The sequence below is a fragment of the Desulfobacter hydrogenophilus genome (genome assembly GCF_004319545.1).
GTDB lineage: Bacteria > Desulfobacterota > Desulfobacteria > Desulfobacterales > Desulfobacteraceae > Desulfobacter > Desulfobacter hydrogenophilus.
Window position 1 is genome coordinate 1,840,858 of record NZ_CP036313.1, and the last position, 57,671, is coordinate 1,898,528.

A 57,671-nucleotide genomic window follows, 5' to 3' on the forward strand; every position below is an offset into this window, starting at 1 on the left:
TGTTCTGGAATGGGCAAGATCCGGGGAATCCCTCAAGGGGTTCATCTCCTTTCACGGGGGGCTCAAGACCCCGGAGGGGCAGGATTATTCAAATACAAAAGGCCGAATCCTGGTCATGCACGGAACTGCAGATAAGGTCGTTTCCATGGATGAGTTTGCCGCCCTTGCAAAACAGCTTGAATCGGACGGGATAAAACATGAAATGATTACGTATAGCGGTGCTCCCCATGCGTTTACGGTGTTCGGTTCCCAGCGGTACCAGGAAGAAGCCGATAAAGCCTCCTGGAAACGGTTTACCGATTTTTTGAAAATGCAGTTGAAACAATAGAAAGGGGATGTATCGCGGGCGACACCCTGAAACTGGGTCTGTAACCATTAAAAGGAAACAAAGCCTAAAAAAATGCATTAAAAAATATCCTATGGGTTTTTAAGTTCCAACCCGATACCCGGAGGTGAGCATGGGTTCTTTTTTTTCTGATCCGAATAATAGCCGGACATTTATCGTGCCCTTCGCATTGGGTTCATCCCTGGCCCTGGATGTTTTTTTCCTGGGGCAGGCCCGGAATGGGGCAGGGGAATCCGTGGGCGCCGAATGCCACTGGAGATCCGCAATGAAACACCAGGTCGTCCCAGGCACAGTCCGGGTGCCGGTACACCCCGGCAACGTTGCTGAAACAAGCCGGGTATATCCGGTGTTCCGGGCCCCGGGCCGAGGCGATGATGAGGATGCCCTTTTCCCGGGCGGTGTCGCACAATTGTTTCAAGGGTCCGGCAGAATTTTTATTTTCTACACCCAGACTCAGGTGGATGATGTCAAACTTTCGGCGGATACACCACGCTATTGCCTGGATCAACACCGGTACCGCTGTGCCCAGATCCCGGCTGAAAATTTTCACGGCATAGAGACCTGCATCCGGCACTTTTTCCTTAATAATACCCGCAATGGCCGTACCGTGACCGATGTTGTCCATGAAATCGTCGGTTTGCCCAACCTGACCGGTTTCCGGATCGGTTTCGTACCCATGCCCCCCGGTGATGGGCCCCACATGGGGGTGACCTGGGTTAATGCCGCTGTCGATGATGGCGATTTCAGGCGTCATGGGTAAATTCCTGGGGCCTGCCCTGGAAAATAAGGCCTTCATTGCCCAGGACCACCAGGTGATGGGCATGGCTGATGGCTGTTTTCCGGTGGCTGACCAGGATAATGGTTTTGTTTTTCATCAGGTCTTTCAGGGTCTGCTTGATGCCTTCTTCTGCGGTTTTATCCAGAAAGGCAGTGGCTTCGTCCAGGATCAGGATTTTCGGATCCATCAGAATGGCCCTGGCAATGCTCAGTCGCTGTTTCTGCCCCCCGCAAAGGCGGGTGCCCCGGTCCCCCACAAGGGTGTCATACCCTTTGGGCAGCGATTCGATGAACTCATGGATCTGGGCGGCCTTGGCCGCTTTTTTTACTGTTTCGATATCTGCATCCGGTTTAAAAAACCGGATATTTTCCAGAATGGAGGTATGAAACAAAAAGGTTTCCTGGGAGACCATGGCCATCTGGGTTCTGAACCAGTTCCGGTCCAGGCTGTGGATGTCCTTTCCGCCCCAGGTGATGGTGCCGGCATCCGGGGCGTAGAGCCTCATGAAAAGGTGGCACAAGGTGGTTTTTCCGATGCCGCTTTCCCCGGCAAGCGCTGTTGTTTTTCCATGGGGAATGGTAAAGGATAGGTTCTTGAACACCGGGGTCTGGCCGTCATAGGAAAAACTTAAATCCTCTATGGCCAGGTCCTTGGCGGACAACTCCAAACTCAGCACCTGATCTCCGGTCTGATTCGTACTGGGTGAAATATCCAGGATTTCACGGACCCGTTTCAGGGCCACCTTTGATTTTTGAATGGACAATATCCCGTCGAGCAGCCCTTGGAGGGGACCGAAGACCCGGCCTTGGTACACGGAAAAAGCCACCAGGGTACCAATGGTCAAATTTCCTTCCAGGACCTTCATTCCGCCAAATCCAAATACAATTAGGGTGTTCACAATGGCAAAGGCCATGGGTACGGAACCGGAAACCGCCCCCAGCACCTGGAACCGGAGCAGCAGGTCCAGAATCCCGGACTGTTTGGTCGACAGTTTTTCGTTTTCGCAATTTTCTGCGCCAAAGGCCCGGATGGCCGCTGTATTGGACAGGGATTCAAATAAAAAATGGGCAATACCGGCATTGGTTTTGGCAAGATCCTCGGAAAGGGCGAAAAGTTTGGGTTTGATGGCCTGGACCACCCAGACGGCAAAGGGCAGGATGGCAAGGCTCATCAGGGTCATTTCCCAGTTCAGCCAGAACAGGATGACGGCCGTGATGATGAAGGTTAAAAAATCAAATAAGTATTTAGGAAAAATATCCGTGACCAGTGCCTGGATATCGGCCATATCCGAGGCAATCCTGGAATAAATATCCCCGATTTTGTTTTTTGAAAAATAGACCAGGGGGATTCTTTGCAGATGGCTGAACAGGTCTTCTCTCATGGCAAAAAGAATCCGGGCCGAGTATTTGGTATACAGGTACCGGTTGGCGACCCTGACCCCGAATCCCACCACAAGTAGCAGAATCAATACCCCCAGGACCGGGAAAAGAATCCCGGGTTGATGCCCCAGAAACACCCGGTCGATGAGAATTTTGGCAAACCAGGGCTGAAGCATGCCAAGCGCCGTACTCAAGGCGCTTAAAATTAAAGAAAAGATTAATATCTTTTTGTGGGGTTTCAGGTAAGACCCCAGATAACCCATCTGCTCCCAGATAGACGGATCAACCGGTTTTTTTTCAGTGTTTCCTGAAGCATGGCCTGAGCGAAAACCTGGAAATTTTGTCGAGTACAAGGCGGACACAAATTTTAACCGCAGGCATATATTGAATATTCCGAGGATTAAAATTTGTGTCCAACGAAGTAATCGGCAAAATTTACGATTTTCGGTCGGGCATGAAGTAGCACATGTATCCTGAATCACAATATTCAGGGGTTTGGCGAAGCTGTCTGGCATAATCTATTATCCTGTCGTGGTTTTGGGTTTGCAGTGCCTTGTCCCGGACGGCTTTGACCAGTTGCAGACTGCCCATTTTTCGGTGAAACGATGCTTCTCTTCCCACTAGTTTAACGGCGGTGACGCCCCAGTCCCTGAAATCGCCGAATTGGCACAGACTGCAGGGGCCGTTGGGCAGGCCGTCCTGCTGGAAACTGGAGCCGCAATTGTTCTGATACCAAAGATAGGTTTTAAAGTGTGCCAGGCGTTCCTTTAAATCCGGGTAAACGGTTTCATTTGCGGTTCCGGGGCTGTTGGTTCCCAGGGGTGTGATTGACCAGTTGGTGAGACAAAATGCGCCCAGGGTGTGGCTGGTCTGGCAGAATCCTTCTTCAAAATAGCATCCGTCGTTCACCGCGAACACTTCAAACTCCATGTCATCCCTGTGCTTGGTAACGATTGCCTTTATTTCAGGCAGGGTCAACTGGCGGGGCAGAATGACTCGCTTAACCCCCAGGGATTTGTAAAACGGTACGGAAAAGGAATTGAAACAGGCACCCAGGCTGCTTAAATGAATTCCTAGGGCCAGGTTCAGCCGGGACAGTTCAACCAGCAGGTTCAAATCCGAAACAATCAATGCGTCCACGCCCATGTCCGCAAGCTGGCTGCACAAAGTTAGAATATAATCCATGCCGTTTTCAGGATAAAACGAGGCATTCAGGGTGATGCTCACTTTGACGGCATTCTCATGGGCCACAGCAATCAGGGTCTCAAGATCCTTTAATGACGTGATGTTGGCCTGGTCCGGGTTTCTTCGGTTCATCCACAGGTTTTCACTGAAAATCTCGTCCCATTCCCTTGTTTTTAAGCCACAGTACAGTTCATCCGCACCGTTGGAAATTAGCATTTCCAGCTCTTCAAGGGCGCGGATGGGGGTAATGATATTCATGCCAGCCCCCCTTGCCAGACCAATCGCAGTCCATGGGTTTCGGCGGTTTTAAGAAGATGTCTCAGCATGGATGCCGTGTAGGGATAGAATATGGTGTTACCGTTTTGAAGCAGAGCCGGCCCACTACCCGGATGGCTGAGCTTGAACCGGTGGGTGGTGCAGGGGGCGTGGCAGCCGGCACTGAAATTGAATCTGGCACCGGGCCGTCCGTTCATTCCCGCTGTAATGCAGGCCCGGCCTGTTGTGACATAGCCAAAGGGAAAATAAACGGAAACGTCAAGGTCTGAACCGTTCATTGCCAAGGCATCCGGATCGAGATCGGCATGGGGAAAAAGATCCTGCTCAAATCTTTGAATGCCAAGGTTTTTGGCCAGGGTTCTCATATTGGCATGTTGGAACGAACAGTCATTTAAGCAGGCAGCGGCTGCTGCCGGGGTGATGTTTTTTGTGTCCAGACGGGGATCTTTAAAGCCTTTATTGAAGAGTCTTCCCATGGACAGGCTGAATCCGGGAAATGTTTGTTTCAGATAAAGCAGGACACCCAGATCGTTTACCACCACTTCAGCGGCATGATCCCATTGATGGAATGTGTCAAACAATTTACCCCAGGCCTTTATGCCGCCGTCGGTGAGAACCGGTGTCAGAAGGGTGACGGGCAATCCCTTTTGATCCGCAGCTTTCAACTGATTTTTCAAATCTTTCATATCCGGCAGGCGCTTGGGAGAGAACTCGTCGCCGATATAGATACGGTCGGGTTGGGACACGATATCTTCAATATCCTGCCAGTGAAAATCATTTTCAGAGAAAAAGGTTTTAAGGCTTTCCCAGGGCTGGAGCGATTCATTGTCTGTGCCGCCACCCACCCAATGCCGGGCGATTTCCATGTTTGATCCTTTCATCAGTCGGCCTGGGCTGTGACCGGCTCAAAAAATTTCTGTCCGTTTCTCATCTCATGGTTGTGGCAGTCCTTGCAGGGCTGGGATGCAATGTTTTTAATCAGCTTTTTGTGGATCTCGACCTGGTCCTCCGGTTTATGGTTTTCAACATTTTTACAGGAAGAACATCGAGAATTTGGGACATGGCTCCAATAGCCCGGTTCTTTGTCTAATTCAAGAAAAAGAGGCTCTTCCTTGGGAAGGATCGGGGCATCCGGATCCCGCTTGAAATGCTCGACAAGAAACCGGACAGCGGATTTGTTCATGTCCATCCATCCCTTAACTCCAGGATCGAAATGACATTTGGCACAGTTTCTGTGGTTTTTGGCTGTTCCTGACCCCTTCCATTTTTCAATGGGAGCTTTCATTTCATGACAGACGACACAGGTTTTATCCTGAATATAACTCACTGATAATTCATGGGCAGCCAGTGCGATGGCAGGCAGAACAATGACGATGAGGATCAGGATTAATTTTTTTTTGGATTTGGATTGCATACTTCTACTTTGTTTCCTTTTTCAATAACGAAGCGGGCCGGAACTTTCCCGGCCCGCTTAAAAAAAGATTATTGTTTGGACAGCATCTGAGTGGTTACCCCGTCGGACATCAACGGAATAATAGTCAGCAATTCCAGGGAATCGGCATCAAACACGCTTATGTCGGGTCCACCGGGACCGGCATAGATTTTTTTCCCGTCAGACGTAATGGCCACCGTATAGTTGGTGCCGGTTTCCAAATGGGCCATCTTCAGGGTTTCTCCGGTGGTCCGGTCCACCTTGATCAACTCATCCATGACTGCATAGATGTATTTTTGATCAGGAGACAACATACTGGAATATGCAAACCAGACGTTTTTGCCCCGCAGGTCATCCATTTCCCCGCTGTTTTTATCAATGAAAAAGTAGCCCAATCCCTTTGCATCATAGTACGGGTTGACAAAAATCCCGTGGTCACCGGGGCTGCCGGGCTGCCAGTTAGCCAGACAGTTTTTCATATCCTCGGGCTTTTTCGTGTTCAAAAAAGGCATGAGCATGTCTCGTTTACCGGTTTTCAGGCTGAACCGTTCAATGTCCTGTCCCACCAGGACCAGGTGATCCGGATCATTTCTCAAGACCACCGGCTGGGTATAGCTGGTGGGAATGGGATAATTTTTAATCATTCGTTTTTTTTCGATGTCGTAGACCACCAGTTGATCGGGCAGAACATTCAACCGGGGAATGTTTTGTTTTTTCTTGACAATGGAGCAGCAGAGAAACAATTGTTTCCCGTCATTGGATATGTTCATGCCGAAAATGGACACTTTGCTCAACTCCGTTGAAAACGGATAGGTCTCAGCCAGGGTGTTGGTGACGGTATCCACGGCATAAATGGAGTGAATCGCATTCAGGTACAACCGCTTGCCGTCGGACGAGCAGGCCGTGTTGATGATAAAATCATTGAACTCAATGGTTTTGATAACCGTGTCGGTGTCGCAGTCAATGACCTGGACGGCATTGTTCACCACGGCGTAAATATAATCCTTGGCCCCTGCAGTGGAGGCGCTCAGGAACGCCAGGATGCAGACCGTGATCAATATCAGAACTGTTTTTTTCATCCCGTATGTCTCCTTTTATCGTTTGTTTACGAAATTAAGGTTTCTCCAGTCCCGTTCAATGGCCTGGCACTGGTTCTGATAATGGGGAAAGTTGGTCACATTGTCCGGGGTCTGGGCCGGCCACCAGCAGGTTTCGGAACAGGCGCTGAAATCCCTGGCACTGGACAGGCAGTTGCTCATGGGGGGTTCGGGCCGGGGATTGGTTTCCCACCCGGTGTCAAAGATCGTGGTGCAGCCGATGGGCATGCTGGTCATGATGGGATTGTCCGACATTCCCTGGACCTCATGCGCCAATTTTTTTGCTTTTTTATTCAGTGGTTTTAACCCTTTTTTCTTCATCTGATCCTCCTTAAGTCTTTGTAACGGTATGACATTGGCTTGTTTCTTGAGTCGGTAACCCCCATGTTAAAATATGTAGGTCAGGCGCAGGTAAGTCCAGGAGCCATCTGTATATGCATCAGAGTCAACGTCATGCATGTACCTTAAATTGAGCATGAGGTTTTCCTGAAGTGCATAACCCAGGTTGATGCCTAATTTTAGATTTTCACCCGGGCCATCTATACGATTACCATCGGAATCCTCCTGATCATCAAAATCTTTCCACCATGCAGCCTGGAAAGCCAGACGAAGCTTGTCCGTCACTGCATAGCCGACGGCTGCCTCAAGTTCAAATGCATCCGATACATCTACATCCTGGTCCTCATCTTTCTGCCAGTAGTTCACGCATACGTCCAGAGACCAAGGACCGGGATACCAGCCAAAGGCCAGTTGGTGCTGAAACCACCAGGAATCAGTGCTGACTTCATCTGTGCCTGTCGGGGTATAGACAAATTCCCAGAATGAGAGAAATACTTGTTTTTTAAAATCTTCATATAAAAAGATAAAAGGGCCGACCACCAGATCTCCCAAGCCGTTATACGTACCTATATCTGCGGAGTCGTTATCATTACTTTCAACGGAAATATCCGTTAAAGCAATAATGCCGTTAACTCCCCAGGTCTTTCCAAATACTTTTCCGGCAAAATAAACCGGCCTGAAGGCGGCATAAGCCACGTCCACACCGACATCAAACGTCGTGCCGTCTTCTGTTTTGTAATCAGGCAGATGCTGATACCCGAAATAACTGACAAGGACCTTGGTTCCAACGGGTGCCGAACTGTTGTCCAGGGGATCCAGGACATCGGCTGAAGTCGGGGCCGTTAATCCGGCAAAAGCGATCAAAATAAACAAAGCAAGCCATAATTTTTTCATTTTATTTTCTTATCCTCTATTCATATTTTAAAGTTTTTTGTATCGGTTCATATAACAGCCATGGGCTGACTTGGTCTATCAGTATCCAGGCTCAGCCCACAACGAAACAATAAAGTAATTCAACAAATTATTGAGACTTTCTTATAAATTGATTCAGGCAGCGGCTCATGCCCCCTGAGCATGGACAGGTTGTCCAGAAAATCCGGGACCTGTACGGAAAGCCGGGCATATGCGTTCAGACCGGTTTCAATCCACGATTTAATCCATTGGCAATAGTGCAGATTGGGCGAAAGCAGGCTTCCCTGCCGGATACCGGCTTCATGGTAACAGCCGCCGGCACAGATGGATGCGGCCCAACAGCCATCACAGGGCTTTTTATTGGAAAGCGCCGCATTTTTCCGGAACGCTGCCAGTTTGGGCCGGTGAAAAGCCTGCTTCGGCAAACCCCAGATCCAGCAGATGGGTTAGGGATTGATAGATATCCCCCACCTCTTTGGCCAGGGTGACCCGGGCCACCACCGGTTTGGTCATGCCGGCGCCCAGCAGTTTTTTGACCCCGGGCAGAATCACATCATAGGATGGCGACCCGTCCGGGAAACGGCGGAACCGGTCGTGGGCGGCCCTGATACCGTCAAGGCTCACGGTCATACCAATTCGGTGTTCCCGGATGAATGCAATCACCTTGTCGGTCAGGAGGGTGCCGTTGGTGGTTATGGCATAGGAGATCTTCTTCCCTGAATCCAGGGCTTTCCTGTCTGCGTAGGCAATGGTGTCCGCTATCAGCTTTGTATTGAGCAGGGGCTCCCCGCCAAAGAAAACCAATACCAGATCCAACAGGTTTCCACTGTTGTCAAAAAGAAAATCCACGGCCTGCCGCGCCACGGCCCGGTCCATGGGTGTGGAGACCCGGTCGGTGCCGTTCCCGTCATCGTGGTAACAATACCGGCACATGAGGTTGCAGGCCTGGGTGACATGGAGAACCAGGGTGTTGATGGGCGTGTCAACCGGGTATTCCGGTTGTTCCTTGGCCGATGTCCCTTCAGAGATCAGGACATAACTGGCCAGAAGGTCGGTCCACAATGCCTGTTTTTCCCTATCTGTCCCTTCCATAATGGTAAACAGATCAGATTGTGTAAAAACTTGTCCGGCCGTGCCGTGATCCAGAATAGATCCGGCAGGGGATTGGGGTTCCAGTTCAAATATGGTCCCGGTCCGTGTTAAAAAGACAAATTCTTTGCCCTGGGCCGTAAAGCGTTTATGATCTGCAATTTTTACCTGTTCCATGGGTTGCCTATTTTATTTGGGGGATAAAATCCGGAACCGTGACTGCCAATCTGACCTTGTCGGTCAATTTGCCTGATCCGTCTTCAAATGAAGCGGTTACGGCAATGAGGCCCACGCCTTCTCTGTGCTGCTTTCTGGTTTTAATGGGCCCATAGCTGGTCACCGGTGTATAAAGTCCATTGGCAATGGAGGCGTTCAGGTATTGCATGTCATCATCGTCTTCCCGGGTTTTTTCCTCTGACAGGTGCCATTGGGCATTGACGGGCTCCAGGACCAGGTTGTCCGCAGTCCCCTGCTTGCCGTCCGGGCCAAAGGCAATCCCCCGTGCAACAAACTGAACTCCCTGGGGCGGATAGGCCGCACCGCAGCTGACCCGCGCCCGTCCGATACGGGGGGACACGGCAATGGCATCGACTTTTTCAAATACCTTGAGCCCCTTGTAGGTCAGATCTTTTAAGTTGATGTCAGTCATTCCCACAGACGCCTGCTTGCCCACATCCACGGTCACGGTCAGGCCGGACGGGCCGGACTGGACAATGTCCAACACCTTTATTCCGGCATTGGAAAAGGACAGATCCGCCGGAGACGCATTGGCCGGCAGATTGACGCCTACCAGGGTCAAGGTCTGGGGTTTGCCGGTATTTTTTTTCAGGCTCTGGGGAAAGGCGGCCATGATCCGCGCTGGTCCGTCGGCCTTGTAGAAAGATTCATTGCCGTAAGCATTGGTATCCTGAACCACGATCCACCATTTTCCCTTGAACTCGCCTGTGTCGGCATCCAGGTCAAACACGCCTTCAATTTGTCCGGTTGACGGGGTTGGGGCCAGTTTGTATCTGAGATGGTATTCGCCGTACAGGGCGGCAGTTCCCACGGAAGAAACGGAAACGCCGTTCTCGTATTGTATATTTTTCTGGATACTGTACTCGTCTTCTCCTTTGGCCGTGTCCGGGGTCAGGGTGTAGGTGCCCTGATAATAGCCCATCCCAGGCTGATACCCGGCAATGGTCCAGGAACCGGTTAAATCCTGATCTTTTCTGTTTTTGAGCCACTCCCGGTATTCAGGGGTTTCAAATGGAAGCAGTTTGGACAGGTGCTGATTTAATTCCTTGGACTCTTTGAACCAATTCATTTCCCGCATCTGGGGCACGATAGTGGGATAGTAACCCAGGTGAAGGTTCCGGACTTCGTTCCACTGGCTTTGTGTATTCCGGTGGGATTTGATTTTCCCATAGGTGTGGCACCGGACACAGGCCGTAAAAATGCGCAGTTCTAAATCATTTTTTGGAATTTCCCTGTACTGGCTGTTTTCATCGCTGTTGATATAGGCGATGTTCCTGGACTCCGTGGGTGTTAAGCACAGGTCCCGGCTCAGTTCTTTAATGACCGGATAAAATTCCTCGTCACTTAACGGAGCGCTGTTGAGCCGGATCATCCGGTCCACCACCACTTTCCACTCTTCCATTGTCTTGCGGGTTTCTTCAATCACCTCAAGACGGCCCTGGGGATCTGGTTTGTGGCAGGCCGAACATTTTTGCCGAACCATGGATTGCTCGTTAAAAAGCCCCTCCCCAAAAGCGGGCGACCCTGCTAACAGCACTGATAGCAGCAGGATGACCCCCATGTTCCATTTTGCTGTTTTGCTCATAAATTCATTCTCCTTATTAAAAAAAGAATACGCCCCGGTAATCCGAATCACCGGGGCGTATAACGTCTATTCCTGTGGTGGCTTGGCCACACTGATCACCTGGTTTACGGTATAGGCCTTGAGGCCCTCAAGACCAAATTCAGATCCCACACCGGACAGCTTGACCCCGCCGAAAGGTGCCATGGGATGCAGTTTTCCATGGGCATTGACCCAGACCGTGCCGGCTTCAAGGCGCATGGCCACTTCTTTGGCCTTTGCCGGATCATTGGACCATGCCGATCCCCCCAGCCCCACATCAAGGGCGTTTGCCCGTTCCACAGCCTCATTAATCGTTGAATATTTGATAATGGGCAGGGCCGTGCCAAACTGTTCTTCTTTAACCAGGTCCATGTCGTCGGTCACATCAGCCACCAGGGTCAAAGGATAAAAGTATCCCGGACTGGAAGCGGGTTCACCCCCGCACAGCACCCGGGCACCTTGTTTTTTTGCATCGTCCACATATCGTTTGACAGTTTCCAGCTGCGGCGCATTGCCCAGGGGCCCGATAAGATGGGTTTCATCCAGGCCGTCCCCCACGGGGATTTTGCTTACGTATTCGGTGAATTTTTCACAAACCGTGTCATAGTCATCCTCATGGACATAAAGACGTTTCAGTGCCGCACAGGTCTGGCCGGCATTGATGAAGCATCCCCAGAACAAGGGTTCCAGCAGGGGCGTGATATCGGTTCCCGGCAGGATAATACCGGCATCGTTGCCGCCCAGCTCCAGGGTCAGGCTTTTTAAATTGGACGCTGCCCGGCCCATGATGGTTTGTCCCACGGGAATGGAACCGGTAAACACTATTTTGTCGATCTCCTTGTGGGCTGACATGGCATTGCCGATGTCGGAACTGCCCGAGACCACATTGAGGACCCCCGGGGGCAGCACTTCATTAAGCAGTTCCACCAGACGCAGGGTGGACAACGGCGTGTAGGAAGCCGGTTTCAGTACCACGGTACACCCCACCCGGATGGCGGGCATGATGTGCCAGACCGCAATGAGCAGGGGCCAGTTCCACGGCGTGATGGATCCCACAACGCCGATGGGTTTTCTGACCAGTTCAATGGTGTCCTCCGGGTTTTCGTCCACAAGTTCCGTCTCAAGCTTCAGGGATGCCGTGACCTGGGTCCAGGCCTGGCATCCGCCGGCCTCAAACATGGAGCCGGGTCCGGAAAGGGTTTTGCCTTGTTCACGGGTGATCAGCCGGGCCAGTTCCACCTGGTGCTGTTCAATAATACCGGCCATTTGGTTCATGATCTCCACCCGTTTTTCATCAGCCATGCCCGACCATGCCGGAAACGCCTTCCGGGCCGCGGCAACCGCTTCATTCAGCTGTTCAACCGTGCCCTTGGGGCATTGGGCAAAAACCTCACCCGTTGCCGGATTGATCACGTCGAAAGTCGTGTCTGAAAACACTTTCTCGCCATTGATGATCATCGCATAATCCGTCATTTATTCCTCCTTATTTAAAATAGTATTTTCCCAATGCATACAAATTTGGTGCCCGGGCCGGCCGGAGGCGGGGTGCCCATGTTTTTTGAAAGAGCAATCTGTTGAAAACATACAAAATTGAACAACTTTATTTTTTTGCTAAATTATAAACCGATGGTGATTTCGGATTGCGGTTTATTTCCGGCCGGCAAAAACACCATAAAAAATCCGAAATTTTGGACGCTCTTGTGGTTTTGCCCCAAATTATCCCGGACTTGAGACGGTAACGTTAAGGGAAAGGCTTGTCCCGTATGCATTCTGACAGTGTCCAAAATTTTGGATCGGGCAGAGAGACGCCTTGATTTATCTGGTTTATTGTGTAAAAACGGGCCAGGTTTTGAGCGCCTGTTTAGGAATGAGTCTAAAATAATTTAACCTGGGAGCGCGGGCGTCTCGCCCGCATATAGCAAAATGGGCAAGTTATTTAAGACCCGTTCCTTAAAAATTGGGGGGAATTGGTTCTCATCCTTATGAAATTGCAGCCGATTCATCAATCTTTAAACAGGCCCTGAACATGGACATCCGTATCAACCTGGAAAATGGAGAACGTACCGTGGCCGCCATCCTGATCGTTGATGACGATCCTATTTTTTGTACCCCTTTTACGGCTTATCTAAAAAAACTGGGGCACCAGTGCCAGACGGCCCAGACGTTTTCCCAGGGAGCGGCACTTGCCCGGGACGTGGATTTTGACGTGGTGTTTCTGGATGTCCTCCTGCCTGATGCCAATGGTCTGGAGTGCATCAATTATTTTATTAATGCCTCGTCATCCCCGGAATTGATAATCATCACCGGAAAATCGGAGCTCTCAGGGGCGGAAATGGCCTTGGAAAACGGGGCCTGGGATTATCTGGAAAAACCCCCTGCCTACGACGACGTCAAACTCACCCTGAAGCGGGCATTACAGTTCAGGGACAATAAAATGGTCTCGCCCACCCGGGAAGGTTTCAAATCGGATTTTATCATCGGCCGGAGCCCTGTTTTGAAAAAATGCCTGGATCTGGTGGCCAAATCGGCCCGGACAGACGGTAACCTTTTTATTTCCGGAGAAACCGGTACCGGCAAGGATTTGATCGCCAATGCGGTTCATCTGAACAGTGAAAGATCCGGCGCCCCGTTCATTGCCGTGGACTGCACCAACCTGCCGGACACCCTGGTTGAAAACCTGCTGTTCGGCCATGCCAAAGGCGCCTTTACCGGTGCCGTAGACAAAAATGAAGGACTGATCAAACAGGCAGACAAGGGAACCTTGTTCCTCGACGAGATCGGGGACCTGTCCACGGCCGCCCAGAAATCCATTTTAAGGGTGCTCCAGACCAAAACCTTCCGCCCTTTGGGAATGAATAAGGAACTGAGCTGTGATTTCAGGTTGATTTCCGCCACCAACCGGGATTTGCAAGCTATGGTGAAACAAAGGACGTTCAGGAAAGACCTTTTCTATCGCCTGGTCACCCACCACATTCACCTGCCGCCTTTGCGGGAACGGCCCGATGACATCGTGCTTCTGGCCGATTATTACATGGAAAAAATCTGCGCCCAGTTTGGTATCCGGCCAAAGGCCATGTCCGATGATTTTATTGATACCCTGATGGTGTACGACTGGAAAGGCAATATCAGGGAATTGATCTCCGTGCTTCATGCCGCCGTGGCCAGCGGCCTGAACGAACCCCGGCTCAATCCCCACCATTTGCCCGTGGCCCTGAGGATTTTTTCCAGGAAAAAGACATGGGAGGAACAGCGCCCCCTGGAACAGGGCATTGAAAACGGGCTCGGGACGGATGAAACCGGATTTCCCTGCCTGAAGGATTTCAGGCACCTGAATGAATCCCAGTACCTGGATGCCCTGGTTCGATTGTCCGGGGGGCATATTGAAAAAGCCTGCAGCATGGCCGGGGTATCCCGGTCCGGACTCTACCACCTGCTGGAAAAGCATAACAAAAAATTGAATCCATAAAAGTCGGATTAAGGCAATATGGATTGTCAGGCCTTTGTTCCGCTTGTGTTCATGGTCTTGATCACCGGAAAAAATTATGTAGTGAGAAACGGATGAGTGCCGGGGAATAAAACCACTATATCTGATTGACAGTAAAAGACCTCATTCGATTCAAAGCAAAAGCCAATTCAAAAGAGCGGAATTGGGCAAAATAACCGGAAATCTTATCACTGAGAATATCCAGTCCGTTTTTCTCAAGATCTGCCATGACTAAGTCAATTACCTGTTTCAGAGTTCTTTTTCCATTCATATACTTCCTGGCATAAAGCATGGAAAAGCCTATCGCTTTTGTCTGTGACAGCTCAATCAGCTGCTCAAGGTCAGTCAGGTCGATCTTGTTTCGGCCAAAATGCAGGGTATCTATCTCCGTTGTATAGAGACGCCACTTTCCGTACCCACTCATCGGGTCAACACTTTCAGGAACTGGAATGCGCGCTTTAGGCTGAATTGGGAATTCAACATCCTCTTTTGTTCTTTGTGTCGGATGGTTGATCATGATGTCTTTTGCCTGAGCAGAAACATCTTCTGGAAGATAGTTAATCATTTGGATTACATGATCTGCCACTTCAAAATAATCTCCCACCCCACCCAGGGCGAGAATTGTCGATGTCTTATTTTCCAGGTAAAGCTGACGAACTTTATCGATATATGAAGTTATCGGTTCATCTGATTTTTTTACCAGCTTCTGCATATACATATCTCGGATCATAAAATTAGTGGCGCAGGTATCCTCATCCATCAGAATTACCTTTGCACCCATCTCAATGGCCTCGATAATATTTGCCGCCTGAGAAGTACTGCCACTGGCATTTTCAGTAGAAAAAGCACTGGTATCTTCTTGAAAAGGGAGATTCCTGATAAAGGGAGAAATATCTGTTTTAACCACATGTCTGCCGCTATAGGACCGGACCTTCACCGTTTCTATCAATGATACGCACTGTTCTCTGCCGTCCCCGGCTATATGGTTATACACACCCATTTCGATTACTTGCAAAAGGGTCGATTTACCATGATAACCGCCACCGGCAAGCAAGGTGACGCCTTGTGGAATTCCCATGCCGGTTGTTTTTCCGGCGTAAGGAAGATCAATTTCAGTTTTCAAACTTTCAGGGGATTTAAACGGTATTATCGAGTCACTGGTCATGGTGCGGTCACTGATACCGCTTTCCCGGGGCAAAATAGCGCCATTTGCTATAAACGCAAGCAGGCCCAAATCAGATAGTTTCTCACGTAAAAATTCTGCATCTACGGCAGTGTGTATGTGAGACAGTAGCTGATCTCTGCCGGTATTCTCACGATGCAATGACATGTTGACAATTTCGGGCAGCTCTTCAAGCAGCATTTTAACGGCCAGCTTGGCTTTGACGTTTCTTTTGGATGCTGGGAGACCGACAAAACAGCGGATTTCTAAAATGTTTTCATTAATGACAACCGAGCTTCGATCCAGGATTGTCTGGCCTGGTTCATTTATTGTTATGATGCCACTGTACCCGGTTCCCCGTCTTTTGCCGGCAATTTTATTGCTATGGTAGAAAAATTGCCGGGCATAAAAATCCCGACAGGCAATTTCCCTGATTCTTGAACCAATCATGTCATCTTCAATTACAGTATCAGCAAGGGAGAATTGAACCCGATAAATCCCAGTATGCGGAGGGGCGTAAGGGTCTTTGGGTATCTGGTCGATAATTAAAGCAAACTGTTCAAAATCATAGGTTCCGATCAGTGATTGAAAGGCACCATAATCCTTACCGTCTAACGGGGTAATTCTTCTCTGAAGTTGATCTTTTGTCACCATTGTCTTCCCCCGATGTAATTGGATAAATGAAGTCGCTTCTGTTGCTTCTGGGTCGGGTTCACGCAACCTGTTGTTATGTTTTAAGATAACCAGCTATGTAGGCGCTTGGTCTTCATGTAGTTCAAAGCTGCCTTCATTTTCATGTATTTTCCTGAGTTTTGCTTTAACACCAAGTTGCATTTTAATGCTCTCAACATATTTTTGCTCTCCAACAGCAATACTTTGGGACCATTTTTCATCACGGATCAATTTATCTTGTTTAATGCTTTCGTTAATCCACTGACGGTGGGCTTTTTTTAGCATATCCAAAGATCTGGTTCCACGGCGATTACATAAATGCTTGTAATTTATAATAGTATATCTCATTTTTGGTTTTTGGATTTCATTAAAACCGCTCCAACGGCATTCTGAGGGATGAGAGACAACTTCTGCTTGTACCATATTCATATCGATATAAACCAAGCATTTAATGAAATGGGAATCAGACTGAATAGCTGTTGCGTGGTACCGATCTTCCCAGTATGCTCCTTTCCGTTTCTTCCTCATGTAATATTCTTGAGCAGTTTGGCCGGCAACAACCTGCATTGATCAAGGGATTGTATCTCTATTACCGTTATCTGATACCAATAAATGGATATGGTTAGAGGTAATGATATAATTTAGGATTTTGAGTCCGTATTTATTCTTTACCCTGAATAATCGTTCAATCCACCGGTCTCTGTCACGAGCAAATTTTAACAAAAATAGGGGGCAGACCCGGTTTTAGTGCATCAATTATTTTATTAATGCCCCGTCTGTCGATGGTCATGTTAAATTGAGCCAAAAATGGTCATTTAAAACTGAGCCACTAGGGAATTAAACAGGGGGGACCGCAGGATCACTCCCCCCTGTTTAATTTCCCGGGTAAATGCCATCCTGGTAATTTTATCTGGGATAACAGTGGAGTGTTTATGAAAAAAAGGAGATCATTTTGGATATACTGGATCTGCACAGGTCCGGCTTGACCCAGCGGGCCATAGCCCGGCGCCTGGGCATAAGCCGTAACACCGTCAAAAAGTATCTTGAAGCCCCGGAAAGTTGCTTAAAAAATCCAAAGTCATACCATCGCACGAGTATTCTTGATCCTTATCACAACACCATCAAGGCCTGGCTTGACGAAGACGAGTATTACACCGCCACCTGGATTTATGACCGTCTTGTCAACCAAGGATATACCGGTAGTTATGAAACCGTGAAGCGAAAGGTCGGTAAATTCAAGAAACAAAAACAAAAAATTGCCTACATGCGCTTTGAGACCGAACCCGGCCACCAGGCCCAGGTGGATTTTGGAGAATTTCAGGTTGAGCTTCCCGATGGCAGTATAAAGAAGCTGTATCTGTTTTCAATGATTCTGGGATATTCCCGGAAAATCTATACAGAATTGATCGAACGATGCGACATGCCAAGCTTTCTTGACTGCCATATACACGCCTTTGAATACTTCGCTGGCGTCTCGGATCAGATACTCTATGATCGCATGAAAAATGTGTATATCGCCAAGCTGACCGGTAAGGACAAGTTTAATTCAACCCTGATAGGATTTGCCGTTCATTACGGATTTGTTCCCAAAGTGGCCCCCGCTTATGCCGCCTGGGTCAAGGGAAAGGTCGAACGTCCTTATACCTTCATCCGGGAAGGCTTTTGGCGGGGATACGGCTTTGTAAACCTGGTTAGGGCCAACAAGAACCTTTGGTCTTGGATTATAAAAAAGGATGAACGGATTCATGGCACGACCCATGAGAAAGTCAGCACCCGGTTTAAGCGGGAGCAGCCACATTTAAATGCACTGCCTCCCCAGACGTTCGACACCTCGTATCGTATTTACCGGCGGGTGTATAAAGACTGCACTGTCCACTTTCAAGGAAATCGCTATGTCACACCCCACACCCTGGTAGGAGAACAGGTCATACTTCGCCCGAAAGATGGTCAGCTACGTATTCTCCAAAACTGTTGGCTGGTAGTTACCTATGAGATTCCATCAACAAAAGGCAATTTGGTGCAGAAGAAGAGATTCTACGAGGACATGAAAAAGGACATTGACATGAATCGGCGCAAATATCACCACGGTAAAAAAGGTAAGGGACGGGCGAAACAGACTATCAGTCCCCAGAAGCCACAATATGACATGGATGTTGAGGTTCGCTCCATCTCTGCATATGAAGAAATAATGCAGGAGGTGTCTTCATGAGTGATACCCTTGTAATGGATCGTATTGAATCCAACCTTAGCCGGCTAAAACTCTCCCGGATCTATGAAGTTTTAGGCAGCCTTGCCAAAACAGCCGAGGAGCAGGGAAAAAGTTATCTGTCTTTTCTGGATGAACTGCTTGAAGAAGAAGTGGCGGCGAAGGAGCAGCGCCGGATCGAAACCGCATTAAGGATATCAGGACTGCCGTATATCAAAAGCATAGATGATTTTGACTTCGCCTTCCAACCCGGTCTGGATAAACAAAAAATCATGGGGCTTTTTGATCTGAGCTTTATCCGTGAAAAAGGCAATGTGATTTTTCTTGGCCCTCCTGGTGTGGGAAAGACGCATCTTGCGATATCACTTGCGTTGAAGGCATGCCAATCGGGCATGAGTATCTATTTTACTAACATGGAAGATTTGATTATCAAGCTGCGAAAGGATCACGAGGCTGGGAAGCCGGGTAAGGGCCGTGGATACTATAAATCGTCCTTGGTCGTCGTTGATGAAGTGGGTTACACGCCCATCACCCGGGAAGAATGCAATTTATTCTTTCGTTTTATTGCCAACCGTTATGAAAAAAACAGCACCATTATCACATCAAATAAGGCGTTCGGAGACTGGACAGAGCTGTTCCATGACCCGATCATAGTGACGGCCATCCTTGATCGACTACTTCACCACAGCGCCGTCGTTAATATTAAGGGTAACAGTTATAGACTGAAAGGTAAAAAGCCATGAATACGGGCAGTATTAAGGATGGGACGAAAATAACCTCAAAAATGACCCTGTTTTTTTGTAAAGCGTTATACACTTATCTAAAAAGTCCTAATACCAGTCATTTTCAGAGATTGTCTTGCCGAAAGGCGGTATCCATATGTTAGAAAAACGTGGAGGGTACAGGGGAAAGCCAAAGCCCAAACTACCACCACACCTAAAGCGGGTTCATGTCAATGCTCGTATACAAAAGTGGATGCTTGATAAGCTCAAAAGAAGAGGTGAAGTTGGAATAGTGTTGGAATATATATTGATTGAAGCCGGTTTTAAATATCATGACCCTTCAACAGAAAAAAACAAAGGAGGTTTATAGAATGAATCGGGGTGGCTCATTTTTGATGACCATAAATGGCTCAATTTCTGGTGCCCATTGACACCGTCATCCCCGGAATTGATAATCATCACCGGAAAATCGGAAATCTCAGGGGCGGAAATGGCCTTGGAAAACGGGGCCTGGGATTATCTGGAAAAACCCCCTGCCTACGACGACGTCAAACTCACCCTGAAGCGGGCATTACAGTTCAGGGACAATAAAATGGTCTCGCCCACCCGGGAAGGTTTCAAATCGGATTTTATCATCGGCCGGAGCCCTGTTTTGAAAAAATGCCTGGATCTGGTGGCCAAATCGGCCCGGACAGACGGTAACCTTTTTATTTCCGGAGAAACCGGTACCGGCAAGGATTTGATCGCCAATGCGGTTCATCTGAACAGTGAAAGATCCGGCGCCCCGTTCATTGCCGTGGACTGCACCAACCTGCCGGACACCCTGGTTGAAAACCTGCTGTTCGGCCATGCCAAAGGCGCCTTTACCGGTGCCGTAGACAAAAATGAAGGACTGATCAAACAGGCAGACAAGGGAACCTTGTTCCTCGACGAGATCGGGGACCTGTCCACGGCCGCCCAGAAATCCATTTTAAGGGTGCTCCAGACCAAAACCTTCCGCCCTTTGGGAATGAATAAGGAACTGAGCTGTGATTTCAGGTTGATTTCCGCCACCAACCGGGATTTGCAAGCTATGGTGAAACAAAGGACGTTCAGGAAAGACCTTTTCTATCGCCTGGTCACCCACCACATTCACCTGCCGCCTTTGCGGGAACGGCCCGATGACATCGTGCTTCTGGCCGATTATTACATGGAAAAAATCTGCGCCCAGTTTGGTATCCGGCCAAAGGCCATGTCCGATGATTTTATTGATACCCTGATGGTGTACGACTGGAAAGGCAATATCAGGGAATTGATCTCCGTGCTTCATGCCGCCGTGGCCAGCGGCCTGAACGAACCCCGGCTCAATCCCCACCATTTGCCCGTGGCCCTGAGGATTTTTTCCAGGAAAAAGACATGGGAGGAACAGCGCCCCCTGGAACGGGGCATTGAAAACGGGCTCGGGACGGATGAAACCGGATTTCCCAGTTTGAAGGATTTCAGGCACCTGAATGAATCCCAGTACCTGGATGCCCTGGTTCGATTGTCCGGGGGGCATATTGAAAAAGCCTGCAGCATGGCCGGGGTATCCAGGTCCGGACTCTACCACCTGCTGGAAAAGCATAACAAAAAATTGAATCCATAAAAATTGGATTAAGGCAATATGGATTGTCCGTTTAATTTTTGATAACTTTCAATTTCTTATGCTCGCTTCAACTGGATAATTATTTTAAAACCTAACAATACCCTCTGTGTCTGATATTAGTCAATTTTTCTCTCAATCGTTTTTCTTCTTGGCTCTGAATTGTTGAAAAACGAACAAGAGGGATTTTATATTTTTTTAAAATTCCATCTTTAATTCTGTCTTTTTTTAACTGTTCCGGATTATTTGCATGGTATTCATAACCATCAACCTCAACAGCTAAAAAGGGAGATTTGTCCATGCGATTATAAATTATAAAATCCAAATGAGAGTCTCTTGCTACAAATTTTTTTTCAACTTCAGATAACATGGTTTTGTCTCGTATCAGCATCTTCAAAGGATACTCCTCAGTTACTCTCAGGAATTGGAGATCACATCCTGAGAGAGAACATTTTGGATTAGATCGTACATTAAATTTTCCGATTCATGTTTAGAAACTTTCTTTCTGGATTTTTTAAACGTTTCAAATTTTTCGGCATTCTGACTGTATAGCAAGTCAAATATGGAATATATACGGCTTTTGACAACCTCAAGGTTATTATATCTCAACTTTCGGAGGAGTAAATTTACACCCCCAATAATTCCTCAGGCCTACTTGAAAAACCGAAATACTTGAGAGCTTGGCCCATTACCTGATCAAGCATCACTTGAACCATACGCTCGGTAAAATTAAATAATTGCCGAATATTTACCAAAGCTAAACGCATGATCCGCTCCAAAGAAACCATAAAAGACAAATTGGTCATCTCATCGTTACAGGCCCTGAAGAGCTCCCCGAATGATCTCTGATCCATACATTGCCGCTGATAAAGGCTGAGAATATTATACCTGGCAATAACCAGAGATGTATGGCCCACAAGGCCATCGTAATTTCGAATTTGTATTTCCTTCACCAATTTTAAGTGCTGTTTGCACATTTTGAAAAAGACCTCTATATCCCAACGTTTGCCGTACAGACGAATGATTTCTTCATTAGGAAGGGCCAAATCTGTCGACAGGAGTGCAAGCCAGCCACGTTTTTTATCACAGGGAACAAAAATGATTTTTGCCTGCTTGCCGTTGGAAAGAGTAACAATAGCTTGGGCTTTGACTTTTGCTCTTCCTCGTTTTTTCTTCAATTTTCCATAGAGTTCGGACAGCCTAAGCTTTTTGCCTTGATATTCATAAAGCCATTTTGGATGATCTTTCAGCATGCATATGACGTGTATGTATTCCCGCAAATTTGCGATTGCTGACGGCATCGAAAACCAACTGTCCATTAAAATATACTTAGCCCGGACACCCATATCAAGGGCTCTTTTTACCATCGGTACGAGATGGGCTGTGGTTTTTGTAACCGCTTCCTGGCGGCGATGATATCCGCAGGTCCTTTTATCAATATCAGGATTTATTTCATTGTATCGATTCTTTTTGTCTACAGATGATAAAAGGGCAAAATCAAGTCCAAGAAAACTGTTACCGTCAGACCAGCCAAGAGTCAGCATCCGGAATCCTTTGATGTACTTCATATCTGTATGATCAAACACCCGGGATAAAAGCTCGACTTTTTTAGAACGGTTTCTGCTATAGGTAGAATCGTCGAAGATAAGAACTTCTTCAGAAGAATCATCAAGGAGCTTTCTGATGATAAAATAAATTCGGCGGCAGAGCTGAAGGGTAAACCGCCGCCAGTTATATGTTGGAGAGTTCAAAAAATTGTAAGCGGCGTCCTTATCGACATCAACTTTTTTATTTTTCACAATGCCCTGGTATAAATTCTTGTTGTGAAATGCCAAGTTAAATAGGGCTGTGAAAATGGCAAGCGGTGAGGCTCCTTTGGTTTTAACGATTCCTGATTGATTCAATAACTTACCAATTTTGAATTTTGTAAAATAATCATTGAGTACGCCGATTTGTTCTGAATTTGTCATTTGATTTTCTACGTTGGTAAGGGTAGTATTCATTTTGGCGAATTTCCTTTGTATGAAATGTTTGTTTAGTGGTAAACAAAGCGTATCATATAAAGTGAAATTCGTCAATTTAAATAATAAAATCAGTTTGTTGTGTTTTTATTCACTATCATTTTTAATCACCGAAAGTTGAGTTATTATATTCTACATATCTGATCAAATCACCGATATTGCCGAACATATTTTTCTCATTGTCTGATATAACTACGACCAACTTGTTTACGGCCCTGGAAACCGCCACATTCAATAAGTTTGGATCATCGACAAAACTATTATCAGATTTTTTTGGATCATTAACAAATGGCTTGATTTCATTGAGTACCGTCGAAAGGACAATGATATCTTTTTCTCGCCCTTGATATTTGTGAACGGTCAGAGCAGGATTGTCTTCTAAACTGAACTGATGATTAATTTCTTCTACCTGCTTTCTAAATGGAGAAGCAATCCCAATAGATTGTTCGGTGCAGTTGCAATCTGGCAGGATCTCTTCTTTGATTACGTCAATCTGTCTTTGATTCAGTAATCCTCTGGCGTGGTTACCTTTTACAGTTTTATGGATAGTCAGGGGTTTTTGAGTGTTATTGTTGCTGGTCAGGATGATAAGCTGCCCTTGATAAAATTTTTGATTGCAAAATTCAATTATTTTGGGATGACACCGGTAGTGCTCTCTCAATAACGTTTTGGGGATTTCATAGAATAATCCCGTAATTGATGAAAGCATACTATGAGAAGCATAATTGTAGTATTTTGACAAATCCACTTTACTGAAAAAAGCGTCTGTCTCTTTTTTCACATTTTTATCTACTACATTGGGCAATTGCTTAAGATCTCCAACGATAATTGCTCTCCGGGCGCAGGATAAAGCAAGAGCACCAGTAACTATATCAATTTGTGATGCCTCGTCCATTATAACGTAATCAAATAGTGCTGGTTTGTTTTTGCAGGATCTTAGAGAGTGAGTCGTGCTTAATATTACAGGATACTCTTTATTGAACTTGTCAAAGTCCTTCCAAAAAGCCGTTTCTATAGAAAATTTTTGTCGAGTTTTTTCTTTATAGCGTTTACTGAGCTTTGCTTGAAAAAGTTGTTGAGAACACTTCTCAGACTCTTGAACAGCCTTTTCAAAAGACGAATTTTCAAGTATAGATTGTAATGCCTTGATGTCAGATTGAACCTCTTCCTCTTTTAGCTCGTAAAACCGCCCCTGTAAATGAGCAATGATCGCATCTATTGGATTTTTGTAGAATGAAAAACTGTAGATCCCATATTTAAAAAGGTTTTTGAGCTTAAATAATATCCCTGGATTCCCCTCTTTTTTAATGATTTTCTGAAACGCCTTGCATAAATTGTATATGTCACTTGAATGCTGAATAGAGGAATAGGTCTTGTATGGTTTAATCTTATCATGCTGCGATAAATAATCCTGAAAATGATGCTTTTCTACATTTATTTCATTTAATTTCTGTTTCAGTTTAGCCATGTTGTTTTGAGCGTCCAATAGCTCTTCTAACCGGTTTCCTGACGCAAGGGTCTTTTCATATAAATTCACGTAGGTTTCAGGGGCAAGTTCCCATGATTTAATATTACTTGGATATTGACCTGTCTGATTATCAAAAAAAACTGTTTTATTGGTATTATTGCCTAAGGGTGCTGCAATAAAATCTACACCGTATTTCTCAAGCTTCTCAAATACATTAGAAGTAGCTGAGTTGTTGTAGGAAACGACGGCAATGGAACGTTTATTCATGACTGCATTGGCAATGATATTTAATATGGTCTGTGTTTTGCCCGTTCCTGGTGGGCCTTCAATGACGCTGATTGGTGAATTCAATGCCTTTGTGGTTGCTTCTTTTTGACTGAGATTGAATCCAAAAGGAAATACCGGATCTGGTAAACGATCAGTAGTATCTTGAAAAACAGACGGATTTAAATATAAAGCTAAGGTGCTTCGGGGATCGACAAAGGAGATGTTCTTGTATTGTCTTTCTAACTGCGTTTCCTGGATTCCATCACAAGGAAGTCCAACCATTTGGGACAACTTTTTCAGATATTCGAAAACAGACAAGGCTTTATCGTTGGTAAGAGATGATTCCAGAATTTCAATGCTCTGTTTTTCTACAACATATGGAGTTCTGTTGGAACTGAACAGGATCTTGGCGTATAATCCGAAATCATAAATTTTTTCAACATTATATAGTGCGCTCCCCTTGTGCTCAATATGAATGTTATTTCCTTTGATGATAGCTGGATCTTTAAGCTGGATTATATTTGTTTTATTATAGCTGTACGACTGCTCATTGCCTTCGAAGGTTACAATATATTTTTCTCTATTAGGACAGCAGGATTTTATATCAGAGGTTTTATCTTGGAACTGTCCAGTTCTTTTGTTTTTTACTAAAATAAGATTATTTTCAGGATTCATTTTTGCATCACTCTCCAGCTGTTTATCAAAGCTGAAAAACAAAAAATAAGAGAAAAATAAGAGAAAAATAAGGTGCAGGCCACGTTTTTAGCTTCGAAATCGTGTTTTGTCCCTTATTATTCGATCATTCGCCCGAGGTCCCAGTACAGGCCGACCAGTTCATTGTTGACCGCTTTGAGGGCTTCGTACTGGGCGGAGCGAATACGCTCCTTGACCTCGGAAAAGAGGCCCGAGTAGCCCCCGGTTTGCCGGGGCTGTTTTTTGAATTTTGTTAACCAGTTTCATCCATATTTCCTTCGTCATCCTAATAGTAGATTAGCTGAATCAATACGATTTATAAAGCTTGCTTTTCGACTATGGTCTTCCCGAATGGCCATCAGCTTTGATTTAAACAAACTGGTTGTATTATTCTTTTTGGCAAGATCCTTCAAATCAATCAGAAGTCTTATCGCTTCATCATAGGCCTTGGGCTTTTTGGCCAAAATAAGGGTATCCACTTTTTTCCAGATTTCATTTTCCCTTCCTACCAGTCCGGTCAAATATTTTTCCCTTGCTATGGCCGCTTCCTTTTCTTTGCGTGCTTTTTCCTTTGCTTTCTGTTCAGCGATCTGCCGATCCTTTTCTTTAGTATATGCCTCCGTTTTTTGAAGCAGTTTCATTACCGTGCGTGATGCCTTTCCGTTATTTTGGGTATCCTTTATTGATAGTGTGTTTCGAAACCGCTGCAACAGTTCGTTTCCTATATGAGGATCGTTGTCATTGATCAGCCGAAAAATAATTGTATCTTTTTCACTATTCGGCAGTCCACTTATCCAGAGTTTTAGCTTTTGATCATTTTGAACCGATTTTTGTTCTGCAATACTGTTTTCAGCGGCTACCTGGATAAGATCTTTATCGAGCCGCATGAAATCTGCGAAACTTTCAAGGGAAGCGTTTAAATTTCCAAGATTTGCAGGAACAGGCGGTTCTTCTTCATCGTCATCGATTTCACCCATTTGCGCACAAAAGAGCCAGGCAAGATACAAGCATCGATAATCCCCCCGGATAAGATCGGAACGTAATGAAATCAATGGTGACAGAGAACCTTCACCTTCTTCCCAATCATAATCTTCGGTTTCAGATGTAAAGTCAAAGATGAGGTAATCTCCCTTTTCATAGATAGTCCAACTGTCTCCGATGCAATATTGACTTGCAAGATCCAAATCTATTAATTTTCGCGGAATTTTCAGCATAAACTGATGGGTTCCCCAATTGGTGATATATAAAAAGGCATCAAAATATTTTTCCACCAGCTTCAATGGGTCACCTTTGAAGTTGCCATAGTTGTATTCATTGACAAGGCTTGTTGAGGTGATCTGCGCTCTGGAGGATATGGCCCGAAGCACTTCTCTATCTTTTTCAGATAAAGGTTTGTCTAAGGCCTGAAATTCATAATACTGGTATTCACTCATCTTTGTTCCTTATAGTTGCCGCCGATTTTGGCCGTTTCCCGTTGCTATATTGCGAAGTATTTGCTTTTTTGCAACTTTTTGATATCCGCGACTCTATCCAGAGAAAATAGGGGATAGACCATGATTTTAGCTTCAAAATTGTGGTCTATACCTTATTATTTTGAGGTTAAAATAATAAGGGACATATTAAGATCAAGACAAATAGAGGTCAATATTTTTTAATTTTTGAAAGATAAGAGCGTTTGACGTTGATCAGGATATAAGGATATCCGAAATTTCATCGGGCCATATTGGGAGTCGGAGGGGTTCATAGTACCGTTTGAAGCTAAGGACCGCAGATTAAATAACTTGAACGAAATAGCTTGCCTTTTGGCCCATCTACTTCGTTGCATCAAAGGCCCAATAGGCCTGCTATTCAACCTTTAATACGCTTTGTAGATGAACCAAAATTCGGCGTTATTTCTGCCCAACTTATTTAATCCGCGGTCCTAAGGGACAACATAACCTTGGCTGAGGAAAGAGACTCTACTTTGTTCAAGCAACCAACGAGCGGAAGATCAGGAGATTGGAACACGTAGTAGCCGCGTGCGGCAAGGCGTCTCGAATATAAAAAGGGCTGAAGAAACCGACCGAATCAGTGCTCTACTCTACCTTATTATTTATAGACCTCAGTGCCTATTTTGATAATGTTCGTTACCATATTCTTCTAAATTTTAAATGAAGCTGACAGGGAAGCGTAGTGCGGTAAATCCGCATGCTGCGTTTGACGTGGGGGGGATTGGAAACGGGCTTAGGATCGCGCCAGTCTTTGACCCTACGATTCCATTCTCACTGTTATCCCGAATGAGATGACTTCCAAAGAGTTCCGTCAGAATTGGGCTCGCCTGAGCTGGTATTTATTTGATTTTGGGGGTATTATCAGAAAAGTGATGGAGCCTACATAACGAAGGATGTTTGCATGAAACTGCATGAATATCAAGCGAAAGAAATGCTGCGGCTCTCGGGAATCGAGACGCCTTTTGGTATGGTGGCTGAAACAGCAGATGAAGTGGAACCCTTGCTGGAACAAATGAATATTAGCCGCGGTTTGGTGAAGGCGCAAGTGTACGCCGGCGGTCGTGGAAAAGCGGGAGGAGTGAAATTTTTTGAAAGCGTTGCCCAAGCGCGTGAGATTACCGATAGCATGCTGCAGACCACCTTGGTGACGAAACAGACGGGACCTAATGGTGAATTGATTTCCAAGGTTTTGCTTGAACAACCGGTAGAGATTGCGCAGGAGTTTTATTTGGCCTTTCTCATTGATCGTGCTAACTCGTGCCCGATCATGTTTGTCTCTTCAGAAGGGGGTATGGAATTCGAAGAGGTGGCCAAAAAATTCCCCGACAAAATATTGACACTTGCTTTGTGTGATGATTCTGATTTTAGAGCCTTGGCGCGGCAGATCAATCGAATCTTCCAGTTGGATAAAGAACCCTTTGAAAACTTGGTGGGTCTGATTGAAAAACTTTACCACATTTTTGTTGACAACGATTGCACGCTCTTGGAAATCAATCCTCTGGCCTTGTGTGTAGAAGGTGGACGACTATTGCCTTTGGACTGCAAGGTTAATATTGATAGTAACGCTCGATTCAGGCAAAAAAAATGGTGGACATTTTTCAATAATGAATTAAATGAGCACGAGCAGGCCGCTGCGAAATACGGGCTGAAATATATTAAACTGGATGGTAACGTGGGCTGTATGGTGAATGGAGCCGGCTTGGCTATGGCCACCATGGATACCATCTTGGCCAATGGACATGCGCCTGCTAATTTTTTGGATGTAGGGGGTAGTGCTTCTGAAGAAGCGGTAACACAAGCCCTTAAAATCATCACCTCAGATCCTAATGTCAAAAGTATTCTCATCAATATTTTTGGCGGCATCATGAAATGCGATATCATTGCCCAGGGAATCGTGAATGCTATGAAGAGTACGGGGGTTGAATTGCCTTTGGTGGTTCGCCTGGAGGGCACTAATAAAGAAGAAGGATTGCAAATCATAAAGGATTCTGGGTTGGCGATAACCAGTGCCGATAGTTTAGCTGAAGGTGCCCGCTTGGCTACGGCGGCGGCAGCGACGGAGGATTGATCATGTCTATATTAGTGAACAAGGATACCATATTGATGACCCAGGGCATCACAGGGAAAGCAGGCCTGTTTCATTCCATTAAATGTCGTGATTATGGAACTCAACTGGTTGGAGGGGTGACTCCCGGCAGAGGCGGGCAAGTGGTGGAAGGTTTTAAGATTTTTGACACCGTGCAGGAATGCAAGGAAGAGACCGGTGCGAATGCCACCATGATTTTTGTGCCGCCGCCTTTTGCTGCTGCCTCAATTATTGAAGCCATTGATGCCGAAATCCCTTTGATTGTGGCGATCACCGAAGGAATCCCTGTGCACGATATGATCAAAGTGAAGCGCTGTTTGGATTTGAGTAACAGCGTTTTAATCGGGCCCAACTGTCCGGGTATCGTAACGCCGAATCAAGCCAAAATCGGAATTGCGCCGGGCAATATTTTCAAGCCGGGTAAAATAGGGGTGGTGTCCCGTAGCGGAACTTTGACCTACGAAGCGGTCTATCAAACCACCTTGAACGGGCTAGGGCAAACTACAGCCATTGGTATTGGGGGTGACCCGATACATGGCATAACTTTTGTGGATGTGTTAGCGCTATTCCGTGATGACTCCGACACTGAAGGTATAATACTTATTGGTGAAATCGGTGGCCTCGATGAAGTGGAGGCGGCTGAATTTATCGCTGATGAAATAAAGGTTCCGGTTGTTGGGTTTATAGCGGGGGTTTCGGCTCCTCCCGGCAAAAGGATGGGGCATGCCGGCGCTATCATTGAAGGAAAAGGCACCAGTGCAGAGGTCAAGATCAAAGCACTCACGGAAGCTGGGGTAACGATTGCTCCCAATGCGACTCTCATTGGTGAACTGATGCTGGATCGGTATGAATGCAAGTCAATAGCCCAGTAGAACAATTTCCGAGAGGTAAATCGACTTTATCGAAGAGTATTCTTCTCCATCTATAAGTTGCAAAAAAATATAGAGCCTGGCGACTCCGGGCCTGAATATAGAGCCTGTTTAAAAAATTCTATACAAATTGATGCACTATCTGTATAATAAGATCAATAAGTTGCCTCTCTAGCTCAAAAGCGCAGACGCCTGTTTCTCATTTCTCAAAATGCCGTGAAATTTCATTGTAACTGCTGGAGGAATTTCCTTCGTTGGTGATTGCGGCTCACACTATATGCAATCTCAAGTTCAAATCAGTTCAGGCAGTTTATAGAAGTCTTTTTATTTGTTTTTTCATCATTAGCAAACCTTAACTTTTAATTTTTTAGGAGGTTATTATGGAAAACAGTGTTTACAAAATAATCGAACTCGTTGGATTTTCTGAAAAATCCTGGGAAGATGCTGCCAAGACCGCTGTGGCAAGCGCCGATAAAACCTTAAGAGATATGCGGGTGGCCGAGGTGAAAGAAATGGATATGCGTCTGGAAGACAACCGGATTGTGGGATACCGGGTAAAATTAAAAGTATCATTCAAACTTGACGGGTAATTGGTAAGGTAAAAAAGTCCCCTTTATTTGACACAAGGGTGTTTAAAAAAAATCACAATGCCCGGAGGTATTATTTTCCGGGCATTGAAATAAATTGCGTTTTTACGGTTCATTCAGGGTCGTGCTTGACCACAACAGCCTCGTTTTCATCGAACTGTCGGTGGCGCTGACGGTTGACAACAATATATGGATACTGATTATCCTTCAGCCAATCAATATTTTCGTCGGAGGCAATCCCGGCGTCCATAACAATCGTTGGTTTTTGTAACTCAACGATATTCGGATTCCGGCCTTTTCTTTCCAATCCCTTGATCATTTTTTTAAAGTTGACGGTTCGCTTACATTACCCTCAAACACTTGGCTTGATTTGGGAAAACCACTGCTGTCAAGCATTAAGGCCAGCGTCACAAGAGGACAATCGGTCCTTTTTTTTTTGGAACGACCATGTTTTAGCTTCGAAATTGTGGTCTGTTTCTTATTATTCGAACCCTTTTTAAAGTTTTAACAGGTGTTTAAGTGAGCCCGGTCCAAAATCCCAAGTCACAAAATCCGTAAAGCCCGGCGATAATCTTACCACCATTACAAACATTCCTATTGACATAAAACTTTGGTCTACTTAACTTTTAGTGAGCGTTAGGTCCTGCAGTAAAAGAAGGGAAATTAAATGAATAGAAAAGAAATTTTCAGTTTTGTCCTATTGGCCGCCCTATTTGCTTTTCTTTTCACAGCATGTGCAATTCCATTCTTTTTTGAATCCCCGTCTATTTTTTATAAGACCGGTGTTGAAGAAATCATGCTTCGGGTTGGTAAAGTGATTGGGATTGCCGCTATGGTTTTAATGGGATACCAACTGATTTTTATCGGCCGGTTTTTCTGGCTTGAAAAACTTTTCGGGATGAAAAGCCTATATCAGGCCCACCGTCTTAATGGACGCATCATCCTTGCGGCTGTACTCATCCATCCATTACTTATCCTGGGTGCTGACCATTTTGTGTTTTTCCCGTTGGATCAAAAATACTGGCCTGAATTCACGGGTTTTGTTCTCCTTTTTCTGATCTTCTTTTTTATTGTCACTTCCATGCTGTATAAAAGGATCGGTATAACCTATAGAACTTGGCGAATGATGCATAAAATAACAGCCCCATTTATTTTCATCCTCTTGTTCATCCATGTTATTTATGTATCCCGGACATTTGAGACCGGAATACCATTATACTTTTTAATTGCGATCGGGTCAGTTTGTCTTGCCATTATCATTCGCAAATGGGTGAAATGTTAGGTGTGGCAGGCATGGCCACGGTAAATATGAAGGAGAATATACATGAAACATATATACAGTATCATAATTGCAGCAGTCGTATTGGTCTTTTCATCCCACGCCTCTGCATATAACTGGACAGTTGACAAAGACCATTCGGAAATTCGGTTTGAAGTTACGCACATTCTTACCGGCGTTTCAGGAAGATTCAATGAATTTGACGGAAAAATTTTCTTTGATCCAACCCGCCCTGAAACTGGGAAATTTGATTTCACAGTAAAAGTAGACAGTGTTAACACCAACAATGGAAAACGGGATACCCATCTGCGGTCCAAAGATTTTTTTAACACCTCAACTTTTCCTGATATGACATTTAAATCAACCGACATTTCCCATATTCAAGGTGATCGTTACGCTCTGGAAGGTAAAATGACCATCAAGGGCGTATCAAAGGATATCCATATTGAATTCCGTTTTCTTGAACCAAAATCACACCCGTTTGAAAAAAAGAAAAAAGTAGCAGGATTTATCACTCGGTTTAGTCTGAACAGGCTGGATTACTCCGTAGGTAACGGTAAATTTTTAGAAATGGGGGTGGTTGGCAAAGAGGTTGATGTCGAGATTGCCATGGAAGCTCTTACAGATAAATAAATTATTTCGACGGGACTTTTCTGTAATCTTGGTTCAGGAAAAGTCCCGTGTTTTTAAATGCAGTGCGATGTGCTTATGGCATTTTGGGAGTATTCATTTTAAGGTTGTGGGAATGAATACCAATGATAAATTTTAAGAATAGGGGCAGACCTCGTTGTAGCTTCAAAATTGTGGTCTGCCCCTTATTATTCACAGAGCAAAAAAAGGCCGGAATCAACAGAGAGCAAATGCACAAAGAATTACCTGTCCGGACTGCAACAGCCAATGATTAATGTTTGAAGATTTGCGGTTTGCCGTCCGGATTAATTTCAATGCCAATGGTGTCGCCGGTCTTAAACCCGATGCTCCGGATTCGGGCGCAAACCTCCGCATGTCGTTTGTGGTACCAGTATACGGACCACAGAGGATTACGGACTGTATCAACGCCATAGGCATCGTGGCTGTCAAGGTTTAAACGAACTTTATCTCTTGCAATCACGGTGTCAGCCTCGGCCATGAACCGATCGATAAAATAATGGTGGTCATACAGCGCCTTTGAAAGCTGCTTCTGAAGTTTGGGGGTGTCTTCAAGGTAGTGATTGACGACCTGACGAAGATCACCAGGCACAATGATAGAAAGGCCTAATACCGCAAACCGCCAATGCTGTAGGGCAAATGATTCCAGCGTTTGCTGGTAATCTGAGATCACACCCAGAATATCCTCAAATACAGTGGGTTGATCTCCCCAGCCGTGAACCATTTTCTCACATTTGTTGATGACCTCCAGATAAAAGGACTGGTTGTCCATGACAAAGGTTGGCCGCTCACGATAATTATGCCGCTTTCGAATTCTCCGAATGCCGTCCAGAAGAATGATATGCTGCTCATTTTCGATCATTTCCTTCAGGTCGAATTCCGAAATATCCTTGGCCTGGACAACATAAATGTCATTATCATACGTGATGATATATTCAATTTCACAACTGAACCCTAAAAGATCCTGTATGCGCGTTGACAAGTCAATCAGTTTCCGGTCATGCGGGGTTCGGGTAATGAACGGCTCGTTACTTAGTTTTTTCTGACGGTCACGACAATAACCGAACTCCCATTGGCGGCCAATCATTTTGGCCATGACACTCGATCCATCCATAAAAGGCATGACGATCACCCCCATCTGTTCCGGGTCAATCTCCGGCGCGCGATTGAATTTTTGCTGTCGCTGGATCGAAAGGCTTTTGGCGGTGCGGGATGATTTCACCATCCGTTTGCGCGCATACTTTATTCCGCTAATATCCGAGTAAGTCGTGATGGAATCAAAGGTGCCGCCTTTGAAATATTCCTCGTCAGGATGAGCGCTGCGAGCGATGACCTTGAAACCGTCACGATAGTTTTTCAAAAAAGCTTCCAGTTCGGCAAAATCATTTGTTTTAAAGTTTTCCGCCGGAACGTACAGAAAATCGGGCACGCTGAATCCGCCATCCTTTAAGCGCTTCAGCAGCAGGGCTTTTTCCGGCAATCGGGTTGACATAGTTAATTTCTCCTTACCTGTAGTTCTTTAAATATTTCTTTCGTCTGCACCAAAACAGCAGGCGGCTTCTTCTCTGTATCTACTTTTCTTGTTTTTATACCGTTAAAATCTTTTGAATGTAACCCTTTTTAATGTTGAATATATATCTTGGAATTTTGGAGCGGTTGTATTTGAGGATAGCTGAAACTCGATGATCGAGTGAAAATAAAAAAGCCCCTGAGTAATAATTTACTCAGGGGCTAAAATGTCACATATTTAAAATGGTATTTTAAATAACGGTCACATTTGCAGCTGATGGTCCTTTGGGGCCCTCTTCAATGTCGAATGATACATGATCACCTTCATTGAGAACTTTAAAGCCAGCTGCATTGATGCCTGAATGATGGACGAACACATCTTTACCACCACCTGCATGTTCAATAAATCCAAAACCTTTTGACTCGCTAAACCATTTTACGATACCGTCTGACATATAACCATTCTCCTAAACAAAAATAAAAATAAATCGTCTCGATCTTAAAGAATAATCACTGATTTCTCGGGGAAAATATCTAAGGAAGAAACTGAAGCACTTTAAAGTAGTGCGATAACTACAAAGGATACAGTAATTGGTGAGTATGTCAAGGCAATTAACTTTTAATTGTTGCGCTCAGAACGTAAAATCATGATTTTCTGTCTTCCGTGTGACCTCAATGAGAGTTTTATAAAATTGTGGTCTGTTCTTTATTGTTCCCTAAATGTTTAATGGAACCCTTTTATCGGTAAATGAAGAAACCTGTGCCAGCATATCCAGGGCGGCCGGTTTGAAACCGTCCAGCAGGCGGGCGGTCTCTTTCTCATTCTGCCTGTCGCCGGCCTGCTCCAGTTCAAAGGCCATTGCTGCCAATTTATCCGCACCCATGCTCTTGGCTGCGCTTTTAATGGAATGGGCCAGGCGGGCCGTCTCTTTATGGCTCTTTTGTTTCACAGTCCGATCCAGTTCTTCCAGGTAGACCGGCAGATGGGTGAGAATGGACCGGCAGGTAATCAAGAGCAGTTCATCGTCATGATCTACCAGGGAAAGGGCGCGGTCAGGATCGAAATATTTCGGTTCCGTCAGCCCTTGGAATTCATCATCCGTTCCGGTGGACAGCAGCTGTGAAATGGTTTGGATCAACCTACCGGTCTGAACCGGCTTTGTGATGTACTCGTCCATTCCCGCAGCCAGGAACCGTTCCTTATCCCCTTTCAAGGCATGGGCGGTCAGTGCGGCAATGGGGATGGATGATTTTTGCGGGTTATCCATCTTTCTGATTTTCCGTGTGGCTTCAAGGTCGTCCATGACCGGCATTTCAATGTCCATGAGAATTAGGTCGTATTGATTTTCCCGGACTGCCTGTACGGCTTTCTGCCCGTTTGACACCATGGTGACCTTTATGCCTTGTTTTTCAAGAACCGGCCGGATTACATCCTGATTGATTTGAAAGTCCTCTGCCACCAGGATGCGACGGGATTTAAGATAAATTCCATCTTTTGGGGCTGTCTGAGATCCGTCGTTCCTTTGCCGGGACTGGAACGGAACAGACACGGGAATGTCCTCCTTCCGGGCGGGTTCCAGACAGATTGAAAAATAAAAGATACTTCCACAAGGTTCTGCACGCGCCACCCATATGGTTCCACCCATCAGGTCCACCAGCTTTTTGCAGATGGCGAGCCCAAGCCCGGTGCCGCCATAGGTTCGGGACAAAGAGCTTTCCAGTTGGGTGAATTCCTGGAAAATAGTGTCTGCCCGGCCTTCCGGGATTCCGATTCCGGTATCCCGAACGGAAAAACGGATGGGAACGGTTCCACTGATCGTTCTTTCCTGATCATTAGGTGCCGGTTCAGCCGTAATGACGACAGATCCATCCTGGGTGAATTTCACAGCGTTGCCCACCAGGTTGGCCAGGATTTGACGCAGCCGTGCCGGGTCTCCCTTGAGGCCTTTGGGCAGCCCTTTGACCGTATGGGACAAATGGATGTCTTTCCGGGCTGCAGCATTTGAAAACATATCCACCACCTCTGTAATGAGCCGGTCCGGATCAAAGGGCTGGTGTTCGATTTCCACTTTTTTGGCTTCAATGGCGGAGATGTCCAAAATGTCGTCAATGAGCGACAAGAGGTGTTCCGAAGAGTGGTGAACGACCTTGAGATATTTGCGCTGTTCCTGGTTCAACGCCGTGGACAGGGTCAGGTCGGTCATTCCCATAATGGCATTCACAGGCGTCCGGATTTCATGGCTCATGGTGGCCAGAAAACGGCTTTTGGCCTGGCTGGCTTCCCTTGCCAGTTCCGACGCTTGCTTTACGGCGGTGTCGGCTTTTTTCCGTTCAGTGATGTCCTCGCCGGAGCCCAGAATATAGAGCAATTCGCCCTGCGGATCTAATACGGCCCGAGCGCTCAATGAGGTCCAGATCACGGATCCGTCCTTTTTAAAGCACTTGACTTCAAATCCCGAGACCGCCCGTTTCTCCTTGACCATCCGTATAAATTTCCGGCGTTGTTCCGGATACAGGTAAAGGGACTCAATGTCCGTAACCTGTGCCACCATCTGCCCAGGGGAATCAAATCCAAAAATCCGGGCCATGGCCGGATTGGCGCTCAGCAGCCGGTTGTCCGGCGTGGACTGGAAAATGCCTTCAACGGCATACTGGAAAATATCCTTGTACCGGGCTTGGGATTTTTCCAGTTCCCCGACCATGGTATTAAACATCCAGGTCAGCTGGCCCATCTCATCCCTGCCGCCCGGTTCAAGGCGGACGGACAGATCGCCGTCCCTGACCCTTCCTGCTCCCTGGATCAGCCGGTTCATGGGGATGATGACCTGTTTGCTTAAAAAAATAACAATACACATCACACAGATCAGCAGAGAAATGAAGATCATTTCCCGGAACCGTAGGTTCATGTTGTCCACCGCCGCTTCAATGGCTTCCCGGGTCTGCCTGACCGAGGACAAAATAAAGGATTCCGGTGTGACAATGCACAGATGCCATCCGGTGGAGGGAATGACCCGTGATGACAGCAGCATCGGATCATGGTCAAGTTCCAGGCGGTGAATGGTTCGTTTTTTTGAAGCAATGGCCTCGGCAATGTCCCTGACCGCCTCGTATTGGGAATCCAGACGATTTTGTCCGAGCAGGTCTCCGTATCCGATATCCGGCGGCCGGGGAGGCAGGCCTAAAGCAGCTGACTGTTCCCCGGAAAAGGCAATGATGCGGCCCTGGTGGTCTACAATAAATGAAAACATGCCCGTACTCGGATCATGTCCCGGCGAATGGTTGCCCAGAATATCCTCGATCATCCGGTCCAGGGTGATGTCAATACCCGCCACCCCCAAAAAATCGCCGTGTTCTCCGTAGATGGGGGTGACGGCAGAGGTCATGAGTCCTTTTCCGGCTTCATCCTGGTAAACCGGGGTCCAGATGGTTTCCCGGCCGGGGTTGTTTTCCGGGCGGGCCATCCGGTACCAGATGCCGTCTTTGATTTCGTATTCCTGGATGGGTTTGAGTTTTTCCACCATGTGTGTGTTGGGATAATACAGGGTGAAGCTGGTTTCCGTGACCACATAAATGGCTTCGGATTCCGGGGTCCGGTCTTTTACCGTTGACAGCAAAGGCCAGATGGCGGACATCAGGTAAATATCATGTTTGATTTTCGGTGAAACCCGGGTGTCCCCCCAGTACAGCACGGTAAAAGGGTCAGAGGCTGGATTTGAAAAAAAAATGGTTGTCTGAAAAAACCCCCAGATCCGGTTGAAAACCACTGCTTGAAGACCAGTCTTTTGTTTCTTCGGTGGTTAGAAATAGCTTCTGGTCCAGGAGAAGGGCGGCTTGGCGGGCAATCACGGCCGAGGACAGGCTGATTTTACTGAAACTGTTTTCATAGCGTCGGGCCTGTTCCTCCATAATTCTGGAAAGGAACAGAGTCGTTTTTTTTCGGATGTGTTTTTTATTGATCCCGACACTGTATTCCCCGAATTCGACCATCAGTTCGGTTGCCAGATAGGCCAGCGATCCCATGGAGAGCATCAGAACACAGAGAATCAGCACAATCAGTTTAAAACCGATCTTGGAAAACAGGGCGCGGTATCCGGCGATTAAGCGTGGTATACGCTTGTTTTTAGCATGTGTCATCTTTTTGGAACGCTACTTAGGCTTTTGGGTTTGGCCCTGGCCGTAGCCTGGGCCGTATGCGGATTTTGGGGCCAGTAATGCTTGGGATAGCGCCCCATGAGATCCTTTTTCACCTCCTGGTAGGTATGGGCCCAGAAATGACCCAGGTCGGTTGTGATCTGAACCGGCCGGGATGCAGGCGAGAGCAGGTGAAGGGTCAAGGGCACCTGGCCTGCGGCAATGACAGGGGTGGCGGCCATGCCGAATATTTCCTGGATTCTGACCCCAAGCACCGGAGAATCCAACGGCCCGTTTTTGTCCGCATATCGGATGGGGACGGAAGATCCGGACGGCACCCGGATATGGGTGGGGGCGTGCCGGTCCACCATTTTTAACTGATCCCAGGTAAAAAGCGCTTTTATTGCGGCATCCAGGTCCACGCGCTTGAGTCCGGCAGCAGAAGGCACCCCGGAAAGAAAGGGGCCAAGCCAGTCTGTTAAGGTATCTGTCAGCGTCTTATCCCCCACATCGGGCAACCGGGCAAAATCCGGTCTGGCCTTGGCAAGCGTCTTTAGAAAAACAACCCTGTGCCTGAAATTCATGGTTTTTTTCTGCCAGTCAAGTGTTTGAAGACCGTTTTGCCTGATCCCCCGGATCATGGCGGATTTCACCGCTTCCGGGTTCGGTGCGGGTAACGGCTTCTGGCTGACGACAATCCGGCCAAAAAGGGTTTGTCTGATCGCCTTTACGGAACCGGTCCCTTGGTCCCAGTCCACGACATCCTGCGTTTCCAGATCCGTTGAAAAATCATTTTTCAAATCTGCCCGGTCCAGACCCGCAGCCAGAAAAATACGCGCATTTTTTGCCTGGCCGTCCACGTCAACGGCCACGATAAAGTCGCGGTTAGATAAGGTATTTTCCGTGTCAAAGAACACACCATTGCCTTTGGCCGTAAGAAAGGATAAAGATCCGGCACTGCGTCTGACCGCGACCCGGTCCGGAAAAGCCTGGGCCAGAAGTCTTCCGGCCGCATTCATATCCATGCCCCGGCCTTGAATATTAAACAGGCCGGCAAGACGCCGGGCCTGGGCCAGGATGGACAATGCCCGTTCCCGGTGGGGGAAAGCTCTTTTCTGGTTTTTGGGTTGGGATAGTTTGGCCAGTCTCTCCAGGCGCAGTACGATATCGGGGTCCCGGCGTCCATATTCAAAGGAAACGATATCCTTTTCTTCAACCAATGCACTCAGACAGCACCCTAAAAAGCCTTGTCCCATCTCTTTGGCCCGAAGAATCATATGAGCCAGCCTGGGATGGATGCCCGCAACCAGCATCTCCCGGCCATGGGTAGTGATTGCGCCCCCATGGTCCAGGGCGCCCAGGGAAATAAGCAGACCTTTTGCCGCTGCAACCGCCGGCGTGGACGGGATGTCCAGCCACTTGAGCTCGGACGGATCACGCACCCCCCAAAGGGAGAGTTCAAGGACCAGGTGGGCCAGATCCGCGTTGAGGATTTCCGGACGGTTGAACGGCACAAGACCCTGGTGCACATATTGGGGCCACAATCGGTAGCAGATGCCCGGAGCGGTGCGGCCGGCCCGGCCCCGGCGCTGGTCTGCAGATGCTTTGGACACCGGCCGGGTTTCAAGCCGGGTCATGCCCCGGCCCGGTGAGAATTCAGGTCGGTTGACTAAACCTGCATCCACCACCACCCGGATACCCTGGATGGTCAGGGATGTCTCTGCAATGGGTGTGGCCAGAACGATTTTTCTGTTTCCTGCTACAGCCGGCTCAATGGCGGTTTTCTGGTCTTTGAAAGAGAGACTACCGAACAAAGAGATTACTTTTACAGCTGGGTCCTGTTTAAATTTTTCATTCAGTTTTTCGGCAAGTCGCCGGATGGCTGCGGCACCGGGCAGGAATACCAGAATATCTCCGTCATGGCAGGTCATGGCCTTAACCACGGTATTCAGACAGGTTGGCAGAATCCCGGCCCATCCCGGCCTGGAACCAGATGCGCCCTTTTGATGGTGCGGATCCATATATATGGTTTCCACAGGCCAGGCTTTGCCCTGGGATGAAATAACCGGGGCATTTCCCAAAAGATCGGACAACGCCTGGGTCTCCATGGTGGCGGACATGATGGCAATGCGCAGGTCTTGGGCAAAGCCTTCAGCCGCATCAAGGCTTAGGGCCAGAGCCAGATCCCCATGGATATGGCGTTCATGGAATTCGTCAAAAATAACAAGCCCCACGCCTTCCAGTCCCGGATCAGACTGGAGCCTGCGGGTGAGAATCCCCTCGGTGAGAATTTGCACCTGGGTTTGGGGGCCAATGCATTTTTCCATGCGGACCTGGTATCCGATACGTTGACCCACAGTTTCCCCAAGAAGTTCGGCCATATGGGCGGCGCAGGCCCGGGCAGCCAGCCGTCGGGGTTCCAGCATGATGATTTTTTTATTTTTCAACCAGGGACGGTTCATAAGGCCTAAGGGCACAAGGGTGGTCTTTCCTGCGCCCGGCGGGGCTGCAAGCAGGGCATAAGCTTTCTTTTCCAGGGCTTTATTCACCTGCCCCAGCACCGACACCACAGGAAGGTCTGAAATGCCGGGGCGATTCTTTACCTTGCCGGGCAGTAAGGAAAGGCCGTTTTCAAAATGGCGGGTCATAGCAAGATGTTTCTCCGTGATTGATTGCAGCCGTTCATCTATTTTTAAACAGGCGTTTAATCGGCCAAGGGGTCTTCACCAGTCTCCCAGCTGGCTAAATACTTTTCAACCAGATGAAAATCTTCACCAGGATGCTGGGTGAAGGTGATATATTGATTTTTAGTTTCTACATTAAAATTATTTTTGACAATATTCATATATCGAAGTGCCAGTTCTCTTCGTTGTTTTATGGTACGGCCTTCCCTGATATCAAGATTCATTAGACAAATGTCATCTTCCGGCTTGGCCCGACCGATCGTTAAATTGTATTTACTGTATTCTCTGATTGATATGGCGATATGGTCAGTTCCAGTATCCATTATTTCAGCAAAGGCGGCACGTATTTCATTAGCAAACGTATTTTTAACGCTATTTTCAACCTGTTTATTAATTTCAAATTGTAAGTGTGGCATGTCTACCTCCTTTTATGAATTAGTGATATTTAATGATATATGTATATGCATGCAAGTAAATCAAAAAATTGTTTATCAAATTTTTATCCGGCAATGTAGAAACTGATCAACAACAGGTCCAGTCAGGCTGCTTTGAAATTTTTTTCGTGACGTGGCATGTATAAAAAAGAACAGGAGTCGTCTATGAATCGTGAAGAAATGATCAAAAAATTAATAGAAAATGACGGTTATTGGGATTTTATTATCATCGGCGGAGGGGCAACCGGATTGGGTGTGGGGCTGGATGCCGCATCAAGGGGGTATAAAACCCTTCTGCTGGAACAGCATGATTTTTCCAAAGGAACATCCAGCAGGTCGACAAAATTGGTTCACGGCGGGGTAAGGTACTTGCGTCAGGGCAATATTTCCCTGGTCCTTGAGGCCCTCCATGAGCGTGGCCTCCTAATTCGCAATGCCCCGCATCTGGTCAGTCATCAGGCATTTATCGTACCCAACTATGAGTGGTGGGACGGCCCTTTTTACGGAGCCGGTATGAAAGTATATGATCTATTGGCCGGCAGACTGGGGCTGGGACCTTCGAAACATCTTTCCAAAGAAGAAACATTGAAGCGGATTCCCACCCTGGAGCCCAAAGGGCTGCGAGGGGGCGTGGTCTATTTTGACGGTCAATTTGACGATTCCCGCCTGGCCGTCAACCTGGCCCAGACCATGGTTGAACATGGGGGGGTGTCTGTCAATTACATGAAAGTGACCGGGTTTACCCGGGCCGGTGAAATGATTGACGGGGTAACCGCAAAGAATATGGAAACCGGTGATGAGTATGACATTCACAGCCGGGTGGTGGTCAACGCCACCGGTGTTTTCACCGACGGGATCCTTAAAATGGAAAATCCCGACGCCGAACCCATCATCACTCCCAGTCAAGGGGTTCATGTGGTCCTAAATAAGGAGTTTCTTCCTGGAGATTCGGCCATCATGGTACCCCAGACCGCTGACGGAAGGGTTTTGTTTGCCGTACCATGGCATGACAAGGTCGTTGTGGGCACCACGGATACAGAAGTACCGGAGGTGAGCCTGGAACCCCGGGCATTGGAGGAGGAAATTAAGTTCATCCTTGATCATGCCGCCGCCTATTTAACCAAAGATCCCACCAGGGATGATGTTCAAAGCGTTTTTGCCGGACTTCGTCCCCTGGTTAACGTCGGAGAAGGAAAGAGCACGGCAGCCATCTCCCGGGACCACTACCTGGTCGTTTCGGAATCGGGTCTTGTGACCATCACCGGCGGCAAATGGACCACCTATCGCAAGATGGCCGAGGATACCGTCAACCAGGCATCCCTGGTGGCCGGATTGAAAGATCAGCCTTGTATCACCAAAGATCTCAGAATCCATGGATGGTTGAAGCATTTCGATAAGACAGATCCTTTAAGTTACTATGGGTCCGATGCCATTTATATCAAAAAAATCGTCAACGCTGATCCGGTCATGGGCGAAAAACTCCATGAAAAGCTTCCTTACATTAAAGCGGAAGTGATCTGGGCGGTCAGGGAAGAGATGGCCAGAACCGTGGAGGATTTTTTAGCCCGACGCAGCCGTGCCCTGTTGCTGGATGCCCGGGCCAGTATGGATGCGGCCCCGGAAGTGGCCCGGATCATGGCTGAGGAGCTGGGCTATGATCGCAAATGGCAGACGGACCAGGAGGATGCATATGTCGGTTTGGCCAAAGAGTATCTGCTGACGTGAAATTCGATAAATTTAAAGCCTGTTTAACAATCAGAGGTTCCCATGTCCAAAATCATCATGGCCCTGGATCAGGGTACAACAAATTCTCGTACCATCCTTTATAATGAAAAGGGTGAAACCATTGCTGTTGCAGGTGAAGAATTCTCCTGTCAGTACCCAAAAGACGGTTGGGTGGAGCAGGAAGCTGAAGACATATGGAGATCCCAAAAAAACACAATGGATGCCGTCCTTAAAAAAGCAAAGCTCAACCTGGGTGATGTGGCTGCCATCGGTATTGCCAACCAGAGGGAAACCATCATTGCCTGGAACAAAGAAACAGGCAAACCGGTGGGCAAGGCCATTGTCTGGCAATGCCGTCGGACGGCGGATTACTGCGACTGTTTAAAGGCGGAAGGATTTGATAAAGTCATCAAAGAAAAAACCGGCCTGGTGACCGACGCCTATTTCAGCGGGTCCAAAATCCGCTGGATTTTGCGACACAACATAGAAGCCCGGGAACTGGCCAATAAAGGAACATTGAAGGTGGGAACCGTGGATGCCTGGCTGATCTGGAAGTTGACGGCAGGAGCCGTCCATGCCACAGATGTAAGCAATGCGAGCCGGACCATGATTTTCAATATTCATGATCTTAAGTACGATCCGGTTCTGATGGAAAAATTGGACATTCCCGAAGATATTCTTCCCAAGGTCAAAGCTTCCAGCGGCATATTCGGCAAAACCGACAAAAAACTGTTCGGCCATGAAATACCGATTGCCGGTGTCGCAGGGGACCAGCAGGCCGCTTTGTTCGGACAGGCCGCTTATGAAAAGGGAATGACAAAGATCACTCACGGAACCGGTTGCTTTATGATGATGAATACCGGGGCCGAAGCCATTGAATCGCCCTCGGGGCTGCTCACAACTATCGGTTGGCAGATCGGCGATAGGGTCACTTATGCGTTGGAAGGTTCGGTGTTTATTGCGGGTGCACTGATGCAGTGGATGCGGGATGACCTGGATTTTTTTACTGATGTGGCCCAAATCGAAGAGATGGCCACTGCCATACCCTCATCCGAAGGGCTTTATATTGTGCCTGCTTTTGTCGGCCTGGGCGCTCCCTATTGGGATCCCTATGCCCGAGGGGCCATGCTGGGCATTACCCGGGGAACAACGAAAAATCATATTATCCGGGCCGGGGTTCAATCCCTTGCTTACCAGGCTAACGACTTGATCGGCGCCATGGTTAAAGATTCGGGCATTAAATTACAAACCGTTAAAGTGGACGGCGGGGCCAGTGCGAACAATTATCTATGCCAGTTCCAGGCGGACATCCTGGGCGTCTCTTTGAGCCGTCCCAAGAATGTGGAAACCACTGCCATGGGGGCGGCGTACCTTGCCGGTCTTGCCGTAGGTGTATGGACGGACATGGACCAGATTAAATCCTTCTGGCAGGAAGACCGTTGCTTTCATCTGAACCAAAGCCAGGAAAAGGTGGATGAATGCCTGCGAGGCTGGAAAAAAGCTGTGGACCGGGCAAAGTCCTGGGCCAAAGATTGAAAAACCAAACCATCGACATTTAAGGAATGGGTCCTAAATAACTTGCTCATTTTGCTCTATCCGGGAGCGCGGGCGTCCCGCCCGCAGTAAAGATGCAGGCGAGACGCCCGCGCTCCAAGATAAAGTTATTTCGGACTCATTCCTAAGAACAAAATAAAAGGATTAAAATATATGCAAGATTTTAACTACCATAATCCGACAAAAGTATATTTCGGTAAAACAGCACTGGACAACCTTGTCCATGAGCTGGAAACACAAGACGTCTCAAATGTGCTCTTTGTCTACGGTGGCGGAAGTATTAAAGCCAACGGTGTCTACGATACGGTAATGAAAGCTTTGAAACAGTGCAGAATAAACATTGTTGAACATGCAGGCGTAAAAGGTAATCCTTCACTGAATCACGCCCGTAACGGAGTGGCCAAAGCAAAAGAAAACAATGTTGATCTTATTATCGCAGCAGGGGGCGGCAGCGTCATGGATGAAGCCAAGGCTGTTGCTGCCGGAGCATTGGTGCCCTTTGATGTTTGGGATTTCTACTGCAAAAAGGAAACCGTGGCAGAATCTATAGCGCTTTTTGCCATTCCGACGCTTCCGGCAACAAGTTCGGAAATGAACGGCATATCAGTTCTATGCAATGATGAAACAAATGAAAAATTTAATATAATTGCCCAGGGGATTTTGAACCCTGTTGCAGCCTTTCTTGACCCGCAAACAACTTATACTTTGTCACTTCAGCAGACAGCATATGCGTGTACTGATATTATTTCACATCTCACCGAAAGTTATTTCACAACATCCTCAGATGAACTTGCATTGCAGGGCCGTATCATAGAGGGGCTGGTAAAAACTGTAATGGAAGCAATGGATGTAATAATGGAAAAGCCCGACGATTATGATGCACGTGCCTCATTTATGTGGACAGCCACACTTGCCTGGAGCGGGATTGTTCAGGTTGGTATTCCAGACTGGGGAATGCCCTGCCATTCACTTGAAATGTCAATGAGCGGGTACCACGATACCGCTCACGGAGCAGGCCTTTCAGTCCTCACGCCGTCCTGGATGAAACACGCTGCGACAGTTCATCTAACCCGCATTCTTACATTTGGGCGCAATATACTTGGCATTAATACAGACAATGTTGACGATGTAATTGAAGGGCTAAAAAAGTTCTATCGCTCAATCGGAGCACCGACAACATTCCTGGAAGCAGGTATTGAGAATCCGGAAATAGAAATTATGACAGACCTTGCTAATAAGGTGTTTAAAAGCCGTGGTATTCCGGGGTACTCCCGTGATGAAATAAGAAGGATATACAAAAACTGCTGTTAATAAAAAATTAGGCTCAAAAATAAAAACCCTTCTTTACCTTCACCAGGAAGATCTGGGAATCGGCCTTGTAAATAAACGTAAAGCCTACGAATACCAGCTCCAGGCGCTGGATACGGTTGAGGCCAATGAAAAAATCGGCTTTGATTCGGGCCTTCTGGGCCACGGGGTCGGAGCTCAGATGCTGGTGGACCTGGGAGTAAGAAAAATGTGTCTAATGACCAACAATCCCAAAAAAATGATCGGCTTGGAAGGATATGGCCTGTCCGTAGTAGAACAGGTCCCCATTGAAATGGAAGCCAATAAGTACAACCTTGGATATCTCATGTGCAAACAGACTAAAATGGGACACCTTCTTCATGTGTAAATTATTTTAACCGGTTACCGATAGTTTACCCGTATGAGTATTGTTGAAATAAATGATTATGAGTTGTCATATCGTGATGAGGGCCGTTGGGCCCCAGTTCTTTTAATCCACGGCCCTTTAGGGTGCCACTCATATTCGCGCGTAAATATACGCTAAGAATTTTGCATTAAATATAAGCCCTTTGAATTCCAGTCTTCATCAAGGGGCATCGACATTGACCCTCCACTGGAAAAAGAAGTGTTCATTTTTTGCCCGAAGGTCCCGCTGACACACTTCAAAAGTAGTCATCGCCTTTTCGGGCAAGGCCCTTGGGCAAAAATAATAGACATAATTTGGGGGGCGGTTTTTCCTTAAATTATGTCCTGAAAATTGAATTATTTTTGTTTGAAAAAATAATGCTTTCAAATGGTATTGTAAAAATTTAACCTATGCCATAGTTTTGATTAGGATAATTATTCGTAACTCTGGCAATCGTCCCAACATTACTTTTTCCAGTCCTGCCCTTTTGGAAAACATAGCTGGTCACCTTTCATACCATTATCAAACGCCTTGATTTTACTCATTTCAGGCAGAAGAATGTCATTTGAACACATGAGAATTTCGATAGTTCTGGATAATAATAAGTGCTTAGTCAACTATGTGCCAAATTGAAGGGAAAATTTGCAAGCCTTTCCAGATAATGTTAATGATTTCATCATTGATATTTTAAATATTTATGCAGATCTGGTTATTCTTATTTTTCGTATGTGATCCCGTTAGATAAGTGGACATGAAAGATAAACGGAAACTACAGATCAACTTGTTATATACATAAAGAAGATTAGTTGTTTAGGCAAACAAACATAAACAACTGATACAGGAATAAAGAACATGAAAATATTTATATCACATTCTTCAAAAAATAAAGATTACGGGACGTTGCTTGTAGAACTTCTTAGAAATCTTGGTATCAGAGAAGACGAGATAATATTCACAAGTAATGTTGCATATGGAATACCTGTTGGTCAAAATATTTTTCATTGGTTAAAATATCAAATTGAGGAAAAACCGTTCGTTGTATATTTACTCTCTGAACAGTATTACGAAAGTATCGCTTGTCTAAATGAAATGGGAGCTGCGTGGATAGTTGAAAATAACCATGCTGCTATTTTTATTCCGGATTTCGACTTATCAAGTAAGGAGTTTCAAAGTGGTGCGTTGGACCCAAGGGAAATTGGATTTCACATTAATGATGAAGAGAGAGTTTTTATCCTTTATTCAATTACTATCAACTATTTTTAAACTCTCTAACAATTCAATTTTGATTTCACAAAGTGTAAAAAAATTCATCACTGAAATAGATAATATTAAATCGGAATTAAACCATGACCACGGACCTTCTGAAAATCCAATATTTCCCAAGATAGAAAAAATAGAAGTTGTAAAAAAAGAAACTGCACCGAAAGATAGCCCCGAACTTGTACAAATCGAAAAAGGAGATTTATACTCTAAATTTTTGGGTTTAGTTAAAGCCAATAGATTAAAAGTTGATGAATTATTACTTCTTCACTATATCATTGACACTAGTAGAGTAAAGCTAATGACTGGGTGGCAAGAAGAAAATGAAGTTTCTAACATTACCGAATGGGAAAAAATCAACGATATTAAAGATGTTTTATCTAAAAAATACCCAGCAGTATTAAACAGATTTGAGTTAAGAGGATTCACAGAAGTTTCAGCGATTACGAGTTATGGAAATCCAAAAGAGGTAAAAATCAAAGATGAAATTGCATCTAATATTTTGGATTTGCCAAATGACGTACTCCTAAAAATTGAAGCTATTGTAAAAGATAATTTCTACGAACATATGAACGAAGTTAAAGAAGATGATGGGTTTCCTTTCTAAAACAAAAATGATTTTAACACTGCATATAACCAGGCGTTTCACCATCGCTCCCTGTGGTCGCTGGACTCGCTGAGGCTCGCCGGTGAACTTAACGTTAAGTGTGCCCTATGTCTATCATTGTGGAGGAGGAAAGCTGTTTTTCCTACTCATGATTACATCTTCCAGTCGTCGTTTTGGTTGAGCGGGGTCGGACCAAGCCAAGTGATTGATAAAAAAAGAAAAGGTTTTAAAAACAAGGCTAAAAACAGCCTTAAACCTAACTTTTTGAGACCAAAAATGGCAGTTTAAAGATGACAAGATGGGGCCTTTTTTTAACCGCCTTTGCTGTTTGTTGGTCATCAGGAACTTGCCAAATCGTCTCTGTGGGCGTCTGTGACTCCAAGGGAAGTTATGTATGGATTGTCGAGAAAGTCTTCTAAATAATTAAAACGGTATCCTACTGTCTTTGCTACTTATAGGTTTGGTCCCGCCTTGAGCGGGTGAGACGCTATCCAATGAGTTTCCATATCGCTTTCTCTTATTAATCTAAAGGTTACAACGATGTTTAAAGCAGAATACACATGCAGACAATTTTGAACGCATAACGATTTATACGCCCCAATGATATTCCCAACCGTAGGGGCGACCCTTGCGGTCGCCCGGTCATTGTCCATGGTCGCCCGAAAACCATCATAATGGTAATTGTTACGGGAAACCGCATTCGGAACACGGGCACCCGCAAGGGGAGCCCCTACGAGTTGAACGATGCCGTGAATATGGTTGGGCATGACGATGAATTGATCCAATTGTCGATGCAAATGGTAATGAACCTGTAAAAATTTTTAATTGCCCGGTAAAGAGCAACAGCATACAAAGATATACCCGGCTAAAACGAGATAACCATGAGGTGTACTCACCGTACCTTGAATGGTTATGAAATGCACCACAACGCCGTCCCGCTAGGCGGGATATACGGAAGCCGAATTTTAACTGATATGCTATTAAAATATTTTGAAATATAAGGAGTGTATCATTATGAAAATGAAATCTATGTGGCTATATATACTGGTTTTTCTGACTTCAACAATATATCCTGTCTATTCGTATGGCAATCCACTGGCTGAGGGCAAAGAACTTCCTGACATGGAGCTGACCATTCCAGAAAATCAGGAACACCAACAATATCTGGGTATAACAGGGGAAGGTACTTTTAAAATACCCCAAATAAAAACAAAGGTGGTGATCATTGAAATTTTTAGTATGTACTGCCCTCACTGTCAAAGGGAAGCACCGACTATAAATGAATTTTATCGAAAAATAGAAAATAGCAAAAACTTAAAAGGCAAAGTAAAGCTCATCGGAATTGGTGCGGGTAACTCCGATTTTGAGATGGAGTTTTTCAAAAAAAAGTATGACGTACCGTTTCCGCTTTTTCCGGATGGAGATTTTTCCATTCACCAAAAAATCGGCGAGGTCAGAACACCCTATTTTATCGGTCTCAAAATATTGGACAACGGAAAAGCGACCATATTTTATTCACAGCTTGGTGGCCCCAAAAATGCCAAGCAGTTTCTAAACAGGATTTTAAAACGTTCAGGATTGGAATAAGGAGGTGTTTGCCATGGGAAAGCATCTATTTTTTATTACCATTTTTTTTGTTGTTTCTGGGTTTTTAGGTGGCAATGCCTTTGGACTTTCAGACGCATTTAAAAATAACATATACAATCCGGGCAACTTAAAACCGATAGACAGCGTATTGAAACTGAAAGTCGGTGAAAAAGTTCCTGATTTTACGCTTCCTTCGATATCGGGAGAAAAGATTTCTCTTTATCAATTAAAGGGGAAAAAGAATGTGGTTATATCCTTTGTTCCGGCTGCCTGGACCCCGGTATGCTCTGACCAATGGCCGGGATATAATATTGCAAAATCTATATTTGACGAAAATGATGCTGTTCTTCTTGGAATTACGGTTGATAGCATTCCTACATTATTTGCATGGACGAACCAGATGGGGACATTGTGGTTTCATGTCCTTTCTGATTTTTGGCCCCATGGTAAAGTGGCGGACATGTTCGGTGTTCTTCGCTCTGATGGCGTCAGCGAAAGAGCTCTGTTTGTTATAGATAAAGAAGGGATTCTGCAATATGCTAATGTCGGGGATATCAATAAAAGGCCGGATCTAAAAGATCTCGCAAATGAGCTTGAAAAGTTGAAAAACAGATAGCGCTATTTCAACATCAGACCCAAAAGTGGCTAAGATTTACATGCCGTAGACTCTTTTTAATGAATTCGGGGGACACCTTACTTAATTATTGGGGATTATGTAAAGTGCCCCCCGAATTTACCAAAGTTCTCCCCTATTACAGTTTTTAAGCATTTTTCTATATAGTCCCTCATACTCTTCTGCACTCTTTTCCCAGGTAAACTTCTGTTTCATGGCCCGTTGCTGGATTTCAAGATAAAGGGGGTGGTTTTCGGTGTAAAGGGATATGGCCTGTTTAAGCCCATTGTAGCAGCTGTCATTATCCGGAGATACAAAACTTATGCCCGTGGCAGAGTCTTTGCCAAACCCGACAACCGTGTCTTTCAGCCCGCCTGTCTCTCTGACGATCGGAAGGGTGCCGTAGGCCAGGCTGTAAAGCTGGTTCAGTCCGCAGGGCTCAAAAAGAGACGGCATCATAAAAAAATCAGACCCCGCCTCAATCAGATGTGACAACCCATTGTCATATCCATTGACAAAACCCATTTTTTGGGGATATTGACGTTGAAGATAATGGAGTCGGGAACCATATTCAGGTTCACCCGAACCGAGCAAAACAATTTGAATTGGGGGGTCTTCGTACAGGAGACGCTCAAGGGCCGGAATAAGATAGTCAAACCCCTTTTGAGCCGTAAGCCTTGCCACAAGCCCCAACAAGGGATTCTTGCTTTTTTCTGGAAGGCCCATCCGCTTCTGGAGCGCTTTTTTACATCGCTGTTTTCCTGTCAAGTCCCCGGAGAAAAAGTGATGGGGAAGAAAGGGGTCAGTCCGGGGATCCCAGAGGCTGTAATCACATCCGTTGAGGATGCCCTGGAAACTCACCTTTCTACTGTTCAGATACGGCCACAGGTTGTGGGAGGTATCAGGGGAAAGAAGCTCCCTTGCATATCCCGGGCTTACTGCATTTATCGCATCGGCGTACATGATGCCGCATTTAAGCTGATTTAAAAGGCCATACTCCTCCATTAGATCGTGGGTAAACCGCTCTGGCCGGATGCCAATGGCATCTATCCATCGCCTGTCTTCCTTACCCTGAAAATACCCATTGTGAATTGTCAAAAGAGATCGGGTACCTTCAAATTCAGGGCGGTCAAGGTAATGTTCCTTGAGATAATAGGGAGCAACGGAGGTCTGCCAGTCGTTGCAGTGCACAATATCCGGGATCCAATCGCTTTTGAGGCAGTCTTCCAAAGCGGCCTTACAAAAAAAAGCATAACGAAGCACATTGTCGGGATAGGAAAAATTGTTATCCCCATAAATGCCGTCCCGGTTGAAAAAATCGTGGTGTTCAATAAGCCGGACGGCAACCGATCCCAGATGAACCGGGTGAACAAGACACCCATACCGTTGGAAATGATTCAGGTTAAAATAAAGGGGAACAGGATTTTTTGACCACAACGAAAGATCCTTGTACTTTGGAAGCGCAACTCTTACATCATGTCCTCTGTCCACTAGTGCCTCTGCCATGGCCGCTCCAAAATCGGCAAGCCCCCCGGTTTTGACGATTCCATCCATCTCCGACACGATCATGAGAATTTTCATCACACAAACCCCACCCTTGCGCCCTTGGGAATCACAACAACACCACCTTCAGATACCTGAAAACGCTGACGATCAAGCTCTGGATTTTCTCCAATAATAGTGCCCGGTGCCACCATCACATCCTTGTCAATAATGGCTCGACGAATGCGGCAGTCGGGGCCGATATCGGTATTGCCCATGATGACCGACTGTTCGATCGAAGTACGGCTGTGAACATGAACCCTGTACCCGAGGATACTCTTGTTTACAAGGGCACCGCTTATGATACAGCCGGAAGAAACTGCAGAGTTGATGGCATGACCTGTTCTTTCCTCCTGGTTGTGAACGAATTTTGCCGGAGGAACTGCAGGTGAGTAGCTTCTCAAGGGCCAGTGCCGGTTATAAAGATCAAACGAGGGAGTCGCGGCAATCAGATCCATGTTGGCCTCATAGTAGGCGTCCACTGTGCCCACATCCCTCCAGTATCCCTTTGAGTTAGCAGGTTCTCCCATGATTACGTTTGTGGAAAAATCATACACATAAACATTCCCATTGGGAAACATCATGGGAAGGATATTGTAACCGAAATCATGAATTGAATCGTCGTCTTCAGCATCGATCTGGAGATAATTGACCATGGCGTCCGCATCAAACACATAGTTACCCATGGAGGCCATAACATGGGTCGGACGATTGGGAATGGTTTTGGGATTTTGCTTTGGTTTTTCTTCAAAACCGATCATTTTACCGTTTTCATCAACCTCTATGACACCAAATTGACCTGCCATTTCAACGGGAACCGGAATGGCAGCCACGGTAAGTTCAGCCCCCTTGTTTTTATGAAAGTCAATCATCTGTCTGATTTCCATTTTATAGATGTGATCACCGCCAAATACACAGACAACTTCAGGATCATAGTCGTCAATAAGGTTTAAATTCTGGTAGATCGCGTCACAGGTACCCTTATACCAGTGCTTACCCATACGCATCTGTGCGGGTATGGGATCTATGAAATATCCTGTCAGACCGGAAATACGCCATGCCTGACTGAGATGCTTCATCAAAGAGTGTGACTTAAATTGGGTCAGCACAAATATGCTATGCAGATCTGAGTTGACAAAATTATTTAGGACAAAGTCAATAATTCGATAACTACCGCCAAAGGGAACAGCTGGCTTAGCCCTATTACTCGTAAAGGGAAATAGACGGGTACCCTCACCGCCTGCAAGGATCATTGAAAGAATGCCGCTCATACCCCTCCTTTATTGCGATTGGATTATGCATGATACGCCTTTATTCTCCATACCTCAAATTGTCTTTTTAAACAAGATTCTTCCAGATAAACTAATGTTTTTAGGTAGTTCACTCAACGCCAGGCAATGCTGCCTGCGGTCAGACAGGACAAAATCCCTCTTCCTGCCTCTCCTGCTCAACAGAATGTCACAAATAAACTTATTTCTCAAGGGATCCCGGGTCAGGCAGCAAGGCCGGGGATCTATTTTAGAGCACCATATCCATACAATTGCACCTTCTATATGAAAGTCAAAAGAATTTATTGAATTACTTTCATGTTTCGTTGTAGGTTGAGTCTGGGTGTTGATAGACTAGGTCAGCCCATGGCTGTTACACGGATAAGCCTATGGTACATAGAACCTAAAAAATTTGGGTATCCTTCATATGATCCCAAAAGTACTTTACACTTTTTGAATGGAGGTTTCCGAAAAATGGGAGTCGGCATCTGGAAAGTGTAAAGCGGGAAATGAAGGATGCCCAAATTTGTAGGTATAATATTGTACTTTTGAAAGTTTGTTATGGAGGAATACTTAATGACTCAAAAAGAAGAAGGACTCTATATTGTCCTGTTGAGCATTCACGGCCTCATTCGCTGGAATAATCTTGAACTGGGCCGCGATGCAGATACAGGTGGCCAGACGCTCTACGTGGTGGAATTTGCCCAGGCATTGGCCAAACAACCCGGCATCAGAAAAGTTGACCTGATCACCCAATGCGTGGTCGATAAAAACGTCTCTCCAGACTATGCACAGCCCATAGAAAAATACGCCAACAACCTTCGCATCGTCAGGATTGATGCCGGACCAGAGGAATATCTCGCTAAAGAAGAGCTCTGGGATCATCTCGATTCTTTCAGTGACAATCTGGATGCCTTCTTTCATGCCAACAACTCCTTTCCAGATATTATCCACAGCCACTATGCCGATGCGGGCTATGTAGGCTCACATCTTGCCAGCAGACTGGGAATCCCCCTTGTCCATACAGGTCACTCCCTGGGCCGTGTCAAGCGAAGCCGCCTGCTGGCAAGTGGACTTAAGGCAAAGGAAATCGAAACCCGTTTCAAAATGAGTCGGCGGATTGAAGCCGAGGAACTGACCCTGGCAACGGCAGAACGTGTCATCACCAGCACTCTTCAAGAAATTTCAGAGCAATACGAACTGTACGACCACTATCAGCCGGACCAGATGCGGGTCGTTCCTCCTGGTACAAACCTTAACCAGTTTACCCCCGCATCAGGCGATGAGGTGAAAAGTTCTCTATTTAAAGAATTGACCCGTCACCTGAAATCACCTGAAAAACCTATTATTTTAGCACTATCTCGACCGGACCCACGGAAAAACATCAGCGCGCTCATCGAGGCTTTCGGTCAATCCACAAAACTCCAGGAGCTGGCTAACCTTATTATCATCGCCGGTAACCGTGATGATATAGATGACCTCGAAGACGGCGCACAGGAGGTTTTCCATGAACTGCTGGTCACCATAGACCGTTACGACCTCTACGGCAAGGTGACTATGCCAAAGCACCACAGGCGTGATCAGGTTCCCGAAATCTACAGGATTACCGCGGCTACCGGTGGCGTATTTGTCAACCCAGCCCTCACGGAACCTTTCGGGTTGACGTTGATTGAAGCGGCTGCCTCTGGTCTGCCCATTGTCGCCACCGAAGATGGCGGCCCACAGGATATTATAAATAACTGTAAGAACGGCTTTCTTATTGATCCGCTTGAACCGGAAACAATCACAGACGCCCTGTTAAAGCTGTTTGGTGACAAAGACCTGTGGCTCAAATATGCCACCCAGGGACTCATTGGCGTCAAGGCACATTATTCATGGGAAGCTCATGCAAAACGCTATTTTACAATTATCAAGCCCATCGCTGACCGTTCTGAACAACTGCAACGCAAACCGACCAAGCCACGCAAGGGATTGTACCGCGACAGGGCCATAGTCAGTGATCTCGACCACAATCTGATTGGTGACGATGAATCTCTTGGCAAACTGATGACCCTCCTTCGACAACATCGCACCAGCAGTCGCTTTATCATCGCCACTGGAAGACGCCTTGATTCCGCCTTAAAATTAATGAAAAAACATAAAATCCCAGTACCTGACGTGTTGATCACAAGCAGCGGCACAGAAATATATCACGCCCCGAAGCTGACCACCGACACCGCCTGGACGAACCACATTGATTACCAGTGGTCACGACGCAGGGTAAAAGGTCTTCTCACCGATTTTCCCGGGCTGAAAAATCAGCCCAATGTTGAACAAAGTCGCTTTAAGCTGAGTTACTACATCGATCCTGAAAAAGCTGACATTGAAGAGGTTAAACAGCTGTTGCATCGTGAAGAGCAGGCGGTTTTTGTCCAGGCAGCTTTTGAGCAGTTTCTTGATATCCTGCCCCTGAGAGCCTCCAAGGGTATGGCGTTACGCTACGTTGTTGAACAATTCTCCATACCGCTGGAAGCTGTTTTTGTCGCCGGTGGTTCAGGTGCTGATGAGGATATGATGCGGGGCAATACCTTGGCTGCGGTGGTGGCCAACCGCTACCATGACGAATTGTCCCAGCTTGATGATATTGAGCGGATCTATTTATCCAACCCACCATATGCTGCAGGAATCCTGGAAGCACTTGAATTTTACGATTTTTTTGACACCTGCAAGGATCCACGGGAATCGGAGGAAAATAATAATGGTGAATAGATTACTCCTCTGTACCGATATGGACCGAACGATCATCCCCAACGGTCGCCAAACAGAGCACCCGGATGCCCGCCCACAGTTTGCTAAGCTCTGCAGCATACCGCAAGTCAAGCTGGTTTATGTCACCGGGCGATCTCTGGCCCTCGTAAAACAGGCAATTTCAGAATATGATCTCCCTGAACCTGAATATATTATCTCAGATGTAGGTACAATAATATATGATAAAAAAGAGAGTACATGGCAAAAAATGCAGACCTGGCAGGAACTGATTGCAAAAGATTGGCAGGGAAAAACCCATGACCAGCTGCAAAAGGCCCTCAACACAATAGTTGAGCTGGAGTTGCAGGAAGCACATAAGCAGAACGACTTTAAGTTAAGCTATTATATATCTATGGATGCGGATCTCAAAAGTATCCTTGCAAACGTAGAGACCCGATTGGCAAAACTGGGGGCAAATGTTAGTCTGATTCATAGCCTTGATGAACCTGAGCAAGTCGTCCTGCTTGACATCCTGCCGCGTAACGCAACTAAAAAGCATGCCATTGAATTTTTGCAAAAGCAGTTAGGCTACAAAACCCGGGAAATAGTTTTTGCCGGTGACAGTGGCAACGATCTGCAGGTGCTGGGCAGTTCGATCCCTTCGATTCTTGTGGCCAATGCGGAAGATGATATCAAAGAAAGGGCTATAGAGCTGGCTGACAAAAACGGCCACTCCGAAGCCCTCTATCTGGCAGAGGAGAAGAACTTTGCCCTTGGTGGCAATTACACCGCCGGAGTCTTGCAGGGGCTTATATACTTTGCCCCGGAAATAGGAGAAAAAATAAAAATACCATGAAAGAGAATAAAGACAAACTCTACATTTTTGGGGAAGTACTTTTTGACTGTTTTCCAACCGGTGAAGAGATTTTGGGCGGGGCCCCGTTCAATGTAGCCTGGCACCTCCAGGCCTTTGGTGATCAACCAACGTTGATTTCCCGGGTGGGAAAAGATAGTCAGGGCACCAGGGTCTTAAAAGCGATGGAAAAATGGCAGATGGACACAAACGCGGTGCAGGTCGATGATGAGAATCCCACCGGACAGGTTGACATTACAATTGATGCGGGTGAACCACGCTACGATATTGCCGCCCCCAGCGCCTACGATTTTATCACCAGCGCTCAACTGTCCGCACCGCCTGCCCATGGCATCCTTTATCATGGTACCCTTTGCCTGAGAAACCAGGTATCCCGCAGCACCTATGAGAAAATAAGCCACAATAATAAGCTGAAGATTTTTCTTGATGTCAACCTGCGTTCGCCCTGGTGGCAGAGAGAAGAGGCTCTTGCCTGGCTCAAAAAAGCCCACTGGGTGAAAATGAATCAGGAGGAACTGCAACTGCTGGGAAAGCATGAAACCACAAGCATAGAAGAACAGATGGCTGAGCTGCAAACGACCTATGAACTTGAACAGCTGATAGTTACCCGGGGGGCACAAGGTACCATCATCAGAACCGCTGCAGGAGATTTCCACTCGCTGGTTCCAGAAAAAAACCTGAAAATCGTTGATACTGTTGGCGCTGGAGACGCCTTCAGCGCTGTATATATTCACGGGTTACGAAGCGGCTGCTCCATTGCTGAAAGCCTCCAACACGCTCAGAAATTCGCGAGTAAAGTTATTGGCTTACGTGGTGCAACCACAGCAGACTTGTACTTTTACCAAGAATTTATGGCTTCGATTTCTTCATAGACCTTATTTCCTTTATTTCATACTGGAACTAACTAAAACTGTAACACTTATTATTTAAGGTAGAATATGTACGAACAAGTTTCCCATACACTTTTAAATGACATTCTTAACCGTATCAAACCGGAAATATCCAAGCAGGACCTGCGACATTTCTATACCCGCCTTGGAGCAAATTTTTACAGCATTCACTCCCTGTTTCAAAAGCTTTACGGGGACCGCGAGGATTTTGTAGCGCAGGCTCAAAAGCTGGTTGAAACCATGGCTCTGCAGTATATTAAGCGCCCGGAAAATCTTCGCCGGCTCGACCTTGCCCGGGAAAAGGATTACAACTGGTTTCTCAGCCAGCAACTGGTCGGAATGGCTCTCTATTGCAAAGGCTTTGCAGGTAACCTCAACAATCTGCAGGGACACCTGAACTATTTCCAGGAACTGGGTGTTAACCTGGTTCATGTGATGCCGATATTACCCTGTCCGGAAGGGAAAAGTGACGGCGGCTATGCCATCAATGATTTTAGAGAGATCAACCCTGAACTTGGTACCTTAGAAGATCTTCAACAGTTGACAGCCGAGATGAGAGAACGCGATCTCCTGCTCGTGCTCGATGTCGTTGTCAACCACACCTCCGACATGCACTACTGGGCAA

The 57,671-nt window shown here is 46.4% G+C and carries 51 protein-coding genes (2 of these 51 only partly in view); 24 read left to right on the plus strand and 27 right to left on the minus strand.

From position 1 onward, the window contains the following. Positions 1-328: the 3' end of a dienelactone hydrolase family protein gene (locus tag EYB58_RS07920; RefSeq protein ID WP_242637593.1), read on the plus strand. It extends 416 nt beyond the left edge of the window; 328 of the gene's 744 nt are visible here — the last part of the coding sequence; its start codon lies off the left edge, out of view; its stop codon occupies positions 326-328. Between the two features lie 193 nt (positions 329-521). Here the strand turns inward: EYB58_RS07920 and EYB58_RS07925 are convergent, their stop codons facing one another. The 12 genes from EYB58_RS07925 to EYB58_RS07980 all read right to left on the minus strand — a co-directional run bounded on the left by EYB58_RS07925 (position 522) and on the right by EYB58_RS07980 (position 12,146). Continuing rightward, on the minus strand, positions 522-1,100 hold the full coding sequence (locus EYB58_RS07925; RefSeq protein ID WP_163354302.1) for a S8 family serine peptidase: 579 nt from the start codon (positions 1,098-1,100) through the stop codon (positions 522-524). Further along, positions 1,090-2,865 (minus strand): ABC transporter ATP-binding protein, encoded by a 1,776-nt coding sequence (locus EYB58_RS07930; RefSeq protein WP_165477755.1) that lies wholly within the window; start codon positions 2,863-2,865, stop codon positions 1,090-1,092. Before EYB58_RS07930 ends, EYB58_RS07925 begins: the two co-directional genes overlap by 11 nt. A 73-nt stretch (positions 2,866-2,938) precedes the next feature. Beyond that, positions 2,939-3,946, minus strand: a complete 1,008-nt coding sequence (locus EYB58_RS07935; RefSeq protein ID WP_111954540.1) for a U32 family peptidase — start codon at positions 3,944-3,946, stop codon at positions 2,939-2,941. Then, complete coding sequence (locus EYB58_RS07940) at positions 3,943-4,845, minus strand: hypothetical protein (RefSeq protein ID WP_131072026.1); 903 nt, start codon at positions 4,843-4,845, stop codon at positions 3,943-3,945. The genes EYB58_RS07935 and EYB58_RS07940 overlap by 4 nt, the downstream gene beginning before the upstream one ends. Further along, on the minus strand, positions 4,845-5,378 hold the full coding sequence (locus tag EYB58_RS07945) for a NapC/NirT family cytochrome c (protein WP_111954544.1): 534 nt from the start codon (positions 5,376-5,378) through the stop codon (positions 4,845-4,847). Before EYB58_RS07945 ends, EYB58_RS07940 begins: the two co-directional genes overlap by 1 nt. Positions 5,379-5,446: 68 nt before the next feature. Beyond that, positions 5,447-6,475 (minus strand): YncE family protein, encoded by a 1,029-nt coding sequence (locus EYB58_RS07950; RefSeq protein ID WP_111954546.1) that lies wholly within the window; start codon positions 6,473-6,475, stop codon positions 5,447-5,449. Between the two features lie 15 nt (positions 6,476-6,490). Next, positions 6,491-6,814: a quinohemoprotein amine dehydrogenase subunit gamma gene (qhpC, locus tag EYB58_RS07955; RefSeq protein ID WP_111954548.1), complete on the minus strand. Its 324-nt coding sequence runs from the start codon at positions 6,812-6,814 to the stop codon at positions 6,491-6,493. A 66-nt stretch (positions 6,815-6,880) separates the two neighbouring features. Beyond that, entirely contained in the window at positions 6,881-7,726 is an 846-nt protein-coding gene (locus EYB58_RS07960; RefSeq protein ID WP_111954550.1) for a transporter, read from the minus strand. A 119-nt stretch (positions 7,727-7,845) separates the two neighbouring features. Then, positions 7,846-8,169: an SPASM domain-containing protein gene (locus EYB58_RS07965; RefSeq protein ID WP_163354298.1), complete on the minus strand. Its 324-nt coding sequence runs from the start codon at positions 8,167-8,169 to the stop codon at positions 7,846-7,848. Beyond that, positions 8,102-9,010 (minus strand): radical SAM protein, encoded by a 909-nt coding sequence (locus EYB58_RS07970; protein WP_111954554.1) that lies wholly within the window; start codon positions 9,008-9,010, stop codon positions 8,102-8,104. The genes EYB58_RS07965 and EYB58_RS07970 overlap by 68 nt, the downstream gene beginning before the upstream one ends. A 7-nt stretch (positions 9,011-9,017) precedes the next feature. Beyond that, positions 9,018-10,655: a quinohemoprotein amine dehydrogenase subunit alpha gene (gene peaA / locus EYB58_RS07975; protein ID WP_111954556.1), complete on the minus strand. Its 1,638-nt coding sequence runs from the start codon at positions 10,653-10,655 to the stop codon at positions 9,018-9,020. A gap of 66 nt (positions 10,656-10,721) precedes the next feature. Further along, on the minus strand, positions 10,722-12,146 hold the full coding sequence (locus EYB58_RS07980; RefSeq protein ID WP_111954558.1) for an aldehyde dehydrogenase family protein: 1,425 nt from the start codon (positions 12,144-12,146) through the stop codon (positions 10,722-10,724). 553 nt (positions 12,147-12,699) lie between these two features. Between EYB58_RS07980 and EYB58_RS07985 the strand changes: the two genes are divergently transcribed. Further along, entirely contained in the window at positions 12,700-14,139 is a 1,440-nt protein-coding gene (locus EYB58_RS07985; RefSeq protein WP_131072027.1) for a sigma-54-dependent transcriptional regulator, read from the plus strand. Positions 14,140-14,254: 115 nt separating this feature from the next. On the opposite strand, the gene EYB58_RS07990 is transcribed toward EYB58_RS07985, so the two are convergent. Both EYB58_RS07990 and EYB58_RS07995 read right to left on the minus strand, forming a co-directional pair. Further along, on the minus strand, positions 14,255-15,973 hold the full coding sequence (locus EYB58_RS07990) for an ABC-ATPase domain-containing protein (protein ID WP_111960803.1): 1,719 nt from the start codon (positions 15,971-15,973) through the stop codon (positions 14,255-14,257). Positions 15,974-16,066: 93 nt separating this feature from the next. Then, complete coding sequence (locus EYB58_RS07995; protein WP_111960801.1) at positions 16,067-16,558, minus strand: hypothetical protein; 492 nt, start codon at positions 16,556-16,558, stop codon at positions 16,067-16,069. 385 nt (positions 16,559-16,943) lie between these two features. Here EYB58_RS07995 and istA point away from each other — a divergent pair, with 385 nt between their 5' ends. The 4 genes from istA (at position 16,944) to EYB58_RS08015 (ending at position 20,543) form a co-directional block, all read left to right on the plus strand. Further along, positions 16,944-18,200, plus strand: coding sequence for an IS21 family transposase (istA, locus tag EYB58_RS08000; RefSeq protein WP_163354685.1), 1,257 nt, complete (start codon positions 16,944-16,946; stop codon positions 18,198-18,200). Beyond that, positions 18,197-18,940 carry an IS21-like element helper ATPase IstB gene (istB, locus tag EYB58_RS08005; protein WP_242637588.1) on the plus strand — a complete coding sequence of 248 codons (744 nt, stop codon included), beginning with the start codon at positions 18,197-18,199 and terminating at the stop codon, positions 18,938-18,940. Before istA ends, istB begins: the two co-directional genes overlap by 4 nt. A gap of 136 nt (positions 18,941-19,076) precedes the next feature. Further along, positions 19,077-19,289 (plus strand): hypothetical protein, encoded by a 213-nt coding sequence (locus tag EYB58_RS08010; RefSeq protein WP_111960819.1) that lies wholly within the window; start codon positions 19,077-19,079, stop codon positions 19,287-19,289. A 120-nt stretch (positions 19,290-19,409) separates the two neighbouring features. Next, positions 19,410-20,543 (plus strand): sigma-54 dependent transcriptional regulator, encoded by a 1,134-nt coding sequence (locus EYB58_RS08015; RefSeq protein WP_131072028.1) that lies wholly within the window; start codon positions 19,410-19,412, stop codon positions 20,541-20,543. Positions 20,544-20,634: 91 nt separating this feature from the next. Here EYB58_RS08015 and EYB58_RS08020 read toward each other — a convergent pair whose 3' ends face one another. The 4 genes from EYB58_RS08020 to EYB58_RS08040 all read right to left on the minus strand — a co-directional run bounded on the left by EYB58_RS08020 (position 20,635) and on the right by EYB58_RS08040 (position 26,422). Then, on the minus strand, positions 20,635-20,931 hold the full coding sequence (locus EYB58_RS08020) for a DUF2726 domain-containing protein (RefSeq protein ID WP_111960871.1): 297 nt from the start codon (positions 20,929-20,931) through the stop codon (positions 20,635-20,637). A gap of 235 nt (positions 20,932-21,166) precedes the next feature. Further along, entirely contained in the window at positions 21,167-22,543 is a 1,377-nt protein-coding gene (locus EYB58_RS08025) for an IS4 family transposase (RefSeq protein WP_131072014.1), read from the minus strand. A 121-nt stretch (positions 22,544-22,664) separates the two neighbouring features. Next, on the minus strand, positions 22,665-24,971 hold the full coding sequence (locus EYB58_RS08030; RefSeq protein ID WP_111952477.1) for an AAA domain-containing protein: 2,307 nt from the start codon (positions 24,969-24,971) through the stop codon (positions 22,665-22,667). Between the two features lie 299 nt (positions 24,972-25,270). Further along, the gene (locus tag EYB58_RS08040) at positions 25,271-26,422 is read right to left on the minus strand and encodes a hypothetical protein (RefSeq protein ID WP_111952478.1); all 1,152 of its coding nucleotides are present in this window, start codon (positions 26,420-26,422) and stop codon (positions 25,271-25,273) included. A gap of 958 nt (positions 26,423-27,380) precedes the next feature. On the opposite strand from EYB58_RS08040, the gene sucC reads away from it, so the two are divergent. The 3 genes from sucC to EYB58_RS08055 all read left to right on the plus strand — a co-directional run bounded on the left by sucC (position 27,381) and on the right by EYB58_RS08055 (position 30,024). Next, positions 27,381-28,547, plus strand: a complete 1,167-nt coding sequence (sucC, locus tag EYB58_RS08045) for an ADP-forming succinate--CoA ligase subunit beta (RefSeq protein WP_111952479.1) — start codon at positions 27,381-27,383, stop codon at positions 28,545-28,547. 2 nt (positions 28,548-28,549) lie between these two features. Further along, complete coding sequence (gene sucD, locus EYB58_RS08050; protein WP_111952480.1) at positions 28,550-29,437, plus strand: succinate--CoA ligase subunit alpha; 888 nt, start codon at positions 28,550-28,552, stop codon at positions 29,435-29,437. A 377-nt stretch (positions 29,438-29,814) separates the two neighbouring features. Further along, positions 29,815-30,024, plus strand: coding sequence for a dodecin family protein (locus EYB58_RS08055; protein WP_111952481.1), 210 nt, complete (start codon positions 29,815-29,817; stop codon positions 30,022-30,024). A 109-nt stretch (positions 30,025-30,133) separates the two neighbouring features. Here EYB58_RS08055 and EYB58_RS08060 read toward each other — a convergent pair whose 3' ends face one another. Then, positions 30,134-30,328, minus strand: a complete 195-nt coding sequence (locus EYB58_RS08060; RefSeq protein WP_131072029.1) for a hypothetical protein — start codon at positions 30,326-30,328, stop codon at positions 30,134-30,136. 360 nt (positions 30,329-30,688) lie between these two features. Here EYB58_RS08060 and EYB58_RS08065 point away from each other — a divergent pair, with 360 nt between their 5' ends. Next, positions 30,689-31,303 (plus strand): ferric reductase-like transmembrane domain-containing protein, encoded by a 615-nt coding sequence (locus tag EYB58_RS08065; protein ID WP_111952483.1) that lies wholly within the window; start codon positions 30,689-30,691, stop codon positions 31,301-31,303. Between the two features lie 42 nt (positions 31,304-31,345). Then, the gene (locus EYB58_RS08070) at positions 31,346-31,933 is read left to right on the plus strand and encodes a YceI family protein (RefSeq protein ID WP_111952484.1); all 588 of its coding nucleotides are present in this window, start codon (positions 31,346-31,348) and stop codon (positions 31,931-31,933) included. A 268-nt stretch (positions 31,934-32,201) separates the two neighbouring features. On the opposite strand, the gene EYB58_RS08075 is transcribed toward EYB58_RS08070, so the two are convergent. From EYB58_RS08075 to EYB58_RS08100, 6 genes are all read right to left on the minus strand, one after another. Next, positions 32,202-33,440: a hypothetical protein gene (locus EYB58_RS08075; RefSeq protein WP_111952485.1), complete on the minus strand. Its 1,239-nt coding sequence runs from the start codon at positions 33,438-33,440 to the stop codon at positions 32,202-32,204. Positions 33,441-33,708: 268 nt separating this feature from the next. Beyond that, the gene (locus EYB58_RS08080; RefSeq protein WP_111952486.1) at positions 33,709-33,912 is read right to left on the minus strand and encodes a cold-shock protein; all 204 of its coding nucleotides are present in this window, start codon (positions 33,910-33,912) and stop codon (positions 33,709-33,711) included. 261 nt (positions 33,913-34,173) lie between these two features. Further along, a complete protein-coding gene (locus tag EYB58_RS08085) occupies positions 34,174-37,089 on the minus strand; it encodes a hybrid sensor histidine kinase/response regulator (RefSeq protein WP_131072030.1) in 2,916 nt (971 codons plus the stop codon). 67 nt (positions 37,090-37,156) lie between these two features. Beyond that, positions 37,157-37,591, minus strand: coding sequence for a hypothetical protein (locus EYB58_RS08090; RefSeq protein ID WP_111952488.1), 435 nt, complete (start codon positions 37,589-37,591; stop codon positions 37,157-37,159). Then, positions 37,588-40,236, minus strand: a complete 2,649-nt coding sequence (gene hrpB, locus EYB58_RS08095; RefSeq protein ID WP_111952489.1) for an ATP-dependent helicase HrpB — start codon at positions 40,234-40,236, stop codon at positions 37,588-37,590. Before hrpB ends, EYB58_RS08090 begins: the two co-directional genes overlap by 4 nt. Before the next feature lie 56 nt (positions 40,237-40,292). Further along, complete coding sequence (locus EYB58_RS08100) at positions 40,293-40,688, minus strand: tautomerase (protein ID WP_111952490.1); 396 nt, start codon at positions 40,686-40,688, stop codon at positions 40,293-40,295. A gap of 183 nt (positions 40,689-40,871) precedes the next feature. On the opposite strand from EYB58_RS08100, the gene EYB58_RS08105 reads away from it, so the two are divergent. The 9 genes from EYB58_RS08105 (at position 40,872) to EYB58_RS08140 (ending at position 49,748) form a co-directional block, all read left to right on the plus strand. Beyond that, entirely contained in the window at positions 40,872-42,431 is a 1,560-nt protein-coding gene (locus tag EYB58_RS08105) for a glycerol-3-phosphate dehydrogenase/oxidase (RefSeq protein WP_111952491.1), read from the plus strand. 42 nt (positions 42,432-42,473) lie between these two features. Then, positions 42,474-43,967 carry a glycerol kinase GlpK gene (glpK, locus tag EYB58_RS08110; RefSeq protein ID WP_111952492.1) on the plus strand — a complete coding sequence of 498 codons (1,494 nt, stop codon included), beginning with the start codon at positions 42,474-42,476 and terminating at the stop codon, positions 43,965-43,967. 171 nt (positions 43,968-44,138) lie between these two features. Continuing rightward, positions 44,139-45,296, plus strand: coding sequence for an iron-containing alcohol dehydrogenase (locus EYB58_RS08115; RefSeq protein ID WP_111952493.1), 1,158 nt, complete (start codon positions 44,139-44,141; stop codon positions 45,294-45,296). A gap of 19 nt (positions 45,297-45,315) precedes the next feature. Next, on the plus strand, positions 45,316-45,660 hold the full coding sequence (locus tag EYB58_RS08120) for a GTP cyclohydrolase II (protein WP_111952494.1): 345 nt from the start codon (positions 45,316-45,318) through the stop codon (positions 45,658-45,660). Positions 45,661-46,530: 870 nt separating this feature from the next. After that, positions 46,531-46,941 (plus strand): toll/interleukin-1 receptor domain-containing protein, encoded by a 411-nt coding sequence (locus EYB58_RS08125; RefSeq protein ID WP_111952495.1) that lies wholly within the window; start codon positions 46,531-46,533, stop codon positions 46,939-46,941. After that, positions 46,850-47,545, plus strand: a complete 696-nt coding sequence (locus tag EYB58_RS08130) for a hypothetical protein (protein WP_131072031.1) — start codon at positions 46,850-46,852, stop codon at positions 47,543-47,545. Before EYB58_RS08125 ends, EYB58_RS08130 begins: the two co-directional genes overlap by 92 nt. Positions 47,546-48,219: 674 nt before the next feature. Then, complete coding sequence (locus EYB58_RS23120; protein ID WP_163354409.1) at positions 48,220-48,360, plus strand: hypothetical protein; 141 nt, start codon at positions 48,220-48,222, stop codon at positions 48,358-48,360. A gap of 175 nt (positions 48,361-48,535) precedes the next feature. Further along, entirely contained in the window at positions 48,536-49,132 is a 597-nt protein-coding gene (locus EYB58_RS08135) for a peroxiredoxin family protein (RefSeq protein WP_242637594.1), read from the plus strand. 13 nt (positions 49,133-49,145) lie between these two features. Further along, positions 49,146-49,748, plus strand: a complete 603-nt coding sequence (locus tag EYB58_RS08140; protein ID WP_111952498.1) for a peroxiredoxin — start codon at positions 49,146-49,148, stop codon at positions 49,746-49,748. 117 nt (positions 49,749-49,865) lie between these two features. On the opposite strand, the gene EYB58_RS08145 is transcribed toward EYB58_RS08140, so the two are convergent. Beyond that, positions 49,866-51,326 carry a glycogen synthase gene (locus tag EYB58_RS08145; RefSeq protein ID WP_111952499.1) on the minus strand — a complete coding sequence of 487 codons (1,461 nt, stop codon included), beginning with the start codon at positions 51,324-51,326 and terminating at the stop codon, positions 49,866-49,868. Further along, positions 51,326-52,558: a glucose-1-phosphate adenylyltransferase gene (gene glgC, locus EYB58_RS08150; protein WP_111952500.1), complete on the minus strand. Its 1,233-nt coding sequence runs from the start codon at positions 52,556-52,558 to the stop codon at positions 51,326-51,328. The genes EYB58_RS08145 and glgC overlap by 1 nt, the downstream gene beginning before the upstream one ends. Before the next feature lie 573 nt (positions 52,559-53,131). On the opposite strand from glgC, the gene EYB58_RS08155 reads away from it, so the two are divergent. From EYB58_RS08155 to EYB58_RS08170, 4 genes are all read left to right on the plus strand, one after another. Continuing rightward, the gene (locus tag EYB58_RS08155) at positions 53,132-55,303 is read left to right on the plus strand and encodes an HAD-IIB family hydrolase (protein ID WP_111952501.1); all 2,172 of its coding nucleotides are present in this window, start codon (positions 53,132-53,134) and stop codon (positions 55,301-55,303) included. Beyond that, the gene (locus EYB58_RS08160) at positions 55,293-56,138 is read left to right on the plus strand and encodes an HAD-IIB family hydrolase (RefSeq protein ID WP_111952502.1); all 846 of its coding nucleotides are present in this window, start codon (positions 55,293-55,295) and stop codon (positions 56,136-56,138) included. The genes EYB58_RS08155 and EYB58_RS08160 overlap by 11 nt, the downstream gene beginning before the upstream one ends. Continuing rightward, entirely contained in the window at positions 56,135-57,028 is an 894-nt protein-coding gene (locus tag EYB58_RS08165; RefSeq protein ID WP_111952503.1) for a carbohydrate kinase family protein, read from the plus strand. Before EYB58_RS08160 ends, EYB58_RS08165 begins: the two co-directional genes overlap by 4 nt. 66 nt (positions 57,029-57,094) lie before the next feature. Then, positions 57,095-57,671, plus strand: partial view of an alpha-amylase family glycosyl hydrolase gene (locus EYB58_RS08170; RefSeq protein ID WP_111952504.1) — the 5' end (the start) only. It continues 1,376 nt past the right edge of the window; the window shows 577 of its 1,953 coding nt (coding positions 1-577); the start codon lies at positions 57,095-57,097; its stop codon lies beyond the right edge, outside the window.

Bases quoted from the DNA above. Each gene is read 5' to 3' on its own strand.
- EYB58_RS07925 (WP_163354302.1), bottom strand. From the start codon at position 1,100: ATGACGCCTGAAATCGCCATCATCGACAGCGGCATTAACCCAGGTCAC.
- EYB58_RS07935 (WP_111954540.1), bottom strand. From the start codon at position 3,946: ATGAATATCATTACCCCCATCCGCGCCCTTGAAGAGCTGGAAATGCTA.
- EYB58_RS07940 (WP_131072026.1), bottom strand. From the start codon at position 4,845: ATGAAAGGATCAAACATGGAAATCGCCCGGCATTGGGTGGGTGGCGGC.
- EYB58_RS07945 (WP_111954544.1), bottom strand. From the start codon at position 5,378: ATGCAATCCAAATCCAAAAAAAAATTAATCCTGATCCTCATCGTCATT.
- EYB58_RS07950 (WP_111954546.1), bottom strand. From the start codon at position 6,475: ATGAAAAAAACAGTTCTGATATTGATCACGGTCTGCATCCTGGCGTTC.
- qhpC (WP_111954548.1), bottom strand. From the start codon at position 6,814: ATGAAGAAAAAAGGGTTAAAACCACTGAATAAAAAAGCAAAAAAATTG.
- EYB58_RS07960 (WP_111954550.1), bottom strand. From the start codon at position 7,726: ATGAAAAAATTATGGCTTGCTTTGTTTATTTTGATCGCTTTTGCCGGA.
- EYB58_RS07970 (WP_111954554.1), bottom strand. From the start codon at position 9,010: ATGGAACAGGTAAAAATTGCAGATCATAAACGCTTTACGGCCCAGGGC.
- peaA (WP_111954556.1), bottom strand. From the start codon at position 10,655: ATGAGCAAAACAGCAAAATGGAACATGGGGGTCATCCTGCTGCTATCA.
- EYB58_RS07980 (WP_111954558.1), bottom strand. From the start codon at position 12,146: ATGACGGATTATGCGATGATCATCAATGGCGAGAAAGTGTTTTCAGAC.
- EYB58_RS07985 (WP_131072027.1), top strand. From the start codon at position 12,700: ATGGACATCCGTATCAACCTGGAAAATGGAGAACGTACCGTGGCCGCC.
- EYB58_RS07990 (WP_111960803.1), bottom strand. From the start codon at position 15,973: ATGGTGACAAAAGATCAACTTCAGAGAAGAATTACCCCGTTAGACGGT.
- EYB58_RS07995 (WP_111960801.1), bottom strand. From the start codon at position 16,558: ATGCAGGTTGTTGCCGGCCAAACTGCTCAAGAATATTACATGAGGAAG.
- istB (WP_242637588.1), top strand. From the start codon at position 18,197: ATGAGTGATACCCTTGTAATGGATCGTATTGAATCCAACCTTAGCCGG.
- EYB58_RS08010 (WP_111960819.1), top strand. From the start codon at position 19,077: ATGTTAGAAAAACGTGGAGGGTACAGGGGAAAGCCAAAGCCCAAACTA.
- EYB58_RS08015 (WP_131072028.1), top strand. From the start codon at position 19,410: ATGGCCTTGGAAAACGGGGCCTGGGATTATCTGGAAAAACCCCCTGCC.
- EYB58_RS08020 (WP_111960871.1), bottom strand. From the start codon at position 20,931: ATGCTGATACGAGACAAAACCATGTTATCTGAAGTTGAAAAAAAATTT.
- EYB58_RS08025 (WP_131072014.1), bottom strand. From the start codon at position 22,543: ATGAATACTACCCTTACCAACGTAGAAAATCAAATGACAAATTCAGAA.
- EYB58_RS08030 (WP_111952477.1), bottom strand. From the start codon at position 24,971: ATGAATCCTGAAAATAATCTTATTTTAGTAAAAAACAAAAGAACTGGA.
- EYB58_RS08040 (WP_111952478.1), bottom strand. From the start codon at position 26,422: ATGAGTGAATACCAGTATTATGAATTTCAGGCCTTAGACAAACCTTTA.
- sucC (WP_111952479.1), top strand. From the start codon at position 27,381: ATGAAACTGCATGAATATCAAGCGAAAGAAATGCTGCGGCTCTCGGGA.
- sucD (WP_111952480.1), top strand. From the start codon at position 28,550: ATGTCTATATTAGTGAACAAGGATACCATATTGATGACCCAGGGCATC.
- EYB58_RS08055 (WP_111952481.1), top strand. From the start codon at position 29,815: ATGGAAAACAGTGTTTACAAAATAATCGAACTCGTTGGATTTTCTGAA.
- EYB58_RS08065 (WP_111952483.1), top strand. From the start codon at position 30,689: ATGAATAGAAAAGAAATTTTCAGTTTTGTCCTATTGGCCGCCCTATTT.
- EYB58_RS08070 (WP_111952484.1), top strand. From the start codon at position 31,346: ATGAAACATATATACAGTATCATAATTGCAGCAGTCGTATTGGTCTTT.
- EYB58_RS08075 (WP_111952485.1), bottom strand. From the start codon at position 33,440: ATGTCAACCCGATTGCCGGAAAAAGCCCTGCTGCTGAAGCGCTTAAAG.
- EYB58_RS08080 (WP_111952486.1), bottom strand. From the start codon at position 33,912: ATGTCAGACGGTATCGTAAAATGGTTTAGCGAGTCAAAAGGTTTTGGA.
- EYB58_RS08085 (WP_131072030.1), bottom strand. From the start codon at position 37,089: ATGTCCGCCATCTGGCCTTTGCTGTCAACGGTAAAAGACCGGACCCCG.
- EYB58_RS08090 (WP_111952488.1), bottom strand. From the start codon at position 37,591: ATGACACATGCTAAAAACAAGCGTATACCACGCTTAATCGCCGGATAC.
- hrpB (WP_111952489.1), bottom strand. From the start codon at position 40,236: ATGACCCGCCATTTTGAAAACGGCCTTTCCTTACTGCCCGGCAAGGTA.
- EYB58_RS08100 (WP_111952490.1), bottom strand. From the start codon at position 40,688: ATGCCACACTTACAATTTGAAATTAATAAACAGGTTGAAAATAGCGTT.
- EYB58_RS08105 (WP_111952491.1), top strand. From the start codon at position 40,872: ATGAATCGTGAAGAAATGATCAAAAAATTAATAGAAAATGACGGTTAT.
- glpK (WP_111952492.1), top strand. From the start codon at position 42,474: ATGTCCAAAATCATCATGGCCCTGGATCAGGGTACAACAAATTCTCGT.
- EYB58_RS08115 (WP_111952493.1), top strand. From the start codon at position 44,139: ATGCAAGATTTTAACTACCATAATCCGACAAAAGTATATTTCGGTAAA.
- EYB58_RS08125 (WP_111952495.1), top strand. From the start codon at position 46,531: ATGAAAATATTTATATCACATTCTTCAAAAAATAAAGATTACGGGACG.
- EYB58_RS23120 (WP_163354409.1), top strand. From the start codon at position 48,220: ATGGTAATTGTTACGGGAAACCGCATTCGGAACACGGGCACCCGCAAG.
- EYB58_RS08140 (WP_111952498.1), top strand. From the start codon at position 49,146: ATGGGAAAGCATCTATTTTTTATTACCATTTTTTTTGTTGTTTCTGGG.
- EYB58_RS08145 (WP_111952499.1), bottom strand. From the start codon at position 51,326: ATGAAAATTCTCATGATCGTGTCGGAGATGGATGGAATCGTCAAAACC.
- glgC (WP_111952500.1), bottom strand. From the start codon at position 52,558: ATGAGCGGCATTCTTTCAATGATCCTTGCAGGCGGTGAGGGTACCCGT.
- EYB58_RS08155 (WP_111952501.1), top strand. From the start codon at position 53,132: ATGACTCAAAAAGAAGAAGGACTCTATATTGTCCTGTTGAGCATTCAC.
- EYB58_RS08160 (WP_111952502.1), top strand. From the start codon at position 55,293: ATGGTGAATAGATTACTCCTCTGTACCGATATGGACCGAACGATCATC.
- EYB58_RS08165 (WP_111952503.1), top strand. From the start codon at position 56,135: ATGAAAGAGAATAAAGACAAACTCTACATTTTTGGGGAAGTACTTTTT.